The organism is Pseudomonas sp. Irchel s3f7, assembly GCF_900187615.1.
Taxonomy (GTDB): domain Bacteria; phylum Pseudomonadota; class Gammaproteobacteria; order Pseudomonadales; family Pseudomonadaceae; genus Aquipseudomonas.
This window is the reverse complement of record NZ_FYDO01000003.1, coordinates 113,458-171,128: the sequence shown is the minus strand read 5'-3', so window position 1 is coordinate 171,128 and position 57,671 is coordinate 113,458. Positions and strand designations below refer to the sequence as shown.

The 57,671-nt window shown below is 58.8% G+C and carries 51 protein-coding genes and 1 pseudogene (2 of these 52 only partly in view); 13 read left to right on the top strand and 39 right to left on the bottom strand.

Translation table 11 applies throughout. The features are described 5' to 3' along the window. From mupP to CKW19_RS03795, 3 genes are all read left to right on the top strand, one after another. Positions 1-484, top strand: partial view of an N-acetylmuramic acid 6-phosphate phosphatase MupP gene (gene mupP, locus CKW19_RS03805; RefSeq protein ID WP_095056663.1) — the 3' portion only. 188 nt of this gene lie to the left of the window's left edge; the window shows 484 of its 672 coding nt (coding positions 189-672); its start codon lies beyond the left edge, outside the window; the stop codon is at positions 482-484. Positions 485-661: 177 nt separating this feature from the next. Further along, the gene (locus tag CKW19_RS03800) at positions 662-1,402 is read left to right on the top strand and encodes a YciK family oxidoreductase (protein ID WP_095056662.1); all 741 of its coding nucleotides are present in this window, start codon (positions 662-664) and stop codon (positions 1,400-1,402) included. Positions 1,403-1,775: 373 nt separating this feature from the next. Continuing rightward, the gene (locus CKW19_RS03795; RefSeq protein WP_095056661.1) at positions 1,776-2,702 is read left to right on the top strand and encodes a GGDEF domain-containing protein; all 927 of its coding nucleotides are present in this window, start codon (positions 1,776-1,778) and stop codon (positions 2,700-2,702) included. A 136-nt stretch (positions 2,703-2,838) separates the two neighbouring features. On the opposite strand, the gene CKW19_RS03790 is transcribed toward CKW19_RS03795, so the two are convergent. From CKW19_RS03790 to CKW19_RS03760, 7 genes are all read right to left on the bottom strand, one after another. After that, complete coding sequence (locus CKW19_RS03790) at positions 2,839-3,600, bottom strand: TenA family transcriptional regulator (RefSeq protein ID WP_371856316.1); 762 nt, start codon at positions 3,598-3,600, stop codon at positions 2,839-2,841. 78 nt (positions 3,601-3,678) lie between these two features. Beyond that, a complete protein-coding gene (locus tag CKW19_RS03785; RefSeq protein WP_095056659.1) occupies positions 3,679-6,138 on the bottom strand; it encodes an EAL domain-containing protein in 2,460 nt (819 codons plus the stop codon). A 144-nt stretch (positions 6,139-6,282) separates the two neighbouring features. Beyond that, positions 6,283-8,100: an ABC transporter ATP-binding protein gene (locus tag CKW19_RS03780; RefSeq protein WP_095056658.1), complete on the bottom strand. Its 1,818-nt coding sequence runs from the start codon at positions 8,098-8,100 to the stop codon at positions 6,283-6,285. Continuing rightward, positions 8,093-8,728, bottom strand: a complete 636-nt coding sequence (locus CKW19_RS03775; RefSeq protein ID WP_095056657.1) for a DsbA family protein — start codon at positions 8,726-8,728, stop codon at positions 8,093-8,095. Before CKW19_RS03775 ends, CKW19_RS03780 begins: the two co-directional genes overlap by 8 nt. Positions 8,729-8,731: 3 nt before the next feature. Then, positions 8,732-9,673 carry a rhodanese-related sulfurtransferase gene (locus CKW19_RS03770; protein WP_095056656.1) on the bottom strand — a complete coding sequence of 314 codons (942 nt, stop codon included), beginning with the start codon at positions 9,671-9,673 and terminating at the stop codon, positions 8,732-8,734. Between the two features lie 202 nt (positions 9,674-9,875). Then, positions 9,876-10,175, bottom strand: a complete 300-nt coding sequence (locus tag CKW19_RS03765; protein ID WP_095056655.1) for a BolA family transcriptional regulator — start codon at positions 10,173-10,175, stop codon at positions 9,876-9,878. A 12-nt stretch (positions 10,176-10,187) separates the two neighbouring features. Beyond that, positions 10,188-10,712, bottom strand: coding sequence for a DUF2059 domain-containing protein (locus tag CKW19_RS03760; RefSeq protein WP_095056654.1), 525 nt, complete (start codon positions 10,710-10,712; stop codon positions 10,188-10,190). 193 nt (positions 10,713-10,905) lie between these two features. On the opposite strand from CKW19_RS03760, the gene CKW19_RS03755 reads away from it, so the two are divergent. Next, positions 10,906-12,300 carry a class II fumarate hydratase gene (locus tag CKW19_RS03755; RefSeq protein ID WP_095056653.1) on the top strand — a complete coding sequence of 465 codons (1,395 nt, stop codon included), beginning with the start codon at positions 10,906-10,908 and terminating at the stop codon, positions 12,298-12,300. A 94-nt stretch (positions 12,301-12,394) separates the two neighbouring features. Here the strand turns inward: CKW19_RS03755 and CKW19_RS03750 are convergent, their stop codons facing one another. The 3 genes from CKW19_RS03750 to pap all read right to left on the bottom strand — a co-directional run bounded on the left by CKW19_RS03750 (position 12,395) and on the right by pap (position 16,464). Beyond that, positions 12,395-13,348 (bottom strand): DMT family transporter, encoded by a 954-nt coding sequence (locus tag CKW19_RS03750; protein WP_095056652.1) that lies wholly within the window; start codon positions 13,346-13,348, stop codon positions 12,395-12,397. Between the two features lie 305 nt (positions 13,349-13,653). Then, positions 13,654-14,838 carry a thiolase family protein gene (locus CKW19_RS03745; RefSeq protein WP_095056651.1) on the bottom strand — a complete coding sequence of 395 codons (1,185 nt, stop codon included), beginning with the start codon at positions 14,836-14,838 and terminating at the stop codon, positions 13,654-13,656. A gap of 102 nt (positions 14,839-14,940) precedes the next feature. Further along, the gene (pap, locus tag CKW19_RS03740) at positions 14,941-16,464 is read right to left on the bottom strand and encodes a polyphosphate:AMP phosphotransferase (protein WP_095056650.1); all 1,524 of its coding nucleotides are present in this window, start codon (positions 16,462-16,464) and stop codon (positions 14,941-14,943) included. Between the two features lie 300 nt (positions 16,465-16,764). Here pap and mnmC point away from each other — a divergent pair, with 300 nt between their 5' ends. Then, a complete protein-coding gene (gene mnmC, locus CKW19_RS03735; RefSeq protein WP_095056649.1) occupies positions 16,765-18,747 on the top strand; it encodes a bifunctional tRNA (5-methylaminomethyl-2-thiouridine)(34)-methyltransferase MnmD/FAD-dependent 5-carboxymethylaminomethyl-2-thiouridine(34) oxidoreductase MnmC in 1,983 nt (660 codons plus the stop codon). A 4-nt stretch (positions 18,748-18,751) separates the two neighbouring features. Here mnmC and CKW19_RS03730 read toward each other — a convergent pair whose 3' ends face one another. Then, complete coding sequence (locus tag CKW19_RS03730; RefSeq protein ID WP_095056648.1) at positions 18,752-23,584, bottom strand: NEL-type E3 ubiquitin ligase domain-containing protein; 4,833 nt, start codon at positions 23,582-23,584, stop codon at positions 18,752-18,754. Positions 23,585-23,878: 294 nt separating this feature from the next. Here CKW19_RS03730 and CKW19_RS03725 point away from each other — a divergent pair, with 294 nt between their 5' ends. The 4 genes and pseudogenes from CKW19_RS03725 to CKW19_RS03710 all read left to right on the top strand — a co-directional run bounded on the left by CKW19_RS03725 (position 23,879) and on the right by CKW19_RS03710 (position 29,161). Further along, complete coding sequence (locus tag CKW19_RS03725; RefSeq protein ID WP_095056647.1) at positions 23,879-25,651, top strand: N-acetylglutaminylglutamine amidotransferase; 1,773 nt, start codon at positions 23,879-23,881, stop codon at positions 25,649-25,651. Positions 25,652-25,654: 3 nt separating this feature from the next. After that, positions 25,655-27,403 carry an N-acetylglutaminylglutamine synthetase gene (gene ngg / locus CKW19_RS03720; protein ID WP_095056646.1) on the top strand — a complete coding sequence of 583 codons (1,749 nt, stop codon included), beginning with the start codon at positions 25,655-25,657 and terminating at the stop codon, positions 27,401-27,403. A gap of 157 nt (positions 27,404-27,560) precedes the next feature. Continuing rightward, positions 27,561-28,764 (top strand): annotated as a pseudogene (locus tag CKW19_RS03715) (osmoprotectant NAGGN system M42 family peptidase). Positions 28,765-28,933: 169 nt separating this feature from the next. Continuing rightward, positions 28,934-29,161: a YheU family protein gene (locus CKW19_RS03710; protein WP_003199186.1), complete on the top strand. Its 228-nt coding sequence runs from the start codon at positions 28,934-28,936 to the stop codon at positions 29,159-29,161. Positions 29,162-29,166: 5 nt separating this feature from the next. Here the strand turns inward: CKW19_RS03710 and csrA are convergent, their stop codons facing one another. The 3 genes from csrA to CKW19_RS03695 form a co-directional block, all read right to left on the bottom strand. Further along, positions 29,167-29,352 carry a carbon storage regulator CsrA gene (gene csrA, locus CKW19_RS03705; RefSeq protein ID WP_095056644.1) on the bottom strand — a complete coding sequence of 62 codons (186 nt, stop codon included), beginning with the start codon at positions 29,350-29,352 and terminating at the stop codon, positions 29,167-29,169. A gap of 154 nt (positions 29,353-29,506) precedes the next feature. Further along, positions 29,507-29,839, bottom strand: coding sequence for a YnfA family protein (locus CKW19_RS03700; protein WP_095056643.1), 333 nt, complete (start codon positions 29,837-29,839; stop codon positions 29,507-29,509). A 64-nt stretch (positions 29,840-29,903) separates the two neighbouring features. Next, positions 29,904-30,719 carry an SDR family oxidoreductase gene (locus CKW19_RS03695; RefSeq protein ID WP_095056642.1) on the bottom strand — a complete coding sequence of 272 codons (816 nt, stop codon included), beginning with the start codon at positions 30,717-30,719 and terminating at the stop codon, positions 29,904-29,906. A gap of 285 nt (positions 30,720-31,004) precedes the next feature. On the opposite strand from CKW19_RS03695, the gene CKW19_RS03690 reads away from it, so the two are divergent. Beyond that, entirely contained in the window at positions 31,005-31,157 is a 153-nt protein-coding gene (locus tag CKW19_RS03690) for a DUF3309 family protein (protein WP_007973689.1), read from the top strand. 59 nt (positions 31,158-31,216) lie between these two features. Here the strand turns inward: CKW19_RS03690 and CKW19_RS03685 are convergent, their stop codons facing one another. From CKW19_RS03685 to CKW19_RS03640, 10 genes are all read right to left on the bottom strand, one after another. After that, entirely contained in the window at positions 31,217-33,310 is a 2,094-nt protein-coding gene (locus tag CKW19_RS03685; RefSeq protein ID WP_095056641.1) for an LTA synthase family protein, read from the bottom strand. A gap of 335 nt (positions 33,311-33,645) precedes the next feature. Next, positions 33,646-34,251, bottom strand: coding sequence for an START domain-containing protein (locus tag CKW19_RS03680; protein WP_095056640.1), 606 nt, complete (start codon positions 34,249-34,251; stop codon positions 33,646-33,648). A 41-nt stretch (positions 34,252-34,292) separates the two neighbouring features. Beyond that, on the bottom strand, positions 34,293-34,547 hold the full coding sequence (locus tag CKW19_RS03675) for a YkgJ family cysteine cluster protein (protein ID WP_095056639.1): 255 nt from the start codon (positions 34,545-34,547) through the stop codon (positions 34,293-34,295). A 165-nt stretch (positions 34,548-34,712) separates the two neighbouring features. Beyond that, entirely contained in the window at positions 34,713-35,189 is a 477-nt protein-coding gene (locus CKW19_RS03670; protein WP_095056638.1) for a translation initiation factor 2, read from the bottom strand. Positions 35,190-35,276: 87 nt separating this feature from the next. Then, positions 35,277-36,716, bottom strand: coding sequence for a PLP-dependent aminotransferase family protein (locus tag CKW19_RS03665; protein WP_095056637.1), 1,440 nt, complete (start codon positions 36,714-36,716; stop codon positions 35,277-35,279). Between the two features lie 275 nt (positions 36,717-36,991). Further along, positions 36,992-37,804, bottom strand: coding sequence for an OmpA family protein (locus tag CKW19_RS03660; protein ID WP_095056636.1), 813 nt, complete (start codon positions 37,802-37,804; stop codon positions 36,992-36,994). Then, positions 37,801-38,157: a DUF4398 domain-containing protein gene (locus tag CKW19_RS03655; RefSeq protein WP_095056635.1), complete on the bottom strand. Its 357-nt coding sequence runs from the start codon at positions 38,155-38,157 to the stop codon at positions 37,801-37,803. The genes CKW19_RS03660 and CKW19_RS03655 overlap by 4 nt, the downstream gene beginning before the upstream one ends. A gap of 9 nt (positions 38,158-38,166) precedes the next feature. After that, on the bottom strand, positions 38,167-38,994 hold the full coding sequence (locus CKW19_RS03650) for an ABC transporter substrate-binding protein (protein ID WP_095056634.1): 828 nt from the start codon (positions 38,992-38,994) through the stop codon (positions 38,167-38,169). A gap of 100 nt (positions 38,995-39,094) precedes the next feature. Then, complete coding sequence (locus CKW19_RS03645) at positions 39,095-40,024, bottom strand: electron transfer flavoprotein subunit alpha/FixB family protein (RefSeq protein ID WP_057713740.1); 930 nt, start codon at positions 40,022-40,024, stop codon at positions 39,095-39,097. Between the two features lie 2 nt (positions 40,025-40,026). After that, a complete protein-coding gene (locus CKW19_RS03640; RefSeq protein WP_007945693.1) occupies positions 40,027-40,776 on the bottom strand; it encodes an electron transfer flavoprotein subunit beta/FixA family protein in 750 nt (249 codons plus the stop codon). A 546-nt stretch (positions 40,777-41,322) separates the two neighbouring features. Here CKW19_RS03640 and CKW19_RS03635 point away from each other — a divergent pair. Then, positions 41,323-42,987 carry an electron transfer flavoprotein-ubiquinone oxidoreductase gene (locus CKW19_RS03635; protein ID WP_095056633.1) on the top strand — a complete coding sequence of 555 codons (1,665 nt, stop codon included), beginning with the start codon at positions 41,323-41,325 and terminating at the stop codon, positions 42,985-42,987. A gap of 113 nt (positions 42,988-43,100) precedes the next feature. On the opposite strand, the gene CKW19_RS03630 is transcribed toward CKW19_RS03635, so the two are convergent. After that, positions 43,101-43,583 carry a GNAT family N-acetyltransferase gene (locus CKW19_RS03630; protein ID WP_095056632.1) on the bottom strand — a complete coding sequence of 161 codons (483 nt, stop codon included), beginning with the start codon at positions 43,581-43,583 and terminating at the stop codon, positions 43,101-43,103. A 343-nt stretch (positions 43,584-43,926) separates the two neighbouring features. Between CKW19_RS03630 and CKW19_RS03625 the strand changes: the two genes are divergently transcribed. Next, the gene (locus CKW19_RS03625) at positions 43,927-45,132 is read left to right on the top strand and encodes an MFS transporter (RefSeq protein WP_095056631.1); all 1,206 of its coding nucleotides are present in this window, start codon (positions 43,927-43,929) and stop codon (positions 45,130-45,132) included. Positions 45,133-45,212: 80 nt separating this feature from the next. Further along, positions 45,213-45,536: a hypothetical protein gene (locus CKW19_RS03620; RefSeq protein ID WP_095056630.1), complete on the top strand. Its 324-nt coding sequence runs from the start codon at positions 45,213-45,215 to the stop codon at positions 45,534-45,536. 143 nt (positions 45,537-45,679) lie between these two features. On the opposite strand, the gene CKW19_RS03615 is transcribed toward CKW19_RS03620, so the two are convergent. From CKW19_RS03615 to plsX, 14 genes are all read right to left on the bottom strand, one after another. Next, a complete protein-coding gene (locus CKW19_RS03615; protein WP_095056629.1) occupies positions 45,680-46,240 on the bottom strand; it encodes a DUF1285 domain-containing protein in 561 nt (186 codons plus the stop codon). A gap of 16 nt (positions 46,241-46,256) precedes the next feature. Then, entirely contained in the window at positions 46,257-46,865 is a 609-nt protein-coding gene (locus CKW19_RS03610; RefSeq protein ID WP_095056628.1) for a DUF4823 domain-containing protein, read from the bottom strand. A 171-nt stretch (positions 46,866-47,036) separates the two neighbouring features. Beyond that, the gene (locus CKW19_RS03605; protein WP_095056627.1) at positions 47,037-48,005 is read right to left on the bottom strand and encodes a GTP 3',8-cyclase MoaA; all 969 of its coding nucleotides are present in this window, start codon (positions 48,003-48,005) and stop codon (positions 47,037-47,039) included. A gap of 138 nt (positions 48,006-48,143) precedes the next feature. Beyond that, positions 48,144-48,782 carry a TetR/AcrR family transcriptional regulator gene (locus tag CKW19_RS03600; protein WP_095056626.1) on the bottom strand — a complete coding sequence of 213 codons (639 nt, stop codon included), beginning with the start codon at positions 48,780-48,782 and terminating at the stop codon, positions 48,144-48,146. Positions 48,783-49,172: 390 nt separating this feature from the next. After that, entirely contained in the window at positions 49,173-49,964 is a 792-nt protein-coding gene (locus CKW19_RS03595) for a TatD family hydrolase (RefSeq protein WP_095056625.1), read from the bottom strand. A gap of 71 nt (positions 49,965-50,035) precedes the next feature. Then, entirely contained in the window at positions 50,036-51,022 is a 987-nt protein-coding gene (locus CKW19_RS03590) for a DNA polymerase III subunit delta' (protein ID WP_095056624.1), read from the bottom strand. Then, entirely contained in the window at positions 51,015-51,647 is a 633-nt protein-coding gene (gene tmk / locus CKW19_RS03585) for a dTMP kinase (protein ID WP_095056623.1), read from the bottom strand. The genes CKW19_RS03590 and tmk overlap by 8 nt, the downstream gene beginning before the upstream one ends. Positions 51,648-51,666: 19 nt before the next feature. After that, a complete protein-coding gene (gene mltG, locus CKW19_RS03580) occupies positions 51,667-52,890 on the bottom strand; it encodes an endolytic transglycosylase MltG (protein ID WP_095056622.1) in 1,224 nt (407 codons plus the stop codon). 3 nt (positions 52,891-52,893) lie between these two features. Next, positions 52,894-53,709, bottom strand: coding sequence for an aminodeoxychorismate lyase (pabC, locus tag CKW19_RS03575; RefSeq protein WP_095056621.1), 816 nt, complete (start codon positions 53,707-53,709; stop codon positions 52,894-52,896). Next, positions 53,709-54,953 carry a beta-ketoacyl-ACP synthase II gene (fabF, locus tag CKW19_RS03570; protein WP_095056620.1) on the bottom strand — a complete coding sequence of 415 codons (1,245 nt, stop codon included), beginning with the start codon at positions 54,951-54,953 and terminating at the stop codon, positions 53,709-53,711. The genes pabC and fabF overlap by 1 nt, the downstream gene beginning before the upstream one ends. A gap of 109 nt (positions 54,954-55,062) precedes the next feature. Next, a complete protein-coding gene (acpP, locus tag CKW19_RS03565) occupies positions 55,063-55,299 on the bottom strand; it encodes an acyl carrier protein (protein ID WP_003175607.1) in 237 nt (78 codons plus the stop codon). Between the two features lie 196 nt (positions 55,300-55,495). Continuing rightward, entirely contained in the window at positions 55,496-56,236 is a 741-nt protein-coding gene (gene fabG / locus CKW19_RS03560) for a 3-oxoacyl-ACP reductase FabG (protein ID WP_007987168.1), read from the bottom strand. Positions 56,237-56,252: 16 nt separating this feature from the next. Continuing rightward, positions 56,253-57,191: an ACP S-malonyltransferase gene (fabD, locus tag CKW19_RS03555; protein ID WP_095056619.1), complete on the bottom strand. Its 939-nt coding sequence runs from the start codon at positions 57,189-57,191 to the stop codon at positions 56,253-56,255. A 125-nt stretch (positions 57,192-57,316) separates the two neighbouring features. Continuing rightward, on the bottom strand, positions 57,317-57,671 hold the 3' portion of the coding sequence (gene plsX, locus CKW19_RS03550; protein ID WP_095056618.1) for a phosphate acyltransferase PlsX. The gene runs 656 nt beyond the window's last position; the window shows 355 of its 1,011 coding nt (coding positions 657-1,011); its start codon lies off the right edge, out of view; it ends in the stop codon at positions 57,317-57,319.

The window sequence follows — 57,671 nt, the reverse complement described above, 5'->3', positions numbered from 1 at the left end:
GTCCCCTGGTTTCGAAGAGTTGCGCCTGGAATTCCTGGAGCGCTATCTCGTGGGTTGCGCCGTTCACAGCAAGCTGTTCGACGGCATGGGCGAACTGCTGGCGGACATCGAAAAGGCCAACCTGATCTGGGGCGTGGTCACCAACAAGCCGCTGCGCTTCGCCGAGCCGATCATGCAACAACTGGGGCTGGCCGAGCGCTCGGCGCTGTTGATCTGCCCGGATCATGTGAAGAACAGCAAACCAGACCCCGAGCCGCTGATCCTCGCCTGCAAGATGCTCGACCTGGATCCGGCCAGCGTGCTGTTCGTGGGCGATGACCTGCGTGATATCGAGTCGGGTCGCGATGCCGGCACCAAGACCGCTGCGGTGACCTTCGGTTATATCCATCCGGACGATAACCCGCGGCATTGGGGTGCGGACGTGGTGGTCGACCATCCGCTGGAGTTGCGCAAGGTTTTGGATAGCGCCCTCTGTAGCTGCTGAGCCGGGCACGTGCTTTTGTGGCGAGGGAGCTTGCTCCCGCTGGGCCGCGAAGCGGCCCCTTTACCTGGCATGCGCAGTCCTATGCACTGCGATTAAAAGATTACGACTGCTTCGCAGCCGAGCGGGAGCAAGCTCCCTCGCCACAGGTACGATGCAGGTCTTTGATGAGGTTTCTTTATGTTTGATTATTCCGCCCGCCCCGAGCTGCTCAAGGACCGGGTCATTCTGGTGACCGGTGCCGGTCGCGGCATCGGCGCTGCCGCTGCAAAAACCTATGCTGCGCACGGTGCAACCGTTCTGCTGCTGGGCAAGACCGAAGCCAACCTGACCCAGGTCTACGACGAAATCGAAGCGGCCGGCCATCCACAACCGGCCGTCATCCCGTTCAACCTCGAAACTGCCCTGCCCCATCAGTACGATGAACTGGCCGCGATGATCGAAACCGAGTTCGGCCACCTCGACGGTTTGCTGCACAACGCCTCGATCATTGGCCCGCGCACACCAATCGAACAGCTCTCCGGCGAAAACTTCATGCGCGTGATGCAAGTCAACGTCAACGCGATGTTCATGCTCACCAGCACGCTGTTGCCGCTGCTCAAGCTGTCCCAGGATGCCTCGGTGGTGTTCACCTCCAGCAGTGTCGGGCGCAAAGGGCGTGCGTATTGGGGCGCTTACGGCGTTTCAAAATTCGCCACCGAAGGCCTGATGCAAACCCTGGCCGACGAAGTCGACACTGTGGCGCCGGTTCGCTCCAACAGCATCAACCCGGGCGCAACCCGCACCAGCATGCGCGCCCAGGCTTATCCTGGGGAAAACCCACTGAACAACCCGACGCCCGAAGAGATCATGCCGGTCTACCTGTACCTGATGGGTCCGGACAGTACCGGCGTCAACGGCCAGGCTTTTAACGCTCAATAACTGCCGTGTGTCGCTTTCCCTGTTGCGCCGATTCTCGTCGCAGCAGGGAAAGACCGCTGAATGACTGTCCCTTCTTGTCAAAAAACTGTCGAAAAGACCTTGGCAGACCTTTAGGTCTTTGTACATCCAATTGATTTAGTTAGCAGTTTATTCGTCTGAACCGAATGGCACGACTTTCGCTCTAAGTTTGCTCAGACACGCAATGTGATGGCAGGTGGGCGAAGCTTGAGTTGATAGGTTACTCGCTATCAGCAAAAGCAGATTAGACTTGTACGAAATGTCCTACGGGACTGACGGACCAGTACGACGCGCAGCCCAAAGCCGCTCTCACCCTGCTTGTAAGACAGTCTTACTGCCTAGGGGCGCACGCCTTATGAAACCACCTTCCCAGACCAACGCAATTGACTTTGATAGCGCCAAATTGCAACGCCTGGGCTTTGGTCAACAGCCTCCCTTTCTGGAAAGGCCAGTCAGCCTTGCGCACCTGCGTCAACAACTTGGCTTGCAACTGCAAACCAGCCTTGAACCGCAGCGTATCCTCGGTATTTTCTTTCGCGAAGTTCAGCGCAGGGTGCCGCTGGACGCCTTGAGTTACCAGCACACCAGCAGTGACCTGCGCCTGGAGCTCGGTCAACGCGGCCACCACTCCCTCAGCTATAGCCTGAGCCATGAGGGCGAACATTTGGGTGAGCTGGTTTTTCGTCGCAATCAGCGCTTCAACGAAGAGGAACAGGCCAATCTGGAGTCCCTGTTGGCAGCGTTGCTCTATCCGATGCGTAACAGCCTTCTGTATCGCGCCGCGACCCAAAGCGCATTACGTGACCCGCTGACGGACACCGGCAACCGCATCGCCATGGATCAGACGCTGCAACGGGAAATCGAACTTTCCCGTCGCCACTTGCACCCCCTGTCGGTGCTGATGCTGGACATCGATCATTTCAAGCAAATCAACGACACCTACGGACACAGTGCCGGCGACCAAGTGCTCAAGGCCGTTGCCGCCTCAATCAAGAGCCAGCTGCGTAACGTGGACATGGTGTTTCGCTATGGCGGCGAAGAGTTCCTGATCCTGCTGTCCAACACCACCCGCGAAGCTGCGGCGATGGTCGGTGAGCGACTGAGGTTTGCAACGCAGACTGCGGATTACTCGGTCGACGGCCATTCGATTGAACTGACCGTCAGCCTCGGCTGCTCGACCTTGCTACCGGGCGAGTCTGCCGACAGCCTGTTGCGACGTGCTGACAGTGCGATGTACGTGGCCAAGCGCGAGGGGCGCAATCGGTTGGCCATGGCGGGCTGAACCCTTCGCCACAACGCAAAACAATGCGGGAGCGAACCTGCTCGCGATGACGGAACATCAGTTGGTATCCATACCGTCTGATACACCGCTATCGCGAGCAAGCTTGCTCCCACAGGTTTACTGCAAGATTGTTAAATCAGCTTTCTGCCAACGCCATTCGCTCGTGTACGACCGGTGCTTTTTCCGCGTGTTCCAACTGCATGCAGCGCTCAAGAAACAGGTACATGTAGTCGTAGCTCTTGCACACGGCCATGCGTAATTCCGCCTGCAAGGATGCGCTCGGACTCGTACCAGCCAATGTGCAGATGATTTCCAGGGCTTCCCAGGGATGGGCATCGTCATACTGGGCATGCATCTTCAGCCACTTCATCGCCCGCTTGCGATCTTCCTCGGGAAACGACGCCGCATAGACGCCATTGGAACAGACTACGGCCGACCACTCACCGGTAGCCCCTTCAATGGCGTAGTTGGTGGCGGCAATGGCAACGATCAGCGAATCCGACGAACTGGTGTGCCAACACCAATGGCTCAAGGCGTGAAGTTCAGGGGCAACCTGTTGCACCTGCAACTCTTCCAGGCTGACCCCATGCGCTCGGCTCCAGTGCACCCAATAATCGGCGTGGTTCAATTCGACGCGAATGTTGCGCATCAGCCACCGACGCGCCATGTCCTCGCCGGGATGACGGGCAAAACGGGTCTTGGTGAGGTTTTGTGCCATATACAACGCGAACTGTTCGACCACCGGCCAGCCACCGATCAGGTAGTGGCGCATGGTCTTCGCACTGAGTTTGTTGTCTCGCATGCGCTGATACAGTTCATGTTCGACAACCCGGCGCTTGCTCTCGCTGCAATCCTGAATCAGGCGCTGGGCCCAGTCGGGATAACTTGCAGCTTCCATGAGGGGTCCGGTCCTGTTGAATGTGTCTATCACTGTCGAGCTCCTTTTGATGGTGATTTTCAGGATCGGCGAGAGACTTCAACGGAACGTGCCAGGCGCCTTGAACAGCAAAGGCTGAGGCCTGGCAGGACGACTTTGTAAACTGTCGCAGGTAAACGGATGCGGGTGTTCAATCACATACCCTTGAGCGTAATCCACCCCGATCTCCAGCAATGCCTGCTCAATCTGGGGCGTTTCAACAAACTCGGCAATCGTACGCTTACCCATGACATGCCCGATGTGATTGATCACTTCGACCATGGCGCGGTTAATCGGGTCGTCCAGCATATCCTTTACGAAACTCCCGTCGATCTTCAGGAAGTCTACAGGCAAATGTTTCAGGTACGCGAACGAGGACATTCCGGCACAAAAGTCGTCAAGCGAAAAATGGCAACCCAAGCCTTTGAGTTCATTAATGAATCTGATTGCGCTGGGAAGATTTGAAATTGCGCTGGTTTCAGTAATTTCAAAACAAATCATTTCAGGCGGAATCGAGTACGCAATGAACTGTTCCCGCAGGAAGTCCAGAAACGCCTCGTCTCCTATCGTCGCGCCTGACAGATTAATCGCACACATGGCCAGCGGCCCCTGGCGCTGCTCGGCCCGGCACTGGGCGATGACCTTGAACACGTTCTCCACGACCCAGCGGTCGAGTGAACTCATCAGTCCATAGCGCTCGGCAGCGGGAATGAAACTGTCGGGCAGAATCATGCGCCCGGTCTCATCATGCAAACGCAGCAAAATCTCGATATGCCCGCCGTCCTTGTCGACGTGACCCAGCGGTACGATTTCCTGGGCATAGAGGCAGAAGCGGTCGTCTTCCAATGCCAGGTGCAGGCGCTGCACCCAGGCCATTTCGCCGAAACGCAGGGACAGTTCAGAGTCGTCCGGGTGATAGACCTGAACCCGGTTACGACCCTTTTCCTTGGCCATGTAGCAGGCCATGTCGGCGCTGCGAAGCGAGGCCTCCAGCGTGGTCGGATTCTGCGCAATATGCACCAGCCCGATACTCACGGTCGTTACAAAGGGCCGACCTTTCCAGACAAAGTGCAGGTTTTGCACGGTCTGGCGCAGGCCCTCGGCAATTTTTTCCGCAGCTTCCAACGAACAGTTTTCCAGCAAGATGCCGAATTCGTCACCGCCGAGGCGGGCCAGGGTATCGCCTTCGCGCAACCCGGATTGCAACAGCGCGCAAATGTGTCGCAACAGTTCATCGCCCGCCGCGTGCCCGCAGGTGTCGTTGACCAGCTTGAACTGATCGAGATCGAGGAACATCAGGGCATGGCGCCCTGCGTACCGCGTCAGATTGTGCAGCGCCTGCTCCAGTCGATACTCGAACTCGCGACGATTGGCGAGCCCGGTCAGCGCATCATGGGTGGCCTGCCAGGACAGATTGGCGATGTACTGCCGCTCCTGGGTCATGTCGTGCAACACCAACACCGTCCCGCTGACCTTGCCGGCATTGCGGATCGGCGCGCCCACCAGCGTGACCGACACCGTGCTGCCGTCCAGGCGCTGGATCACCTTGGAATGCTTACTGCCTCCGCTGAGCTGGCCGCTCAAGATGTGCTCGATCAACGTAAAGCCATCGGCCTGGGCATTTTCATCCAGCAGGTTGAACAACGCCGCCAGCGGCAAGCCCGTCGCCTGCTCGGCTTTCCAGTGGGTCAGCGCCTCGGCGGCCGGGTTCATGTAAGCGATAGCGCCCGAGACATCCGTGGTGATGACCCCGTCGCCAATCGATTGCAGTGTGATCTGCGCCCGCTCCTTCTCCATTTGCAGCGCATCGGCGAAGGCGTGGCGTTGCTTGAGCAGTTTATGGGTACGCATCAGTGCCAGCACGATCAAGCCCAGCGCGGTGGCCAGGTTTGTCCCCAGCAACAGGCGAAGTATCATCCGCGAGCCTTCACCCAACGCGTCGCTGAAGGCTTTTGCCACAGGCGTAACGCCTTCGTTGATGGCGAGAATCTGTTCTTTCCAGCGTTGGATATCGGCGTGCGTTGCCTGATTGGCGATGATGCCCTGATGCATCTCCCGGGCAACCTCATCGAGCCGGACCAGATAGGAGTCTCCGAAGGCCCAGAGTTCGATGGCTTTCTCGAGATAACTGAAATGGCGGAAGTTGAGGTACAGCCAGACCAGACTGGAAACGTCGTCGGGATGGTTGCCACCCTTGAGGATGGCTATCCGCGCAGCTTCGATGTCCGGCGGTTGATGGTCCAGCGCCATCCGCAACTCGTGGCCTCCCTGAGGCACCGAAATGACGGTCTGGTACTTGCGGAAAATCGCCTCGTCACGGCTGTCGCCATAGAGGTTCAGGTAATAGATCGCGTCTTTCTGGCCCTTGGACCAAAAGCTTTCACCGGCAACATAACCACGCACCGCCGACAGTACATAAAGGCTCACGCCGCCCAACAGGGCCTGAAACAACACGACGGCGATAAATGGCCAGACGATGCCCAACAACCGCGGCGTTCCGAGTGTCCGTGCTTGATTCATGAGGTCCCTTGTTTTTTAGCACCGCTTGCTCGCCATCCTGACGAAATCGCTACAGCTAGACTAAGGTGCGATTGCAGTCCAGGCAAGCGACAGACCTTGCCTGGAGGTAGCTGCGCCGGGGTTCCCCATGAACTCGCCATTTCGTTACAACTGCTGCAGATGCCCATAAAGCTTGGCGTACAAACCACCATCGGCGATCAGTTGCTGGTGGTCGCCATCTTCGGCAATTTGTCCGCCGTCGAATACCAGCACGCGATCGGCCTGTTTCACCGCAGAGAGTCGATGGGCAATGATCAGCGTGGTGCGATTGCTCAGGAAACGCGCCAGCGCCTGATGCAGGTTGTATTCGGTGGCGGCATCCAATGCGGAGGTGGCCTCGTCGAGGATCACCACTTTGGGTTCGGCCAATACCATCCGGGCAATCGCCAGGCGTTGGCGCTGACCGCCGGATAAACGCACGCCGGATCGCCCGACGATGCTGTCCAGGCCATTGGGCAACTCGCGGACCGTGCTGTGCAGCTGCGCGATTTCCAGGGCCTGCCAGCACGCCTCGTCGCTGCGCTCACGGCCCATGGTCAGGTTGGCCCGAATGGTGTCGTTGAACAGCGCCGGGTGTTGAAGCACCACGGCGACGTTTTCCCGCACGGTTTCCAGGCCGATCTCTTGCTGGGTCGAGCCGCCGAAGCGGATGGTCCCGGCCAGTGGCGTGTACAAGCCCAGCAGCAATTGCACCAGCGTGCTCTTGCCGCCGCCACTGGCACCGACGATCGCGACCTTCTCACCGGGAGCGATGGACAGGTTCATCTGGTTCAAGACCAGTTCGTCACCGTAACCAAAACTCAATCCCTGCACTTCAAGTCCGACCGTCTCGCGACCGTTGAACGGATCGACGCCGCCCGGATACTCGGGCTCATCGGCACGGGACAGCAACTCGTTGATCCGCGACAACGCACCGCCGGCGGCGTAGTAGGCATATTGCAGGTTCAGCAGTTGTTCCACCGGGCCGATCATGAACCAAAGGTAACTGAACACCGCGAGCATCTGGCCGATGGACAGGTCGGAGAACAGCACGGTGAGCATCGCCGCCGCACGGAAAATATCGATACCGAACTGGAACAGCAAACCGCTGGCACGGTTCGAGGCATCGGTTTTCCACTGCGAGTTCACCGCGTAATCACGGACTTCCCGGGCACGTTGCCCGAGGCGACCGAGGAAGAACCCCTGCCGGTTGCCGGCGCGCACTTCCTGGATGGAATCCAGTGTTTCGGTCAATGCCTGGGTGAAGCGCGAAGTGCTGTCGTTCTCGAGTTTTTTCAGGTGTTTGACCCGCTTGCCCAACTGCACCGTGGCGTAGATCACCAGCGGATTGAACAGCAGAATCAGCAGCGCCAGTTTCCAGTGCATCCACATCAGAATGCCAGCGGTGCCGACCAGGGTCAGCATGGCCACAAGGAAGCGACTGAGGGTTTCGCCGACGAATTTGTCCAGGGTGTCGAGATCTGTGACCAAATGCGTGGTCACCGTGCCGCTGCCCAGGCTCTCGTATTCACCGAGCGAGATGCGCTTGAGTCGTTCGATCAGGCGCAAGCGAATGCGGTAGACGATGTCTTTGGCCAACGCGGCGAACAATCGCGCCTGCACCACGTTGAACAGCAAGGCCGAACAGCGCAGGACCAGGGTCACCACCAGCATCAGGCCGATGTAGCCCGCGGCTTTTTGCCAAACCTCGGGCAGCGCGAGGTTCATGACTTTCAGTGCAGAATCGCCGTGCCCCAGCAGCACTTCGTCCACCAGTAACGGCAACAGCAACGGGATCGGCACGCTGCACAGCGTCGCGAGCACGGCCACGCCGTTGGCGATCCACAGGGACTTTTTATGATGCAGGGCCAGGCGGCGGATTTCCGCCCAGCTCAGACGGTCGACACGTTTTTCGGTTGGAACATCGTCGGGCAGGTCATGCACAGGCGGCGCGCTCCAGCCAACGGCCGAGGAGCGGGGACAGCTCGTTCAGTGGCTGATAACCATTGGTCAGCAGCGCCAATTGGCCGTTACGTTCAGCCAGCAGGGTCGGAAAACCGGCGATGCCCAGGTCTTGCACCCAAGTGAAATCGGCTTCGGTGGCGGTGTGCATATCGGCACGGTCGAACGCGGCAGCGAACTCGATACGCGGCACACCAGCCTGCTCGGCCAGTTCCACCAACACGCTGGCACGGGTGACATCCCGACCTTCGGCATAAAACGCGTGCTGAATCAGCCCCAGCAGTTTCCAGGCACAATCCGGCGCGAGGCTGCGCGCTGTCACCAATGCCCGGCAGGCCGGCTCGGTGTCGTAGACAAAACCGTCCGGCAACGCCCCTTCGAGTTTGAAGGGCTGGCCGGTGGCCTCGGTGACCGCCTGCCAGTGCTCAAGAATGTAGCGCCGGGTGGTCGGTTCCAATGCCGAGCCGCTGCCGGTGCGCAAACCACCCACGATCAGATGCACCTCCACGCCGGCGGCTTGCGCCTGCTCGACCAATGCATTGGCGACCGGGGCAAACCCCCAACACCAGGAACACATCGGATCCATCACATAGAGCAGGCGCGCAGACATGGTTCAGACCTCGGAAGGTGCTTGCTTATAGTTGTAGCCGATCGGGTGCGGCTGGTTACGGGCTTTGGCCAGTTCGATCTGCTTTTGCCGATCGATGGCGCTGCGACGGGTTTTTTCGCTCAATTTATCCCAGCAATGCGGGCAGCTGATACCGGCCACGTAATGCTCGGAAGCGCGATCTTCAACGCTGACTGGCGTGCGGCAGGCATGGCATTGATCGTAATCGCCTTCACTCAAGTCGTGGCGAACCGTCACGCGGTTATCGAACACGAAGCAGTCGCCCTGCCATTTGGTTTCTTCCTGCGGCACCTCTTCGAGGTACTTCAGGATACCGCCCTTGAGGTGATAGACCTCACCGTAACCTTCGTTGAGCATGTAGCTCGAGGCCTTCTCGCAGCGAATGCCGCCGGTGCAGAACATCGCAACCTTCTTGTGCACGGCCGGGTCGAAGTTGGCTTTGATGTAGTCGGGAAATTCGCGAAAACTGGTGGTTTTCGGGTCGATGGCGCCTTCGAAGGTGCCGATCGAGACTTCGTAATCGTTACGGGTATCGATCAACAACACTTCCGGATCGCTGATCAACGCGTTCCAGTCCTGTGGATCAACGTAGGTGCCGACCTTTTTGTTCGGGTCCACGCCTTCAACGCCGAGGGTGACGATTTCTTTCTTGAGTTTGACTTTGGTGCGGTAGAACGGCTGCTCGTCGCAGTACGACTCTTTGTGGTCGATGTCGTCCATGCGCGGGTCGTTCTTGAGCCAGGCCATCAGCCCGTCGATGCCTTCGCGGCTACCGGACACGGTGCCGTTGATGCCTTCTTCGGCGATCAGCAGCGTGCCTTTGATGCCGTTGTCGACCATTGCTTGCAGCAGGGGCTCGCGCAGGGCGACGTAATCTTCCAGGGTGACGAACTTATACAGTGCCGCCACGACAATCTGTTGTGTCATGGGTAAATCTCCAGGTGGCTACCCTCGTAAGGGGTGAACCGGATGCGAAAAAAAACGCGCCGGGTGAGCGGCGCGTTGGGCATTCTAACAAAAATAAAGCCATCCCTGTAGGAGCTGACGCCCGCTTGCGGTTTGCCAGCGATAGCGATCTCGAGGACGCCATCGCCAGCAAGCCGGCTCCTACAGGTGAACGTGCAGCTTATTAGTGCTTGCTGCCGCCAGCACAGGTCGGCGAGGCCGGAGCCGCGTCGATCTGTGCCCACTCCTCTGGCGTGTAGGTATGCAGCGCCAACGCATGGAACTCGCCCATCAGCTCGCCGAGCGTGCCGTAGACTTTCTGGTGGCGCTTGACCCGGTTCAGGCCTTCGAACTGCGCGCTGACCACCACGGCCTTGTAGTGGGTCTGCAACCCACGGCTGTGCATGTGGCTTTCATCCAGCACTTGCAGATGCTCTGGCTGAAGCAGGGCCAGCGTCGATTCGATGCGTTGTTGCATGGTCATACCGGACTCCGCTTAAGGCTTTTTCTTGGCTGGAGCGGCGGCGCCTTTCGGATCCAGCTCGGTCGTCATGTCAGCCAACAGCTTGTTGACCACCGGCACGGCGCTTTCCAGCTTGGCCTGGGTCATTTGGGCCGACTGCTGAGTCAGCTGCGGCATTTTTTCCAGGACTTTCTTGCCCAGTGGCGACTTGTAGAAGGCAACCAGGTCCTTGAGTTCGGATTCGCTGAAGTTGCTGGTGTACAGCTTGATCATTTCAGGCTTGAGCTTGTTCCAGCCGATGGCCTGGTCCAGGGCGGCGTTGGCCTTGGCCTGGTAGGTTTCCAGCACGGCTTTTTTCGACTCTGGAGCTTTGGTCTGGGCAAAACGTTGAGCAAACATCTGCTGTACTTGCATGTACACCGGAGTGCCCAGCTTGTCAGCGTGCGCCAGGGTCAGGAAAGCCTCGGCACTGGCGTTATGGCTGGCGGTGTCGGCAAAAACCTGGCCGCTGGCGCAGACCAAAGCAACGGCGGTACAGATGGCACGAAGACGAGTCATCGAGTTTCCTTTTCTAGCTGACGAGGTAAAACCCCAAGGGCGACCATTCTGCGCCTAAAAAAGTGTGTCGCTCAACCCCAAGCCTTGCCGGCCCTGATTTAGGGGGGTTGAATGGGTGAAATCCAGACCGATGGAACCACGGCCGGTGATCACGGCCTAAACTGCGCAATCGGACCTACCAGGAGTGTGCAAGATGAGCCGTATCGAAACCGACAGCCTCGGCCAGGTTGAAGTCCCGGATGAAGCCTATTGGGGTGCTCAGACGCAACGCTCGCTGATCAATTTCGCCATTGGCAACGAACGCATGCCGATGGCGGTACTGCACGCCCTGGCACTGATCAAGAAAGCCGCGGCCCGGGTCAACGATCGCAACGGTGACATCCCGGCCGACATCGCCCGGCTGATCGAACAGGCGGCCGACGAAGTGCTCGACGGCGAACATGACGACCAGTTTCCGTTGGTGGTCTGGCAGACCGGCAGCGGCACCCAGAGCAACATGAACGTCAACGAAGTGATCGCCGGGCGCGCCAACGAACTGGCCGGTAACCCGCGCGGCGGCAAGACGCCGGTGCACCCCAACGATCACGTCAATTGCTCCCAGAGTTCCAACGACAGCTTCCCCACCGCCATGCACATCGCTGCCGTCCAGGCCGTTCAGCAGCATTTGCTGCCGGCGATCAGCGAATTGTCCGGCGGGCTCGCCGAGTTGGCTGCGCGCCATATGAAACTGGTCAAGACCGGCCGCACCCACATGATGGATGCGACCCCCATCAGCTTCGGCCAGGAAATCTCCGCGTTCATCGCGCAACTGGATTACGCCGAACGGGCGATCCGCAGTTCCCTGCCCGCGGTCTGTGAACTGGCCCAGGGCGGCACGGCGGTCGGCACCGGGCTCAACTCGCCCCACGGTTTTGGTGAAGCCATTGCCGCTGAACTGGCCGCCCTTTCCGGCTTGCCGTTCATCACCGCACCCAACAAATTTGCCGCCCTCGCCGGCCATGAGCCGTTGACCACGCTGTCCGGTGCGCTGAAAACCCTCGCCGTGACGCTGATGAAAATCGCCAATGACTTGCGTCTGCTGGGCTCCGGGCCACGCGCCGGTTTCGCCGAAGTAAAACTGCCGGCCAACGAACCGGGCAGTTCGATCATGCCGGGCAAGGTCAACCCGACCCAGTGCGAAGCGCTGTCGATGCTGGCCTGTCAGGTGCTGGGCAATGACGTCGCCATCGGTTTTGCCGCCAGTCAGGGTCACCTGCAATTGAACGTGTTCAAACCGGTGATCATCCACAATCTGCTGCAATCGATCCGCCTGCTGGGCGATGGTTGCAGCAACTTCCAGCAGCACTGCATCGCCGGCCTGGAACCGGATGCCGAGAAAATGGCTGAGCATCTGGAACGTGGACTGATGCTGGTGACGGCGCTCAATCCGCACATCGGTTATGACAAATCGGCCGAGATTGCCAAGAAGGCTTACAGCGAAGGGCTGACCTTGCGGGAAGCGGCGCTGCAACTCGGGTATCTGACGGATGAAGAGTTCGATGCGTGGGTGCGGCCGGAGAATATGCTGGAGGGCGGGGCCAAGGGCTGAGATTTGCAGTGAAGCGAAAAGATCGCAGCCTGCGGCAGCTCCTACATGTGAATGTTCCCTGTAGGAGCTGCCGCAGGCTGCGATCTTTTGATCTTCAGGCCATCCGTAACTTCCGAGCCTTCAACCCGGCAATCAAAGAAGGCCCCAACGCCACCAGCGCCGAACCCAACACCACCAGCACCGCCCCGCCATAACCAAGACCATTGATGGTCTCGGCATGCACGAAGTCCGGCCATAACCAGGCCGCCACGGCGACCGCTGCGAAGGTCACCAGCGGCGTAATCGCCAACGTCGCACTGACCCGAGACGCCTCCCAATGCGCCAACGCTTCGGCGAACGCGCCATAGGCAATCAGGGTGTTCAGGCAGCACGCCAACAGCAACCAGCCTTGCAACGGGCTCAATTGCAGCGCTTCCAGCGGATGCACCCACGGCGTCAGCAACGCCGCGCAAAACAGGTAGATCACCATCATCACCTGCAGCGAATTCCACACCGTCAGCAATTGCTTCTGGCCCAATGCATAGAAGGTCCAGACCGTGGACGCCAACAGCACCAACAGGACGCCGGCGGTGTAGTCGGTCAGCGACGTCAGCAGTTCACTCAAGCGCTGATTGAAAAACAGCCCGAAGCCGATCAGCAGCACCAGCAAACCAAGCCCCTGCCCCAGGCTGAAGCGTTCCTTGAACACAAACACACTGGCGATCAGCAACATGATCGGCCCCATCTGCACCACCAGTTGCGCGGTGCCGGGGCTCAGCAGGTTCAGGCCCATCAGATACAGCACGTAGTTACCCACCAGACCGAGCACCGCCATCAACACCAGCCAGCCTCCGCGTGGGCCGAGCGCTTTGCGGCTGGGCAGGCGATTGGTCGCGGCCAGGTAAATGAACAGGCAGCCGCCAGATACCGCCAGACGAAACCAGGTCACCGTGACCGGGTCCATCACCAGCAGCACTTGTTTGAGTTTGATCGGCAGGATTCCCCACAACAACGCGGTCAACAAGGCCAGAAACAGACCGTAAACCCAGCGACCCGATGAAATGTGCATGTGAACCCCAAAAGCCTTATGGCAAGAAGCGACATTCTAGGCGCTGGGGCGTGTGGCACACAGGGACAGTTTGGAACTGGCCGCGGATGAAACTGTGCGGGTCGCAACATTAATCTGGCGCAATGCCGTCGATCTGGCCATCAGGCGCCACAACTGCTTCTTGGCTGAAGGGGGACTAGAAAAATCGCGTCGACTTCATCGCTAGCAGGCTAGCTCCCACACTGGATCCGTGTCGCCCATCAGATCCCTGTGGGAGCTAGCCTGCTAGCGATAGCTATTGAACAGTCGCTACACATCCGAGGTGTTTAACGCACCGCTTCAAACAGCCCGGTAGCTCCCATCCCGCCGCCCACGCACATGGTGACGATGCCGTAACGCAGGTTTCGTCGCTGCAACTCGCGCACCAGATGCCCGACCTGACGCGAACCGGTCATGCCGAACGGGTGGCCGATGGAAATAGAGCCGCCGTTGACGTTGTACTTGTCGTTGTCGATTTCCAGCCGATTGCGGCTGTACAGGCACTGCGAAGCGAAGGCCTCATTGAGTTCCCACAGGTCGATATCGGCAATCTGCAAGCCCTTGGCCTTGAGCAGTTTCGGCACAGAGAACACCGGGCCGATGCCCATCTCGTCCGGCTCGCAACCGGCCACCGCAAAACCGCGGAAGAACGCCTTCGGCTTGAGCCCCAGTTCCAGGGCTTTTTCCAGGCTCATCACCAGGGTCATGGACGCACCGTCGGACAACTGCGAAGAGTTGCCGGCCGTGATCGAGCCGTCCTCGGCGAACACCGGTTTCAACCCGGCGAGGCTTTCCAGTGTGGTGTCGGGACGGTTGCAGTCATCACGATCGACGATGCCGTCGACGATCTGCACCTGCCCGGTGACCTTGTCTTCGACGCGGTACTTCACCGCCATCGGCACGATCTCGTCATCGAACAACCCGGCAGCCTGGGCCTGCGCAGTGCGTTGCTGGCTTTGCAGGGCGTATAGGTCCTGTTCTTCGCGGCTGACGTTGTAGCGACGCGCGACGATTTCGGCTGTCTGGCCCATCGGGAAGTAAATGCCCGGCACCTGTTCCTTGAGCAGCGGATTGATCAGGTTGTCGGTGTTGACGCTTTTCATGGTCAGGCTGATGGATTCGACGCCGCCGGCGACGATGATGTCGCTGCAACCCGAGGCGATCTGGTTCGCGGCAATGGCGATCGCCTGCAAACCGGATGAACAGAAGCGGTTGAGGGTCATGCCGGCGGTGCCGACGCCCAGGCGCGACAACACCGCGACATTACGACCGATGTTGAAGCCTTGCGCGCCTTCGTTGGAGCCGGCGCCGACGATGCAGTCCTCGACGCTGGCCGGGTCGATGCCCGTGCGTGCCAACAGCGAGTCGACACAGTGCGCCGCCATGTCATCAGGACGAGTCATGTTGAATTTGCCGCGAAAGGATTTGGCCAGGCCGGTCCGCACGCTGTCGACGATCACCACTTCACGCATGGCATACCTCATTGTTGTTGTCGGTTGAGAGTGGACCGAGCATAAGTCCACCCCTTTACCGACCGCGACAATCATTCACCCCGCGTATGCGTAACCATCGGTTCAATCCTCATCTTTTTGCTTTTTGCGGTCATGACGGTCAGCCGTTTCGAACGCTTCTTCCATCGCCCGATTGATCGTGCGCAACACCTTGACCCGCGCCCAGCGCTTGTCGTTGGCTTCGATCAGGGTCCAGGGTGCAATCTCGGTGCTGGTGCGGTCGACCATGTCGCCGACGGCCAGACGGTAGTCATCCCATTTTTCGCGGTTACGCCAGTCGTCTTCGGTGATCTTGAAGCGCTTGAACGGAATCTGCTCACGCTCCTGGAAACGCTCCAGTTGCGTCTGTTTGTCGATGGCCAGCCAGAACTTGACCACAATCACCCTGGCCTCGGTGACCTGCTCTTCGAAATCGTTGATTTCGCTGTAGGCACGCAGCCAGTCCGCCGGGCTGCAATAACCTTCGATGCGTTCCACCAACACCCGGCCATACCAGGAGCGGTCGAACACGGTGAATTTTCCTCGCGCCGGCAGGTGTCGCCAGAAACGCCACATGTACGGCTGCGCGCGTTCCTCTTCCGTGGGCGCGGCAATCGGCACGATGTTGTACTGACGCGGATCGAGTGCCGCCGCGACCCGCCGGATCGCCCCGCCCTTACCCGCCGCGTCATTGCCTTCAAACACGGCGACCAGAGCGTGCCGGCGCATGCGTTTGTCACGCATCAATCCGGAAAACCGCGCCTGCTCGGTCACCAATTGCTCTTCGTAGTCGCTTTTGTCCAGGCGCAGTTTCAAATCCAGGGCATCGAGCAGGTTCACTTGATCGACGCTGGGGAACACGGGCGCGGCGCTGACTTTTGCCGGATGGATCTTCGGTCGTTTCAATGCAAGATGCAGGCTGTCGAGCAAAATCTTGCCCACCACCAGGCTGCGATAGCGCGCATCCATCCCGGCGATCACATGCCACGGCGCGTAGTCGCGACTGGTCCGTCGCAGGACACGTTCTCCGAACTTCACGAACCGGTCGTAGGTTTGCGATTGCTGCCAGTCCAGCGGGCTGATGCGCCAGCTGTGCAACGGGTCGTCGGCCAAGGCCTTGAGGCGTGCTTTCATCTGTTTTTTGGAGAGGTGGAACCAGAATTTGACGATCAGCGCGCCTTCATCGCAGAGCATCTTCTCCAGCCGCTCGGCGGCGTTGATGCTTTGGTCCAGGCGCGGATCCTTGATCTGGCCATGAACCCGCGACTGCAACATCTGGCTGTACCAGTTGCCGAAGAAAATCCCCATGCGCCCCTTGGCCGGAAGCATTCGCCAGTAACGCCAGGCCGGTGGCCGTGCCAGTTCCTCGTCGGTTTGCTGATCGAAGGTGCGGACCTCGATCAGACGCGGGTCCATCCACTCGTTGAGCAGCTTGACCGTCTCGCCTTTGCCGGCACCCTCGATGCCATTGATCAGAATGATCACCGGAAACCGGCTCTGCTGACGCAGTTCAAATTGCGCTTCGAGCAAGGCTTCGCGCAGGGCAGGTACTTCGGCGTCATAGGTTTCTTTATCGATGACGTGATCGATTTCGGCAGATTCAAACATGGACGGCTCCCTTCCAGATGTGAGCAAGACTAGCGGATTGACCTCTCCTGCGTGGGAGAAATCCATCCTTGAGGCAGATAGGCAATCTGTGGCGAGGGAGCTTGCTCCCGTTGGACGGCAACGCCGTCCCGAGAATCAGCGCCAACCATTTGCGGCTGCAAAGCGTCGTGTATCCAGAAACACTGGGGGTCAGTCACTACTACAACTTGGTCGCGTTGCTTCAGGGTTGCTTCGCAACCAACGGGGGCAAGCCCCCTCACCACAGGCTAGAATGGCCGCCTTGCCGTTGCCGAGCCTGCCATGAAACCTGTATTGCCCCACGCCCAACTCGACTGGGACGACCAAGGTCGCCCGTACTCGCGTGTGTTCGATGATGTGTATTTCTCCGATAAATCGGGGCTGGACGAAACGCGCTACGTGTTTATCGAACAGAACCGCTTGGCCGAGCGCTTTGCAGCGCTGCCGGAGGGCGGGCGTCTGGTCATTGGTGAGACGGGGTTTGGTACGGGGCTGAATTTTCTGTGTGCCTGGCAGGTGTTCGAACAACACGCCGCGGCCGGTGCGCGGCTGCATTTTGTCAGTGTCGAAAAGTACCCGCTGAGCCATGACGACCTGCAACGCGCCTTGGCGTTGTGGCCGGAACTCAAGGTGTTCGCCGATCAACTGCTGGCGCAGTACGTGGCAATCCATCAAGGTTTCCAGCGCCTGGTGCTGGACGGCGGCCGTGTCACCCTGACCCTGCTGATCGGCGATGCGCTGGAGCAACTGCCGCAACTCGACGCACAGATCGACGCCTGGTTTCTCGACGGTTTCGCCCCGGCGAAAAACCCGGACATGTGGACCGCCGAACTGTTCGCCGAACTCGCGCGCCTGGCCGCTCCCGACTCGACCATCAGCACGTTCACCAGCACCGGCTGGGTCCGGCGCCTGCTGAACGCCGCGGGTTTCAAGATGAAGCGCACGCCGGGGATCGGCCACAAGTGGGAAATTCTGCGCGGCGTGTTTCTCGGTTGGCCGCAGGAACTCCCGGCACCCGCACCGCCCAAACCATGGTTCGCTCGTCCTAGACCTTTGGATGGTGAACGTCGTGCCCTGGTGATCGGTGCCGGCCTGGCCGGTTGTGCCAGTGCCGCAAGCCTGGCGGCACGCGGCTGGCAAGTGACCTTGCTGGAGCGTCACGATGCGCTGGCGCAGGAGGCTTCGGGCAATCCGCAAGGTGTGTTGTATCTGAAACTGTCGGCCCACGGTACGGCGTTATCGCAACTGATTATCAGCGGTTTCGGTCATACCCGGCGTGTACTTGAACACTTGCACCGTGGTGTCGATTGGGATGGCTGCGGGGTCCTGCAACTGGCGTTCAATGCCAAGGAGGCCGAGCGTCAGGCGCAATTGGCCAGCGCGTTTCCTGAGCACCTGTTGCAATTGCTCGATCGGGAACAGGCGCAAAGCCGTGCAGGTATCGATCTGCAATCCGGTGGATTGTTCTACCCGGAAGGCGGGTGGGTCCATCCACCCGCCTTGTGCCAATGGCAAACGCAACACCCCGGCATTGAGTTGCTGACCCACCATGACGTGCTCGATTTACGCCGCTCGAACGGTCAATGGCAGGCTTGGGCGGATGACCGGTTATTGGCCGAGGCACCAGTTGTCGTGCTGGCCGGTGCGGCCGAAATCAAGCGATTCCCCTTCAGCCGTGAGCTGCCCCTCAAACGCATTCGCGGACAAATCACCCGCCTGCCCGAGACCGCGGCAAGTCGCAGCCTGAGCACGGTGGTCTGTGCCGAAGGTTATGTCGCACCGGCACGGTTGGGCGAGCACACCCTGGGGGCCAGTTTTGATTTTAATAGTGACGACCTGACCCCCACGGCTGCCGAACATCTCGGCAACCTGAAAATGCTTGAGGAAATCTCGCCGGACCTGCTTGCAAGGCTCGACGCGGACACCCTGCAAACTGAAGCGCTCGAAGGCCGTGCAGCGTTTCGCTGTACCAGCCCGGATTACCTGCCGATTGTCGGCCCACTGGCTGACGAAGAAGGGTTTATGCAGGCCTATGGCGCCCTGAGCAAGGACGCCCGGCGTATCCCGGACGTCCCTTGCCCCTGGCTGGAAGGTTTGTACGTCAACAGCGGTCACGGCTCGAGAGGATTGATCACTGCGCCGTTGTCAGGCGAGTTGCTCGCGGCCTGGCTCGATGACGAGCCCCTGCCCTTGCCCCGGGCAGTGGCAGAAGCCTGTCATCCGAACCGCTTCGCCTTGCGTCGATTGATCCGCGGCAAGGCCTGACAGGTCAATCCAGGACGAAGCAGGTTTTCGTTTCCTCGGCCTGGATAGCGGCCTTGGTCAGTTTCTCCACCAGCGTGGTCTCGGCCTGCTGCTGCTCAACCTTGATGGTGTCGATCAGCGGCAGATATTTGTTCCCAAGCTTTGCCTCGCTTTCGAATGCCTTCTGCAAACGTTGATGAAAGGGCTCCGCGAGTTCGCTGAACTGTTCGCCATGATGGGTGCGCAAAAAGTTGACCCAGAACTCACGTCGACACAAATCCGCCGTCCGTTCAGAGGACATATTTGCAGCGACCACCCGGTTGTACGCCGCGTCCAGGTCGTCGGTTGTCACGCCCGCAATCGAGGCATAACGCATATGCCTGGGTTGACCCATAAGATAGAGTCTTTCGGCCAGCCCGGTACGGAAAGCCAGCTCTACCTCGGTCGGCTCGAGGATGATCTTGGCTTTAGCCTTGGACTGGATATGTTCTCGAGCGATCCTGGCGATGTAATCCTGATTGAACTGGCTTCTCCCCAACCTCAACAACTGGGCCACCTCGTCGTGGGTATTGGCTGATTGCCGAACCATGCTGTCGAGTTCGACGGCGAGTTCGAGGTTGCTGAAGATCAACGCGGCAGAATCACCACAGCTGGATTTCTCAGCCATGACCAGCAGTCGTTCACACAGAGCCGGATCAGCCTGGGCGGCCTCAATCACACTCCAGACCCGGCGAGTCAAGTCTTCGCGTACATAGCGACTATCCGCCGAGCCTCCCACTTCTGCCAACAGACCGAAGAAACCCGCCGAATCGGGTTCGTTTTTCAGCGCCTGCCATGCGCGGTTGCGACTGGCATAGTTTTCTTCATAGGACTTTGCCATCCACAGCTCACGAGCCTTCAGCTCATCGATCACCGCGGTGTCATTGTCGAGATATCCCATGCCTTGGCCAGTCCTGTCTCGATAGGCTTGCAGCTTCGTCTGGCTGGCCTCGGACAATGGATTAAGACGCAGATTCACCACCTCGGCGAATTGTGCGGGAGCCTCAAACAGCCAGTCCGGCAACTCGCGGATCTGGTTCCCGCGCAGATTCACCATGTCCAGATAGGGCAAGCGGTTCAGCCCCAAAGGGAGCTCGGTGGCGTGAGTATTGCTCAACCCCAGAGAATGCAAACTGAACAGTTTGCGGATATCAGGCGTTGCACCGAGCCGATTGTCGGATAGGGACAACATGCGCAGCTCAGTCATGTCAGCGAGTTTGCGCAACGTGTGTTCTGTCAGGGTTATCTGATTGCGGTCCAAGCTCAATCGCTGCAGGTTGGGCATGTGCGAGAGCGCTTCCGGTAATCGCGTGAGTTTGTTTCCATCCAGTTCCAGATGGACAAGGCCTTTAAACGGTTTGAGGAAATACGCCAGCTCATCGCCCGCCTCCATGTCTTTGAGGTAGAGACTACGGACATGGGCAACATCCTGCTCGGTCAGCGTCGGCAACGGACCTGCCGGGTTTCGCTCCAGCTTGAGTGTGGTAGGCGATTGATATCCCAAACGAACCGGTGGCGTTATCCGGCGCCAGCAGTTTTCGATGGCATCGGCCACTTGACGACGGCTCACCCGGATATCGCCAAGCTGTCCCGACAGCTTTGCCATGTCCACTTCATTGTCGCGCCACACATGCAGCACTTGGCGCAACGTCTTGAGCTGCTGCTCGAGCGCCTTGATCCGATTGGCTCGTAACGTATGAGTACTGCCCGCTTCATCCAGAAAGGTTGAAGCCTGAGCGTCGGTGAACAACGGATAAAGCTTTCTGACTTTACGAATCAGGCCTCTTGAGTGCGAACCTGAACCGGAGGGGTCAGACAGAGCACACGAAGAGAGGTGCTCTGCTACTTCGCGGCGCTCGTTATCCAGCATTCGCCGGGTGCGTACCTGATCGCGGGGGGCCGCCGCCAACAACCTTGAGCGCAGCGTGGAGACATCCACTGTTTCCACTTCAGTGAATCCCATTCGGCTGCGCTGGGCTTGAGGCAACGCATGATAGATCGACTCGACCCGCTGTTTGTTTGTCGTGGTCGTCACCGCCGAGCCATCGCGTTGAGTGACCTGATAGCCATCGGCTGTTTTGACGATCACGCCCTTCAGCGCTGCATCCTCCTTTCCTACGCTGTCCAGTAGAGCGCCAGTCTCTGACCCATCACGTACTTCGAGGCGAAAACCTTCATCCCAGCCTTGAACCTGATCCATCAACCTCAGCGACAGATTCTCGGTATCGGCATTGGCCAGTTGTGGCAGGTGCAGTCCCATCAGCGCACGGTCCTGCCTTATCGTTGCGCCTGCCTCTCGGGCCTGCCGAGCCAGATCGAGCCCGGGGATCTTGCGGTCACGCAGCAAAATTCGGTCTCGGGCCGACGCGTTATCCAAAAGCTCTTGTCCCACCCGGACAGGCAGATCAGGGAACTGTTCGCGCAGCGTCGCAACATCGCCGATGGCGGGTCCATCGTGTTTTTTGTAGAGCCAGTCGAGTAACGGCTGACGATCGCTCTTGAGATGGCTGGCAATTGCCTTTGCCAGCAACACTGATTTCGATTGCGTCGTCTCGCTGCCTATCATTGCTTCGACTTCTTTCGGGTAGAGGCCTTTGATGACGGTATCGAGCAACTCTCCCGCATCAAGTTGCTCCTGGCAGACCTGCACACCATTGACCATGTCATCCGTTGGCGCCGTTTCCGGAAAACGCGAGAGGACAACCTCGTCTTCATCGATCAACTCAATAAAACGCTCAGCAGGCCAGCCGGGAAGTTTCGGCAGCACCTGCAATTGCTCCTGCACATAGTTCGTGTTGGCGGTCTCTTCGCGCTCCATTGCCGTGATCAGTGCCGTTATTTTGCGGTCAAGCCTGACCCGTTCGACACAATCGTTGAGCCGTTGCGGTAGCTTCAGGTGACTTTCATGCAAGGCATGCAGTTTGGCGGGCGACATGTCGGTGATATCGGCAATCACAGACAATTCACTGCCCAGGTCGTTCAGGCGTGGATCCGTCCGTTCCAATGCGTAAGCACTATCAGGCCATTCGTGCGTATGCTCGTAAACATGTCGCCAACCGCCCTCCACTGTTCGCTCAATGGCGGGCTTGAACGTGTCTGGGTGCATTGGATGATTGATCTTCCATGGCTGCCCCGCAGCCTCGCGAGAGACCCGAAAAATGGCACCATCCATCTTGATTGAAGACAACTCGCCTTGCTTGTAGACGCCCTCAGAATCAGGTTCCACATCGGCGTCCAATGGAGAGATCTGCCGATAGGGCTTGAGGTCGTTTTTCCATAGCCGCGCTTTGCCGTCATTGCGGGTCACAGCCTCGAAACCGTCGAAAAATGCAGCCTGCTCTTTCACTGTTTTACGAAGGGCGGTCGCAATAACCTTGCCGCCCGCCGCAAAAGCAGCCATCTGCGCGACGCTTTCGACGACGCTCAGTAAATGGGAAAGCGCTTCGGCACGCTCGTCGTGCGCCCAGTCCCGCACACCTTCATACACTTCATCGAGTATTTCGACGACCGCAACCGACAGCATCAACTGACCAACCACCGGTACAAAAAAGGAGGCGGCGTTCAACATCAAAAGCCCGCCATTGAGCAGTGCCTGGATAGTTTTTTCTCGCTGTTGCGCATCGACGTCCGCACTCGGAACGGCGAGAGTTTTCGCATACTTCTGGGTTTTGCTGAGGAAGGCGCTGAAAAAGAAATCGCCCAGACAGGTGTCGGCGGGCATGGCGATTAGCGTGCCCAGCGTCTTGGTCTTGTCAAAAACAGTGAAAAAATCGCTCTTGTCATGGCCTGGAAGGTATTGCTCGACGAAAACCCGTTTATAGCCAGTGCTTTTCAGGTGAAGGGCCAGATAAGTCTTGAAGGCATCTAGAGACTCGTATTCGTACAACGGTCGTCGAGGCTCATTCGGCATGTAAACCACGCACTTGGCCGACGGTGCCGTGTCGATGGATTCCTTGGTAAACACCAACGCCCCACAAATGCAGGCGTCATGAATCATCAAGCCTTGCCAGATCACCGGGCCGCCATCAAACACAGCGTCTTGGGTTTTTTCTGCCGGGACATCCTGCTCGATGACATTCAGCAACATCGTGTAAACGGCAGGGCTGATGTCCTGCTTCAAATGGGCAATATGAGCGGCAACCTTCATATCCAGCAGCTTCAACTGGCGGATGTCAGCCGTGGACGCTGGAACATCGGCAGCTGAATCGCCCTTGGGTTTGTCTGGAACGGCCAAGACCTTTTGGATGTGACCTTGATAAAGGGCACCACAGTCGAGCTCTCGACAGAGCTTGGCGAATTTCGCGGGGGTTATTTCAGGGTCTGAACTCCGTACCCCGTTGATTTTGATGAATGATTTCGAAGGGATTCCAGCGCTTTTTGTCTCTTGCTCTGTGAAGTTCTCCATGGCGGCGTGAAGCAGGCTGCGAGACGTGTTGGTGCTGCCCGTCTCGTAGCCAACAGGCACCAGTCCTATCGAAGAAACCACTGTTTCGACGATCTCCAGTGTGTCCTGTTCGACATCGATGTCGAGTTTCCACTTTTCCTTGAGTTTGCTCGTCAGCGCCTGCTTGCAGAACTCGTCCATCGGTTTGAGTTGCCCGAGTAACTCTGCGGCTTTGGCGTAAGTAAGACGGGACTGTGCAAGATCTGAATTGAGTGCTTGCGACGCCGTCAGGCTCGCATTCGCCAACCACTGCGGTATGGACGCTTGCAGAGCTTCGGCCTTGGCCAGCTCACCCGTATGTTTCAGTAAAACTTCGAGACGTTGAACCGATGTCACAGTGTTGACTGGCGGTGTTGTTGCTGGAGTAGTCAGCATGAGCAATATCCTTATTGCATTTGGGTTCTATCAGCCTACGGTCTGCCATTGGCAATTAAAAATTCGAATACCGGATCAGATCCGGGGGCATCCAAGCAACTACTCCTATGGATCCCAGCAATATTTACCGCCACTGTGTTAACGGCTTATGCCATGCCCTCGTCCTCCTCAATGGCCCGCTTATAACCCATCGATCTAAAACTACGAGCACCCAGCCGGGTCAGTTTCTGAGTGCCCGCCGTTTTGGCGCGGTACCGATTGACCCTCCCCAACGGAAAAACCGGTAAGGAATTTATGTGCGGATTAGCTGGCGAGTTACGTTTTGATCATCAACCTGCAGACCTTGCAGCCGTAGAACGAATCACCCATCACCTGGCCCCTCGCGGCCCTGACGCTTGGGGTTTTCATAGCCAGGGACCGATTGCCCTGGGCCATCGGCGCCTGAAAATCATGGACCTCTCGGACGGCTCGGCGCAGCCGATGATCGACCCGCAATTGGGTTTGTCCCTGGCCTTCAACGGCGCGATCTACAACTTCCCGGAACTGCGCACCGAGCTTGAAAACCTCGGTTACGCCTTCTATTCCGGTGGCGACACCGAAGTGCTGATCAAGGGTTATCACGCGTGGGGCGAAGCCTTGCTGCCCAAGCTCAACGGCATGTTTGCCTTTGCCATTTGGGAACGTGATGCCCAGCGTCTGTTCATCGCCCGCGACCGCCTCGGCGTGAAGCCGCTGTACCTGTCGCGCACCGGCCAACGCTTGCGCTTTGCCTCGGCATTGCCAGCGTTGCTCAAGGGCGGCGACATCAACCCGATCCTCGATCCGGTGGCGCTCAATCACTACCTGAATTTCCACGCCGTGGTCCCGGCGCCACGCACCTTGCTGGCCGGTATCGAAAAGCTGCCACCGGCGACCTGGATGCGTGTTGAAGCCGATGGCAGCACCGAACAGAAAACCTGGTGGACCCTGCCCTATGGCCCACATGACGATGAGAAAAACCTGACACTCGAAGACTGGCGCGATCGTGTGCTCGACAGCACTCGCGACGCTGTTGCCATCCGCCAACGCGCGGCGGTCGATGTCGGTGTGCTGTTGTCGGGCGGTGTCGATTCAAGCTTGCTTGTCGGTTTGTTGCGCGAAGTGGGCGTGGAAAACCTGTCGACCTTTTCCATCGGTTTCCAGGACGCCGGCGGCGAGCGCGGCGACGAATTCCAGTATTCGGACCTGATCGCCCGGCACTACGGCACGCAGCATCATCAACTGCGTATCGCCGAGAAAGAGATCATCGAGCAATTGCCCGCTGCGTTCCGCGCCATGAGCGAACCGATGGTCAGCCACGACTGCATCGCGTTTTATTTGCTGTCGCGGGAAGTGGCCAAGCATTGCAAGGTTGTCCAAAGCGGCCAGGGTGCCGACGAGCTGTTCGCCGGTTATCACTGGTACCCGCAAGTGGACGGCGCCAGCGACCCGTATGCCGCGTATCGCGAAGCGTTTTTTGACCGCAGCTACGACGACTACGCCGCCACCGTGCAGCCGAAATGGCTGACCGCCAATGACGCCGCCGGCGACTTCGTGAAGGAACATTTCGCACAACCTGGCGCCAATGCTGCGGTAGACAAGGCCTTGCGCCTGGACAGCACGGTGATGCTGGTGGACGACCCGGTCAAACGCGTCGACAACATGACCATGGCCTGGGGCCTGGAGGCGCGCACGCCGTTTCTCGACTATCGCCTGGTTGAATTGTCGGCTCGCGTGCCGGGTCAATTCAAACTGCCGGACGGAGGCAAACAGGTGTTGAAAGAAGCCGCGCGGCTGGTGATCCCGAGCGAAGTGATCGACCGCAAGAAAGGTTACTTCCCGGTGCCGGGCCTCAAGCATTTGCAAGGCGACACACTGGACTGGGTACGCGAACTGTTGCTGGATCCAAGCCAGGATCGCGGCCTGTTCAACCCCGCCATGCTCGACCGCTTGCTGACCGACCCACAAGGTCAATTGACGCCCTTGCGCGGCTCGAAGCTGTGGCAACTGGCTGCGCTGAACCTGTGGCTCAGCGAACAAGGAATCTGATCGATGAAACCTCATGCTACGGCCATCAGCCAACGCTTGTTGCGCGGTCAGGCGCCCTCTTATGAACGCTTGCAGGCACGTCTGGCCGAAGATCGCTGTGAACTCGGCGCCGCTCCGATTGCTGTGCACTGCGGCTGGGGCCGGTTGCTGATCGGCCATACCTTCGCCGATGCTGCGAGCCTTGCCGGGGAATTGCTCAATGAGCAACCCGGCGAGCGGGATATCGCCCTGTATGTCGCCGCTCCCCAGCAAGTGCTGGGGCTGGAACCGACGCAGCTGTTTCTCGATCCGTCCGACACGTTGCGTTTGTGGTTCAGCGATTACCGTCAGGCGACCCGTGTGTTTCGTGGTTTTCGCATTCGTCGCGCACAAAGCGAGGCCGACTGGCAGGCGGTCAATCAGTTGTATCAGGCCCGCAGCATGCTGCCGATCGATGCCACGCTGCTGACGCCGCGTCACTTGGGCGGCCCGGTGTATTGGCTGGCGGAGGACGAGGACAGCGGCGCGATTATCGGCAGTGTCATGGGACTCAATCATCACAAGGCGTTTAACGATCCGGAACACGGCAGCAGCCTGTGGTGCCTGGCGGTTGATCCGCAATGCTCCCGGCCGGGTGTCGGTGAAGTGCTGGTGCGGCACCTGATCGAGCACTTCATGAGTCGCGGGCTCGCCTATCTCGATTTGTCGGTGCTGCATGACAATCGCCAGGCGAAAAACCTCTACAGCAAACTGGGATTTCGCAACCTCTCGACCTTCGCCATCAAGCGCAAGAACGGCATCAATCAGCCGCTGTTCCTCGGGCCTGGCCCTGAAGCCGAGTTCAATCCTTACGCGCGGATCATCGTCGAGGAAGCGCACCGGCGCGGCATCGATGTACAGGTCGATGACGCCGACGCCGGGATGTTCACCCTCAGTCACGGCGGGCGCCGGGTGCGTTGTCGCGAGTCCCTCAGCGACCTGACCAGCGCCATCAGCATGACGCTGTGTCAGGACAAAAGCCTGACCCACAAAGTGCTCAAGGCGGCCGGGCTGAACTTGCCGTGCCAACAACTGGCCGGCAACGCTGACGACAATTTGGCCTTTCTCGACGAGCACCAGCGGGTGGTGGTCAAGCCGCTGGATGGCGAACAGGGCCAAGGCGTGGCGGTGGATTTGCGGACCATTGAAGAGGTGCAGCAAGCCATCGAGAGCGCCCGCCGCTTCGACAACCGCGTATTGCTCGAAAGCTTCCACGAAGGCCTCGACCTGCGCATTCTGGTGATCGGCTTCCAAGTGGTCGCCGCCGCCATTCGCCGGCCGGCCGAAGTGGTGGGCGACGGTCAGCATGCCGTCGGTGCGCTGATCGAAGCCCAGAGTCGACGTCGACAAGCGGCCACCGACGGTGAAAGCAAGATCCCGCTGGATCAAGAAACCCAGCGCACCTTGCAGTCCGCCGGGTATGACTACAACAGCATTTTGCCGGCCGGTGAGCATCTGTTCGTGCGGCGTACGGCGAACCTGCATACCGGCGGTATTCTCGAAGACGTTACCGCGATCCTGCACCCGACATTGGTGGACGCCGCCGTGCGGGCCGCCCGGGCACTGGACATTCCCATGGTCGGTCTCGACCTGATGGTGCCGGCTGCCGATCAAGCGGAGTACGTGTTTATCGAAGCCAACGAACGCGCCGGGCTGGCCAACCATGAACCGCAACCGACGGCGGAGCGCTTTGTGGATTTGTTGTTTCCGCACAGTCAGCCGGTGGTCTCTTAGTTTTGTGGTGCCTGGACTGGCCCCTTCGCTGGCAAGCCAGCTCCTGCATTCGAATGCGCACGCCTGTAGGAGCTGGCTTGCCAGCGAAAGCGGCCTGACAGGCAAAAAACATCCCCTCATCGAAACCATCGATGGCCTCACCTCATCAGGAGTTTCCATGACTAGCAAAATTCCCGAACCCGATCTCGGTTACCTGCAAAAAGTCCTGCTGGAAATGCTCGCCATTCCCAGCCCGACCGGTTTCACCGACACCATCGTGCGCTACGTCGCCGAACGCCTTGAGGAACTTGGCATTCCCTTCGAGATGACTCGGCGCGGCACGATCCGCGCCACGCTCAAAGGCAAGAAAAACAGCCCGGACCGCGCCGTCTCCGCGCACCTGGACACCATCGGCGCGGCCGTGCGTGCGGTAAAGGACAACGGACGCCTGACCCTCGCACCGGTCGGCTGCTGGTCCAGCCGTTTTGCCGAGGGCAGCCGCGTCAGCCTGTTCACCGACAACGGCGTGATCCGTGGCAGCGTGTTGCCGCTGATGGCTTCCGGGCATGCGTTCAATACCGCCGTCGATGAAATGCCGATCAGTTGGGACCACATCGAATTGCGCCTGGATGCGTATTGCGCCACCCGCGCCGATTGCGAATCCCTGGGCATCAGCGTGGGCGATTTCGTCGCCTTCGACCCGCTGCCGGAGTTCACCGAAAGCGGCCACATCAGTGCCCGTCACCTTGACGACAAGGCCGGTGTCGCCGCGTTGCTGGCGGCGCTCAAGGCCATCGTCGACAGCGGCGAAGAACTGATGATCGACTGTCACCCGCTGTTCACCATCACCGAAGAAACCGGCAGTGGCGCAGCAGCGGCGTTGCCTTGGGATGTCAGCGAATTCGTCGGCATCGACATCGCGCCGGTCGCCCCCGGCCAACACTCCAGCGAACATGCCGTGAGCGTGGCGATGCAGGATTCCGGCGGACCTTATGACTATCACCTGTCCCGGCATTTGTTACGCCTGGCCAGTGACAACGAATTGCCGGCGCGGCGCGACCTGTTCCGCTATTACTTCAGCGATGCCCACTCGGCGGTCACCGCCGGCCACGACATTCGCACCGCCCTGCTCGCCTTCGGCTGCGATGCCACCCACGGCTACGAACGCACCCACATCGACAGCCTCGCCGCGCTGAGCCGATTGCTCGGTGCCTACATCCTCAGCCCGCCGGTGTTCGCCAGCGATGCGCAACCGGCCAAGGGTTCACTGGACCGTTTCAGTCATCAGCTCGAACACGAGACCCAGATGGAAAGCGATACGCGGGTGCCGTCGGTGGACAGTCTGGTGGGACAGCGCTCGCAGAGCTGATCCGGGACCTTGATTGCAGGTAAACCGCTATCGCGAGCAGGCTCACTCCCACAGTTGATCGCCTTCCCCTGTGGGAGCGAGCCTGCTCGCGATGGCGTCAGCCCAGGCAACACAAAATCCCGGGCTGGCTGTCCTCGCCCAATCGCCGTAGCATCGCGCCATTGATTGAAACCGAGGTGCCTATGCTGATCCCCCACGACCAACTTGAAGTCGATACCCTGACCCGCCTGATCGAAGATTTCGTGACCCGCGACGGTACCGACAATGGCGATGACACCCCGCTGGAAACCCGTGTCCTGCGCGTGCGTCAGGCCTTGACCAAGGGGCAGGCACTGATCGTGTTCGATCCGGAAAGCGAGCAATGCCAATTGATGCTCAAGCACGACGTGCCCAAGCATCTGTTTGACTGAGTCCTTCAGTTGCCCTTCTTTTTCGCCACTTTGGTCTGGATGCGTTCGTAGACCTCCGCTCGGTGTACAGCAACGTCTTGAGGTGCTTCGACGCCAAAGTGGATGTTGTTTCCGTTGATCGCAAGAACGCGCACGGAAATGTTGTTACCGATGGAAATTGTTTCGCCCACAACGCGGCTGAGTACGAGCATGAGGTCTGTCCTTCAAGGGTTACCGGCCCTTGAAGATGCCCCGCTGGCTGCACGCCTACAATGCAGTGGCGGTAAATCAGTCTCGCCCTACAACGCAGACCTGTTCTGCTGACGGAAAGGTCTGACAGGTTCGTTTGAGAGTCGGAAATTTCTGTCAGGACGCGGAGAATCGCGGGCCAAACAGGATGATGCTCGCACCGATCACACACAGCGCGACGCCAATCCAGTCCGAGCCCAGCGGACGAATCCGCTCGACCACCGCCAGCCAGCCGATCGAGGCAATGATGTAGATGCCGCCGTAAGCGGCGTAGGCGCGCCCGGCGTAGGTCGCTTCGATGCGGGTCAGCAGCAGCGCGAACAGCGTCAGGCTGATGAGGGCCGGCACCACCCACCAGGCACTTTTGCCCTGACGCAGCCACATCCAGAAGGCAAAGCACCCGGCAATTTCGAACAGCGCGGCAAGAAAAAACCACAGGTAATTGAGCATGCACGTGTCTCGCGAGGATGGCCGATGGCGGCCACCCTAACGACCGCGCTGCACAGGGGCAAGGTCAGCTTGCGGTTTGCTTGGCCTTGGTGCGCATTTTGTCGGCCATGACGGTCATTTCGTTGTAGAGCAACTGCGGGTTCTTCTGCTTGATCGCCCAGGCCATACGGCCCTGTTCGTGAGGCAGGATCATGAACTCGCCGGCAGCAACCTGCTGATAGATGTAGTCGGCGATGTCGGCAGCGCTGATCGGTGAGCTTTCCAGCAACTTGCCGACCTGAGCCTTCATGGCCGGAGTCGGGCCGCGGAAGGAGTCCAGCAGGTTGGTCTGGAAAAACGACGGGCACACCACGTGTACGCCGACTTCCTGGTGCGCCAGTTCGATCAGCAGGCTTTCCGACAACGCCACGACGCCGGCCTTGGCCACGTTGTAGTTGCTCATTGCCGGGCCTTGCATCAGCGCGGCCATCGAGGCGATGTTGATGATTTTGCCTTTGCTCTTTTCCAGCAATGGCAGGAAGGCCTTGCAGCCCTTGACCACCCCCATCAGGTTGATCGCGATCTGCCAGTCCCAGTCCTCCAGAGACAGCTCATTGAAAAACCCGCCTGAGGCCACGCCCGCGTTGTTGACGATGACATCGATCCCGCCGAGTTTGACTTCGCAGGCCTGGGCGAACGCGGTCAACTGGCTGTAGTCGCGAACGTCGCAACGCTGGATAAAACCATCCCCGCCGGCTTCACGCACCAGTTTGAGGGTTTCCTGCAAGCCAGGCTCGCTGACGTCAGACAAGGCCAGTTGCCAGCCTTCACGCGCCCAGCGCAGCGCGATTTCGCGACCCAGGCCAGAGCCCGCACCAGTGATCATCATGCGATTTTGCATAGCTAACAGCCTTGTTGTGTCCGGGAAGATGCACCGAGTGTAGCGAAGGATATGTCCCGACCCACGCTCCATCAGATTGCTGAATGGCCCAGGCAAACCGTGGAAGCGACCGAACCAACTAGCTCAACAAAAACCGAAATAAGGACATGTCCGAAATACTTTAAAAAACTTGGAATTTTCTTGCCGTGGCAACAGTCGGATTTTTTAAGCAGCTCGAATTTATGTCATTCCCGCTGGCTGGTATTGGCATGGTCAATCCACAAACCTATCCACAAGGAAACAGACATGGGCACCATACTTATCATCATTCTGATCCTGCTTCTGATCGGTGGTTTACCGGTCTTCCCACACTCCAGAAGTTGGGGATATGGTCCGTCCGGTATCATCGGCGTAGTGTTGGTAGTGCTGTTGATCCTGCTCTTGCTCGGCAGAATATGACGTTTTTAAAAACAAAAAAAAGAGGCTCTTGAAGAGCCTCTTTTTTATTGCGTCACACGTTAGTCCGGCGTGCCGTTGACCACACCGGCGGTGTTGTCCAGCAGGCTCTTGGTCGCCGTTTGCAAGAACGCTTCGAGTTTGGTTTTCAACTCGGCCGTGCGCGGTGCATTGGGAATAACCTCGGCACGCGGATTAGCGCCCAGTTCGTACTGGTACATCTTCGGCGCCATGTCCTTGTCGCGCGGCAATACCAGAATCTGGTCGGCGGTAATGAACGCAGTGGTCTGTTCGCTGCCCGAAGGCTTGATCACGCCAAAACCAGGGTCGCCTTCAGGCAGGTTGAGAAGGTCGCGCCCCCAGCACTGATGACGCACTTCACCACCGATGCGGCCCATGATGGTCGGCACGAGGTCAATCTGAGTGCCCACTGTGTGGTTACGCTGGCCGAATTTTTCCTGGATGCCCGGTGCGATCATCAGCATCGGTACGTTGAAGCGGCCCAGGTCCATTTCGGTGATCTGGCGCTCGTTACCAAAACCGTGGTCACCGACGATGACAAACAGGGTTTCCTTGAAGTACGGCTCTTTACGCGCCTTTTCAAAGAACTGGCCCAAAGCCCAGTCCGCATAACGCATGGCGGTCAGGTGTTCGTTCAGACTGCCACGATCGGTGACGCGCTCGACCGGCAACGGTGTCGGCAAGGCGTATGGCGTGTGGTTGGACAGGGTTTGCAGCAAGGCATAGAACGGCTTGCCGTTTTCCCGCGCCTTGAGCTCGACCAGACCACGGTCGAACATGTCCTGGTCAGACACGCCCCAGGTCGGATCCGAGAACACCGGGTTAACGAAATCGTTACGGCCGATGAAGTTGGTCATGCCCTGGCTGCTGAAAAAACCGGACTGGTTGTCCCAGGCGAAATCGCCGTTGTAGACATACACATCGTCATATTGACGGGTACTGAGCAGCTGCGGCAGGCCGGACAGCTTGTGGCTGCCTTCCGGGGTCTGCATCAGGTATTCGAAACCCGGCAGGTTCGGGAAGCAGGCCATGGTGGCGAACATACCCTGGTGGGTATGGGTGCCGTTGGAGAAGAAACGGTCGAACAACAGGCCTTCCTTCGACAGCTTGTCGAGGTACGGCGTGATGTTGCCCGGAGCGCCGAGGGCGCCCACCGAGTGACCGGCCATGCTTTCCATCAGGATCACAACGACGTTCTTGATCGGCAGGGTCTTGTCGGCCGGTGGCGTGTAATCGCGACGGACCGCTGCGATCTCGCCATCCACCAGTTTGTCATCGGCCATCACCAGCATGTCACGTACGATTTGTTGGGCTTGTGGCTGTGGCAGCGTGGCTTTCCAGATATTGTCGCGATCTTCGGACATCCGGCTCTTGGCGGCGGCAACCAGAGAAAGCGTACCGTTGAGACCCAGCTGGTTGGCGAAGTTGGAATCTGTGGTGTAGACGTCACCCCAGCGCATCGGCGGGCCTTGACGCAAGGTGCCACGGGCGGCGACGACGCAAATCAGCAGGCAAACCACGAACACGCCAACGCGTGCATACCACGGCGCTACCTTGCGTGTGCTGATGCTGCCGCCGCTGAACGGGCCGCGAGGACGGGTCGCACGGTCGGCGCCCTTGAACGCCATGCTCAGGATCACGGTGCCCACGGCCCATGCCAGCAGGTAGCGGACCACCGGAAAACCGTACCAGAGCATGCTGGCCACGGTTTTCGGGTCTTCCTTGACGTACTGGAAGACCAGACCGTTCAGGCGCTGGTGGAATTCACGGTAGAAGTCCATCTCCATCAGGCCCAGGAACAACGCGATGCTGGAGACGAGGGTCAGCCAGAAACGAAAGAACCCTCGCGCCGCCATGGCCCGGGCACTGAACAGCGCCAGCAACAACGGAATGCTGAGATAGACCACCAGGCGCAGATCAAAACGCAGGCCATTGGTGAATGCTTCGAGAAAGGTCGAGGCCGGGGTGTCGAGGATCATCTCGCGGTTGTAGACCAGCAGCGCGACGCGCAGCAGGCTGAACATGACCATCATGACCAGGGCACACAACAGCGTGTAGGCCAGATGCGATTTGACGGTCGGTTGCAGCAGGCGACTAGAAGCTCGCTGCTGATTCAGGGCGTCCGGGATTGCCATGTCGTTTTAGGACCCATTGGAAGTTGAAGTTTCAAAAAAACAGCGGCGCCTTGCCCTCTTATGGCCAGTACCTGGCCCCGGGGATTGCGCGGTGCGCAAATGTTGCACGATCAACGGCAGCATTGCCATTGATAACTACGCTCACTCAAACGCTGAGTAAGAGCTGCCGGGATGTGTGTCACATCCTGAAGAGCGGGGGCGAATTGTCTTGGAGGCTTGGTGAAAATTTCGTTCAACGAATATTCGGATACAAATTAAAGCGCTGTCGCTTGTGAAAACAGAACGCCCCGAACCGGTCGGGGCGTTTCACAAGCCTGTTCAGCGCAATGGCACCGTTACTTCTCGGCGCGTTCCTTGAGGGCTTTCAACGTATTGAACGGTGCATCCACCACGAACTTGTTGGCCACCATCGACGGCACGTTACCACCCGGTTCGGTGTGTACCTGATAGGTCACTTCGATCTGATCGCCCTTGGGCACGAACTTCCAGAAACCGTCGACTTTGACGACACGGACGAAACCTTTTTCCTCGGGAATGTACTTCGGCACGCCTTCGAGTTTGCGGGTCAGGCTGCCATCGGCACCTTCGATGGTGGTGATGTGCAACACCGAATCACGGGCAGTGACTGGCCACGGCGTGTTGAACTGGGTGTAGGTCCAGCTCTGGTCACCTTCGTGCTTGAGCAACTTCTGGGTTTTGCATTCGTGAATCCAGGCGCAGGCGCCCGCTACGTCTTCCTGCAACGCACGCAGTTTGGCCATGGAGGTCTTCATCAGTGTGACGCCCTGGTAGGCCTTGTAGTCGGAGCCGGCCACTTCACTCAGGGACACCTTGATGCCGTCTTCGTTTTTGGCGACTTTCCAGTCCTCGGCCTGTGCAACCGACGTGACCAGCACGGCCGTCAAACCACACAAAACAGCAATACGATGCAGCGAACCCATAGTCTTATTCCTTATTGTTGAAGTTCCGTCCGTTGAACACATCACGCAGCCGTCATTTGCTCCCACCAGCCTATCAGCCTGATGGCCTCTTCGCTGCTGCTTCCGCATACTTCGGGGTCGGCATCAAACGCCGAACACACCGCGGGCCGCTCCGGTTGCCCGAAAATATTGCACAGGTTCCCGGCCGACAACTGCAGACAGCGTTCACCTGCGGCTTTGCCATTGGGCATTCCGGGAATCGGTGAACTGATGGAAGGGGCAATGCAACAAGCACCACAGCCCTCACGGCATTTCATGACGACAAGCTCCTCGCGACGAGCGATATGTTAAAGGACGCGGCACAGAGTACCCCCTAAAACAGTTGTTTAAAATTACCCGCCGGCGGGTTTTTCAGCGCAAACGGGCGTGACCGGCCAGTCTCCGACAAAGCGTCTGGTCTGAGGCTCACGGATTGGGAGGCGTTACTGTTTGAATTCGAACTCCAGCAACGCACCATCAACCTCACGGCGCTCTTCATTGCGCAACTGCAACTGCATTTCATTGTTGAGCAACTTTCCGTTGAGCTGGAATGGGCTGTTTTTGTCACCGAACATCTCAGGCAACAACGGTTCACGCGGGGACAGCGGCACAGTACCCACCGGTTTCAGCGCCTGGACCATGTCCCGGGGCAGTCTCAAATCCAGGTGAGCGGATGGAAGCCTGGTTTTCGCCACTTCACTGGCCGATTTCGATTTGTGGGCAATGGGAGCACGACTTTTTACCATCTCAGCGCGCTTTTCGGCAGGTTCCGCTGTTTTCACGGGGGTATCGGTCGTCTCTTGTGTCTGCGAACTGCCGTTGGACGACTCGTCCTGCGCGGAAGCGGCAATGGCGGGTGCTGGCTGAACGCTCACTGACAAGCAGATCAACAACCAGGCGGCAGGAAAAGTCGGTTTCATGGACCCAACGGTGCAAACGGCAGAGACGTCTATGCTCGCCTGTTGCAACGGACAAGACAAGCGCGGTCAATGACCGCGCATTTCAGGTCACAGACCGCCAGCCGTCTCCTGGCAGAGCTGGGTGGCCAGCATGCCCAAGGTCATCAGGGCGCGCTCCGCTTCGCGGTTCCACGGGATGCCGCAGTTCAGGCGGATGCAATGATTGAATTGCTCGGTGTTACTGAAAATCAGCCCTGGCGCAATACTGATGCCCTGCTGCAATGCCCGCACGTGCAATTCCTGGGTATTGACCCGTCCCGGCAAACTGACCCACAGAATGAAACCGCCGGTCGGCCGTGTCATCTGCGTGCCTTCCGGGAAGTGCTGCTGCACCGCCAGTTGAAACGCGCTGAGATTTTTACGGTACTCCTGGCGGATGAAACGCAGATGCCGGTCGTACCCGCCATTCTCCAGATACGCCGCAATGCCCATTTGCGTGACACTGCACGCTGAATGGGTGCTGAATGTCTGCAAGCGCTGGATTTCCTGCTGATACTTGCCAGCGATCATCCAGCCGATCCGCACCCCCGGCGACAGGGTTTTGGAGAAGCTCGAGCAATAAATCACCCGGTCCAGCCGATCATAGGCCTTGAGCGATTTGGTGCGCCCCTGCTCGAACATCAGTTCGCCGTAAATGTCGTCCTCGACAATCTGGATATCGAAGTCCGACGCCAGGCGCAGCAGTTGCTTCTGCCGCTCCTCGGGCATGGTGCCCCCCAATGGATTGCTCAGGCGCGTGGTCAGCACCAGCGCTTTGATCGACCACTGGTTGGCGGCCAGTTGCAGGGCTTCGAGACTCATGCCGGTGGACGGGTCGCTGGGGATCTCGATGACCTTCAGACCCAGCAGATCCGCCAGTTGCAGCAAGCCGTAATAGGTCGGCGACTCAGCGGCAATCAAGTCGCCCGGACGGGTCAAGACTCGCAGGGACATCTGCAAGGCATCCACGCAACCGTGGGTGATCACCACTTCCGACGGATCGACCACCACGCCGGCATCGCGCATGCGGATTGCCACTTGTCGACGCAAGGGTTCGAACCCAGGGCTGAACATATAGCTGAACGCGCGCGGGCTGTGGAAACGGGTGACTTTGGCTAATTGCTGATGCAGGGCTCGCACCGGCAAATAGTCGACACTCGGCACGGCAGCGCCTAATGGGAAAACGCCTTCACGACGGGATTCGACCAGGACTTGCTGAATGATGCTGCTGCGGGTGACCAGGCCCGGGCGCTCGACCCGGGCGATATCCGGCGTGGGCGCCGTCAAGGCCGGCGTCTGGTGCACGTAGTAACCCGACTGCGGCCGTGCACGGATCAACCCTTGATCTTCGAGATTGGCGTACGCCTGCAACACCGTTGCATGGCTGACATTGAGCTGCGAGCTCATCTTGCGCACCGAAGGCACGCGCTCTCCCGGTTGATAGACCCCACGGCGGATGTCTTCGGCCAGTTGCTGAGCAATACGTTGGTAGAGCAAGAGATTTGTCATGACGCAGCACTCGATTTCACGGGCATTTTATTCTTGTGTGAAACATTACCGGAACAGTTTAGAAGTGTACTGGGACAGTTGCCACAATAGTCGACCATACAGTGCATTGTCAGCAAAAACTGTACTGTTTTGTGAGTGGATCGGCAGGCGTAAAAAACCCGGCACTGCAGGACAGGCCGGGCTATAGAAGCTGTCGAGTGAAACGCGGCTGCGATCTGTCCAGGCCCACTTGAGTATCAAGCGCAAGATCAAAAGATCGCAGGCTCCGCCCGCTCCTACCTGGCGGCGCCGAGCTGGCCTTTTTCGTCGGAGAACACCATTTCAACCCGACGGTTCTGCGCCCTTCCCCGCTCGGAGGCATTCACCTCTACCGGGTATTCATCGCCATAGCCTTCGACTTGAATGCGTTTGTCATCGATACCCAGATCAATCAGCACATCGGCGACCGATTGCGCACGGTCCCGGGACAGCTTGAGGTTTTCCTGCTTGCCGCCAGTACTGTCGGTATAGCCTTCGATGCGCACGACGCGCTTGGGATTGAGTTGCAGGAACTGCACGATCTTCAACACCACGCGATTGGCCGAAGTTTTCAGTTCCGCCTCACCGGTGTCGAACAGCATGTCGCCCAACGTCATCACCAGGCCTCGGTCAGTCTGGGCCGTGGTCAAGGCGAGAATCTGCTCTTCGAGCCATTTTCCCTGCTGCTGCACGCTGAACAGTTTGGATTCACGCAAGGCCAATTGCAGCCGCTGGCGTTCCAGCTCGAGCTTCGCTGCACGCTCCTCGTTGAGCACCTGATTGGTGTGCTCCCTGGCAATTTCGCTGTAGCGCTGGCTCAGATACGCGTAGTGCACAACATCCGTGCCGCTGCCCCAGTAACTGGACAAGCGATCGGCGCGGGCCAGGGATTCACCGGCACGAATCACATCCTTGGGAGCGATACGCAGCACATTGGAATCTTCCTTGACCTTCTGGAAGTCGGTACTGGCTTGCTGTATTGCGACCTCGCTGCGCTGACCTGCGCAGCCATAAAGACTCGCACAACCCGCCAGCATCAAACCGAAGAGCGCTTTGTTCTTGAGGCTCATTGGGCATCTCCCAACTGCTTGCGCAGGCGGGTGATGCGGGTGTCTAGCACGTGCAACTGCTCCTCGCTCTTGAGCGTCAGCACTTTGGCTTCGGCCAGACGCGCATCAAGCTCGGCCTGCTCCGCGCGCATGCGCGCATTTTTGAAGGAATCGTCGGCCATGCTGCCTTTGGCGCGGTTGTACTTGTCTTCGGCCAGTTTCATTTCCGGCACATCGTCGGCATTGGCGCCTACGGCCTTGGCTTGTTCAAGTGCCTGCTCAGTCAGGCGCATTTGTTCATTCGGCGCCGGATCGGCTGCACAACCCGCCAGAGCCAAAAGGGCCAGGGCAGCAAAAAGAGGTCGAATACTCACTAAAAATCCCTACTGTTTTGGGGTACTGACGGGTTGCAGCGGCGCTTGCTTCTGTTGCGCGGTCCAGCGCTCGATATTGCGTTGCAGCATGGCCTCCGTCAGTCCGGACGCGGGCAATTCTGTCATCTTTTTGGCCAGCTGTCCGCGCAACCACGGATCGTTGCAGGCGGAGTTATGGGAAACCGCCAGGTACAGGCCCGGCTTGTCGACAGGTTGCAGGCGAGCGACCAGGTCGTTGGCCATGCCCAATGTCTGCGCCATCGCCATACCTGAGTAGCGCCCGGCCAGGACGAATTCCACCTCACTCAAAAGCAGTTTCTGAAAGGCTTGGGTCAGGTTGGCTGTACGGACGAGGGTCAATTGCTGCTCGGCGAAAGTGGCAAATCCCGAGGTCAATCGAGACTTTTCCGACACGGCACCGGAATGACCGTGCAGATCCTGTGCCTCGTTGTAGACCAGCGCGGAATCCTTGCGGGTCCAGACCAGGTAATCGTTTTCCAGCAGAGGGGGATGAATGTAGTCCAGCGTTTCCAGTTCTTTAACCGTCAACGGCGCGTCCGCCAGCATGTCCATGCGCCCGCTGCGCACTTCGTCCAGAGCCTGGGAGCGTTTGCCGGCGTAAAGCAATTCGACCTTGATTCCCAACTCCCCCGCCACGTGCCGCAACAAATCAGCACTGGCACCGATCAGGTGCCTGGGGTTTTGTGGGTCTTGCCACAGATACGGTGGCGCATCAGGGCTGCCGGTCACCACCAGGCGCTCGCACTTTCCCGCGGCAAACGAAAGCGCCGGTAATAGCGCCAATCCCAGCAAACTCCAGACAAAACGCAGATCCATGGCAATACACTCCTCTCAATCCCGCTTATGCCATCTACGAAAAAACTGCAAAAAAAAGCCCGACCAAAAGGTCGGGCTCTTTATAAGTGAAGCAGCCGGTTTAGACCAGCTTCTCCAGCTCAGGGATAGCTTCGAACAGGTCTGCCACCAGGCCGTAATCGGCCACCTGGAAGATCGGCGCTTCTTCGTCCTTGTTGATCGCGACGATCACTTTGGAGTCTTTCATGCCGGCCAGGTGCTGGATCGCGCCGGAAATACCGACGGCGATGTACAGCTGAGGAGCAACGATCTTGCCGGTCTGACCGACCTGCATGTCGTTCGGTACGAAACCTGCGTCGACCGCGGCGCGGGAAGCACCAACGGCAGCGCCCAGCTTGTCGGCCAAGGCGTACAGGTGTTTGAAGTTGTCGCCGTTCTGCATGCCGCGGCCGCCGGAAACGACGATCTTGGCAGCGGTCAGTTCCGGACGATCGGACTTGGCCAGCTCTTCGCCAACGAAGCTGGAGATGCCAGCGTCGTGGGCAGCGCCAACCGCTTCAACGGCAGCGGAGCCGCCTTCAGCTGCAACCGGGTCGAAACCGGTAGCACGCACGGTGATGACTTTGACTGCTGCGTTCGACTGAACGGTAGCGATGGCGTTACCGGCGTAGATCGGACGCTTGAAAGTGTCAGCGCTTTCTACCGAGATGATCTCGGAGATCTGATCAACGTCCAGTGCAGCGGCAACGCGCGGCAGGATGTTTTTGCCGTTGGAAGTAGCGGCAGCCAGGATATGGCTGTAGCCCTTGCCCAACTCTGCCACCAGAGGAGCGACGTTTTCCGGCAGCTGGTGCGCGTAGGCGGCGTTGTCAGCTACCAATACTTTGCTCACGCCAGCGATTTTTGCAGCGGCTTCAGCCACGGCACCAACACCCTGGCCAGCGACCAGAACGTGGATGTCGCCACCGATTTTGGCGGCAGCAGCAACGGTGTTCAGGGTGGCAGGCGCCACAACCTTGTTGTCGTGCTCAGCGATTACCAAGATAGTCATGATTAGATTACCTTCGCTTCGTTTTTCAGTTTCTCGACCAGTTCAGCCACCGACTTGACCTTGATACCCGCGCTGCGTGCAGCAGGCGCTTCGACTTTCACGGTCTTGTTGGTGGAGGCGGTGGAAACGCCCAAAGCATCCGGAGTCAGTACTTCGAGAGGCTTCTTCTTGGCTTTCATGATGTTTGGCAGAGACGCGTAGCGCGGCTCGTTCAAACGCAGATCGGTGGTGACGATGGCCGGCAGCTTCAGGGAAACTGTCTGCGCGCCGCCGTCGACTTCCCGGGTAACAGCAACGCTGTCGCCGCTGATTTCGACTTTCGAAGCGAACGTGCCCTGACCGTAGCCGCTCAATGCTGCGAGCATCTGGCCAGTCTGGTTGTTGTCGCTGTCGATGGCTTGCTTGCCAAGGATCACCAGCTGAGGCTGTTCCTTGTCGACAACAGCTTTCAACAGTTTGGCAACGGCCAGGGAAGTCAGATCTTCGGCGGATTCGACGAGGATGGCGCGGTCGGCACCCAGAGCCAGCGCGGTGCGCAGTTGCTCTTGAGCGGTGGACGGGCCAACGGAGACGACGACGATTTCAGTCGCAACACCTTTTTCTTTCAGGCGTACGGCTTCTTCAACGGCGATCTCGCAGAACGGGTTCATCGACATCTTGACGTTGGCAAGATCGACGCCGGAATTGTCCGCCTTGACGCGAACTTTCACGTTGTAATCCACAACGCGTTTGACAGCTACAAGAACCTTCATGGATTCCTCGTTACTCTCCGGTGAAAAGAAAGTCGCCTAGGCGAACCTGGCGGTTGATGCTCATCGGGCGCAAGGGCACCTCCAAAAACGCCGGCAAAGGTGTCAAGTGACCATCGCTCATGATGTGGATGACCATTCGTCAGTCGTGACCGACGAGTCATTCAATACCGCGGCGTGTAAACTGCGCGCCAAAGCTGCGCTGCACATCACTCTCTACTGCCATCGCCCTGTCTTTAGAGGTGCTCTTGAAGCCACCAGTCAGCCTACGGCGAGCGCAAAACCGACCGTATCTTGACCGGAACGCCTATTCCGGTCAATACGCCAAAATAGCCGTTCATAAGGCGCGTGACTTTGATTTCTCTGGGCTTGAGCCAATTCAAACAAACGTTTGTATTGGACGCTGGGAGTGGTGTAGATATAATGCGCCACCCAGAGAGAAAGGTGGTCAATCGTTTGTCCGCTTTCGGCATCACGCCGGGATTCATGGATGCGACACCAAACTCCAATTAGAAAAAAAACTGTTGAGCCTTGAGTAGGAGATAACCTGTGGAACGCGAATACATGGAATTCGACGTGGTCATCGTCGGTGCCGGCCCCGCTGGTCTTTCCGCTGCCTGCCGCTTGAAGCAGAAGGCTGCTGAAGCCGGTAAGGAAATCAGCGTCTGCGTGGTCGAAAAAGGCTCCGAAGTCGGTGCTCACATTCTGTCCGGTGCCGTGTTTGAACCACGCGCCCTGAACGAACTGTTCCCGGACTGGAAAGAACTCGGCGCGCCGTTGAACACGCCGGTTACCCGCGACGACATCTTCGTGCTCAAGAACGCCGAAAGCGCGCAGAAAGTGCCTGACTTCTTTGTGCCCAAGACCATGCACAACGAAGGCAACTACATCATCTCCCTGGGCAACCTGTGCCGCTGGCTGGCCCAGCAGGCCGAGAACCTGGGCGTGGAAATCTACCCGGGCTTCGCCGCTCAGGAAGCGCTGATCGACGAAAACGGCGTGGTTCGCGGGATCATCACCGGTGATCTTGGCGTTGACCGCGAAGGTCACCCGAAAGAAGGCTTGTACACCCCTGGCATGGAACTGCGTGGCAAGTACACGCTGTTCGCCGAAGGTTGCCGTGGCCACATCGGCAAGCAGCTGATCAAGCGCTTCAACCTGGACACTGACGCTGACGCCCAGCATTACGGCATCGGCCTGAAAGAAATCTGGGAAGTCGACCCGGCCAAGCATCAGCCAGGCCTGGTAGTGCACACCGCCGGTTGGCCGATGGACATCATGGGCACCGAGAACACCGGCGGCTCGTTCCTCTATCACCTGGAAAACAACCAGGTTGTAGTCGGCCTGATCGTCGACCTGTCCTACAGCAACACCTACCTGTCGCCGTTCGACGAGTTCCAGCGCCTCAAGCATCACCCGGTGCTCAAGCAGCACCTGGAAGGCGGCAAGCGCATCAGCTACGGCGCTCGCGCGATCTGCAAGGGCGGCCTGAACTCGCTGCCGAAGATGGTCTTCAAGGGCGGCGCGCTGATCGGTTGCGACCTCGGCACCCTGAACTTCGCCAAGATCAAAGGCAGCCACACCGCGATGAAGTCCGGCATGCTCGCCGCTGAATCGGTGGCTGATGCACTGTTCGCCGACAAGGACGGCAGCGAAGAACTGACCACTTACGTGGAAGCGTTCAAGAACAGCTGGCTGCACGAAGAACTGTTCGCCAGCCGTAACTTCGGCCCGGCGATCCACAAGTTCGGCGCCATTGTCGGTGGTGGTTTCAACTGGCTCGACCAGAACATCTTCGGCGGCAAACTGCCGTTCACCCTGCACGACAACAAGCCGGACTACGCCTGCCTCAAGCTCGCGGCCGACTGCAAGAAGATTGACTACCCGAAACCGGACGGCAAGATCAGCTTCGACAAATTGAGCTCGGTGTTCATCTCCGGCACCAACCACGAAGAAGAGCAGCCGTGCCACCTGAAGCTGACCGATCCAAGCATCCCGATCAGCAAGAACCTGCCCCTGTACGATGAGCCTGCTCAGCGTTACTGCCCGGCAGGCGTGTACGAAGTGATCACCAAGGAAGACGGCGAGAAGCGCTTCCAGATCAACGCCCAGAACTGCGTTCACTGCAAGACCTGCGACATTAAGGATCCTGCTCAGAACATCACTTGGGTGACGCCGGAAGGCGCTGGCGGCCCGACTTACCCGAACATGTAAGCCGAACCGCGAACATCAAGGCTCCCGAAATGGGGGCCTTTTTGTTGCCTGCGATTTAGCGGATATTCGCGTTCCCTGCAGGCGTTGGCGAACGCCGCGATCGTCTAAAAACTTCAGTTACCCGAAGCAAAATCCCGCAACACCGCCCCATCCATCCGATACCGAACCCACTCCTCCTGTGGCTGCGCGCCCAACGATTTGTAGAAATCGATGGCCGGTGTATTCCACTCCAGCACACTCCACTCAAACCGCCCGCAATCATTGGCGCAGGCGATTTTTGCCAAATGACGCAGCAGGGTTTTGCCTGCACCGCCGCCGCGCTGTTCCGGGGTGATGTAAAGGTCCTCGAGGTACAAGCAGTTGCTACCCAGCCATGTCGAATAGCTGAAGAAGAACACCGCGAAACCGATCGGCAAACCGTCGCGCAAGCAGATCAGGCCATGGGCCGTGGCGCCTTCGCTGAACAGGCTGCGTTCGATGTCGGTGACGCTGGCGATGACTTCATGACGGGCACGTTCGTAGTCGGCCAGTTCAGTGATGAACGCGAGGATTTGCGGTGCATCACTGGGGGTCGCCGGGCGGATTTCGATCGTCATGGACGTGCCTTGTCAAAAGTTGAAAACGCCATACTAAGGCGATGCGTGGTTTGTGGCGATAGCGCTTATCTGTCGGGATAGTGCTTATTTGTGGCGAGGGAGCTTGCTCCCGTCGGCTTGCGAAGCAGGCCCCTACTATTCAACCGAGCTCCCAAAAAATGCAGCGTTTTTATTGGGGTCGCTGCGCGTCCCAGCGGGAGCAAGCTCCCTCGCCACAAAAGCTCAAACACCACGCTTACTCCGGCCAACACTAACCCTGGAATCGATAACCTCGGACCTAACATCCCGACCTTGCATGGTTAGATAGACAAGCTGCTCATTTACCCGGTCAAGGAACCGCGTCATGTCGACCGCAACACCTCAAGTTTCACGCAAATTGTTCGGCCTGTTTTGCCTCGCCAGTTACCTGCTCTCGCTGTCCTATGGCTCGACGTTTTTGTTGTCGCTGTTGATCGGTTCGCGCGGCGGTAACGAGCACGATGCGGGCAGTGTGATTTCGGCGGCGATGCTCAGCACGTTTGTGGCGGTGATTGTTTCCGGGCACTTGTCCGATCTGCTTGGTGCTGCGCGTTCAGTGGCGCTGTTCGGTGGGTTGCTGGTAGTCGCCAGTCTGGGTTTCGCATTGACGCCGGGGTTTGGCCATCTGCTGCTGTTTTTCGGATTGTTGCTGGGGGCGGGCTGGGGCGTGTTCTACACCCTCGGTCCGATCATCGTGGCGAGCCTGGTGACGCCAGCCCAGCGCGCCAAATACTTCGCGTTGCTCTCGGGCAGCATGATGACCGGAATCGGTAGCGGACCATTGCTCGGCCGCGCGGCGAGTGCGCTTGGCTATCCGGTGACGGCGGCGTTTTACCTGGCGGCGCTGGCCAGCCTGATCGGCGTTCTGCTGTTCTGGCGGCTGGATCGACAGCTGAAACAGACGCCGACGCCATCGACCAGCGTATCGCGGATTTCCTGGCGTACGGCGGGCCAGGTGCTGTCGTCCAAGGCCGTATTTGCGATCATCATGGTCGGCCTCGGCGGTTGCGTGTTCGGCGGGCTGTCGAGTTTCCAGACCAGCTATGCAGCGGCGCGCTCCCTCGACTATTCGTTGTTTTTCCTCGGCTTCATGAGCGCAGCGATCAGTGGGCGCATGCTGATTGCGGGTTTCGTGGTCAAACGCGATCCGTTTCGTGCGTCCTGCCTGCTCTCGGGCCTGATGCTGGGTTCGATCCTGATGTTTGGTTTTGTCGTCGACGACGGCCCCAGTTATTTGCTCGCCGCGGTGATGCTCGGGGTCGGTTATGGTCTGACCTATTCGGTGATCAACGGCCTGGCCGCCAACGAAGCGCCGAACGGCACCACCTCGCAATCCCTGTTGCTGTTCAGCCTGTCGTACTTCATCGGCGTGTTTGGCTTTCCGCTGCTGGCAGGAAAGATCATCGTCGAACACGGCATGTCTACACTGCTGCTCACGGTGTTGGTCGTTGCTTTGCTCAACTGGCTGATTACCGTGGGCCGGTTGATCTGGCGTCGGGCAACCATCGCCAAGGCATTGCAACAGGCCTGAGCCGTTCGTCGCTCATTTGGCACCCCTTCAGATCGAGGGTGGACTAATCAGACAGGACCCTCTTCGTTGGAGACGACACCATGAGCCTGTCCAGACTGACCGCCCTCGCCCTCACTGCGTTGTTGTCCTCTGTCGCACTCGCCGGCGCTATCGGCTCCAGCACGGGCCCGACCAACCCGGTAGAAAAACCCAAGGCGCCTGCCATCCAGAGCGCCCCGGGGATGAACACCGACGGCACGGATGTCGACATCAACCTGCCACCCGCCACCGGTACCGATCCACGGATGCAGGGCAACGATGCGGGCCGTCAGGACGGTTTGAATGTGCCGGACACCACATCGCCCAGCGAGGGTGGACTCGGCTCAAGCACCACCGACAATAAAAAAGGCGGCATGAGCCAATAGCTGCCCAGACTTCAGAAGCCAGGAGAAATCCCATGCCTGCAAGCAGCCGTTGATTGAGGCGTTGCGCAAGGCGGTTTATGACCAAATCAGGTGTTGCGTTGCAGGACCCCATCGCAAGCAGGCTTGATCCCACAGTGTCAGGCTCAGGGTTCGAGACCGATGCGGAAAAACTCGCCGCCACTCCACACGCCGAGCCAGCGCTGCCCGTCGATCTCGCGACTGACCGCCAGCTCCACCAGTTGGTAGAACACGTTGCGGTGAATCAGCGCTTCGAGATTGGTCCGCACATGAACGTAGGGCGCCGGTTCTTGAGTCTCCGGATCGATCACCACGCGAATCGGGTGTTCAGCCCCAGCTTCCGTGGTCTCCTCGACATTGGTGGTAAAGCGCAGGAGTTGTGCCTCGCCCTCACCTTCCACGTCCACGGCAATCGCCACGAACGGCGCATCGTCGACCTTGATGCCGACTTTCTCGACCGGGGTAATGAGGAAATAATCATCGCCGTCGCGGCGGATGATGGTGGAGAACAACTTGACCATCGGCTTGCGCCCGATCGGCGTGCCCAGGTAATACCAGGTGCCGTCGCGGGCGATGCGCATGTCGATGTCGCCGCAGAAGTCGGGATTCCACAGGTGGACCGGCGGCAAGCCTTTGGTCTTGGGGATTTGCCCCAGCAGGTCGTTGGCTTTTTGCGGGCCACTCATGGCGTTCTCCTTGGATTTACTGGTCGCTGAGCCCCAGCAGGCTGCGCGCATATTGTTCCAGCGGCGGGCCCATGAGGTCTTCGGGTTTTTCGTCGTGGAACGTCAGCAAACCGCCACGACTCTTGATATGCGCAGTATCAATCAAATACTGGGTGCTGGTCTCGATCAACATGATTTGAATCACGCCGCTGTCGATGCCGAGGCGATCCAGCGCTTCCTGATCCAGCCACTCGTCCGAGTTGCCGATACGGTCGTCTGACTTGGCAAAACGCGTGTAAAGCAGATAGTGGGCGCCGACGGCACGGGCTTCACTCATGGCCTGGTCGAGTCCTTCGGGGACACGGGCACGGCGTACCATTGGGAAGTATTCGACAAAGCCATCGAAGGCAACTTCGGCAATCACGTTAGGGCGCGGATAAACAGTGCTGCCCGGTGGCATGAACGCACCCTGGGCAATATAGACGAAGGAGTCGGGCTGAATGCGCAGGTTATTCACGCGACGGCTGTCGCTGTGGTCGAGCACCCCTGCATCGCTCATATGGTAACGGGTCATTTCGGCCATATCGCTGACGTTCATGCAGCCACCAAGCGCCAAAACGGCCAGCAGCAAAACCAGGCTACGCATCCTATCCTCCAGAGGCCGGTGACGGAAAACCGGCGAATGGCCGTTGGATGCAGCTTCCGCGCCAGCTCAAGTTCATCGTGCCTGATCAAACGCAATCGCGGGCAAGCCACGCTCCCCACAGCGTTTACGCAAAACCCTGTGGGAGCGTGGCTTGCCCGCGATGAGGCCGATTCAGCCGCCGATAATTTTCATGACGGTAGCGCCGCCGGAAAACGCCACTTCCTGCTTGTCACCCAAGGCTTTCACCAACAGGCGCTGCAACGCCGGCAGTGCTTGATGACGCGGCTTGTCGAGCAGATCACCGACATAGTGACGGTTGCTCGACGACAGGCAGCCATGCAGCCAGCCGGTTGAAGACAAGCGCAACCGAGAACAGGTTCGGCAGAACGGCACGCTCTCGTTAGCAATCACACCGAAATGCCCAAGCCCCGGAATCTCGTAGCGCACAGCGGTCGCATCGACCGGTGCATCGGCTTGCAAATACTCATAGCGCTCGCCGATCAGGCTCAGCAGTTGCTGAAGGCTGACGAATTGTTGCAGGAAGGTGTTGGAGTCATTGGCCAAGTGGCCCATGCGCATGAGCTCGATGAAGCGCAGTTCATAGCCACGTTCGAGACAGTAATCGAGCAGCGGCATCACCTGATCGAGGTTCTGGCCGCGCAACGGCACCATGTTGACCTTGATCTTCATGCCGGCCGCGTGGGCCTGGTCCATGCCGTCGAGCACCGTGGCCAGGTCGCCGCCACGGGCAATGCCACGGAACGCACTGGCGTCGAGGGTATCGAGGGAAACGTTGATGCGCCGGATACCGGCATCCACCAGCAGGGGCAGTTTCTTTGCCAGCAGCTGGCCATTGGTGGTCAGGCTGATGTCTTCCAGGCCCATCTGCCCGACTGCCTTCATGAACGCTTCGAGTTTCGGGCTGACCAGCGGCTCGCCGCCGGTGATGCGCAAACGCTCGATGCCAGCGGCTTCGATCAGATAGGCCACACCCCGCGCCATAGCGTCGGCCGACAACTCATCCTGCGCAGCCACCAGCCGCTTGCCGTTAGGCACGCAGTAGGTACAAGCGTAATTGCAGGCGGAGGTCAGGCTGATGCGCAAATTGCGAAAACGCCTGCCTTGACGGTCAACGATCATGATCTCTCCGGTGGAAGACTATTCGGGGCTGCTAAAACTTGACCTAGAAATCAAGTTTTAGCAAGTCCTACACCTGAGTATATTCCTGCGAACGACACCCTGTAGCGAAATCATGGCGCAATAAGGTGGCTGAATGGCTCAGCTGCTTGGGGTGTCGGTGTCGCGCTTGCGTTTGTTGCCCATGCGCACACCGATGTCCATCAGGAACTGGAAGAAACCTTCCTGGTCTTCCAGCACATTGCTCCAGAACGGAGAGTGATACAGCGCCACGGCACCGTGCACCAGCGCCCAGGACGCGCAGTAATGGAAGTAAGGGGGTACGTCTTCGAGTTTGCCTTCGCTGATCCGCCCCTTGATCAGCAGAGTCAGGCGTTCGAAGTTCGAGGCGCGAATGTTGTGCAACTCCTCGATCATCTCCGGGACCTGATTGCCCTTGACCACCTTCTCTTCCAGGCGATCAAACAAGCGATAACGTTGCGGGTCGCGCATGCGGAACTCGAAATACGCGCGAGACAGGGCTTCCTTGTCCTTGTCGACGTCGGCCGAATGCAACAGCTCGTTCAAATCACGCTCGTAATCGAGCATCAGGCGCAGATAGATTTCAGCCTTGGATTTGAAGTGCTTGTAGATCGTACCTTTGCCGATACCGACGGCATCAGCAATCATCTCGACGGTGACACTGTCTTCACCTTGTTCGAGGAACAGCTTGAGCGCGGTATCGAGAATTTCTTGCTCGCGGCGACGAAACTCACGGACCTTACGGGGTTCTTTATGCATAAGAAAAGGTCTGTTCGGGTCAAAATTCGAAGCCGCGTATTATGCCTAACTTGCGTAAAAATGCACGGATCATCCGACCATATCTGCGCTTTCTGGTCATTCTGCGTACGCGGGATGACTGATGAGAACTCTTCCGAAGCGCCCGTATTCCAAATTTGTTTAAAAACCCCGGTGATCAAACTGGACGGGATGCAATCCTGATCAATACTTGAACTGTCGGCGGGGCATCTCCCCCAAGTGTCACGCCGATATTGGTACCAACGGACCGCGTGCCATTGTTTTACTCCTAATGGTCTTAACCCGGATTCACCCCCCAGAACCCGGGTTTTTTTTGCCTGCGATTCAGAGGCCAAAGCCCCGAACTGCCACAGGCTGCGATCTTTTCCGGTATTACGCCAAAGCCCTGACATGCGCCAGGGGAAACAATCGCTTGAAGTTCTCTGTGGTCTGCTCAGCAAATCGCTCGTAGGACTCACCCCGCAACATTGCCAGAAACTCCGCTACTTCCCGCACGTACTGCGGCAGGTTTGGCTTGCCGCGATATGGGATCGGCGCCAGGTACGGTGAGTCGGTTTCCACGAGCAACCGGTCAGCGGGCACCTTGCTGGCCACGTCGCGCAAGGCGTCGGCATTGCGGAAAGTGACAATCCCGGACAGGGAAATGTAGTAACCCATATCCAGCGCAGCTTTCGCCATCTCCCAGTCTTCGGTGAAGCAATGCAGCACGCCCGCCTGGGGCAGCGCCGCTTCACGCAACAGATTCAGGGTATCGGCGCGGGCGCCACGGGTATGGATGATCACCGGTTTACCGGTCTGTTGCGCCGCTTGCAGATGCAGGCGAAAGGATTCCTGCTGCAACTCTGCCGCTTCGGGCTCGTAGTGATAGTCCAGGCCGGTTTCGCCAATCGCCACCACGCGCGGGTGATTGAGCTCCTGCAACAACCAGTCGAGCGCAGGCGCGGCGCCCGGCTGGACATCCAGCGGATGCACGCCGACCGAACAGTCGACGTCGTCATAACGCTCGGCCAGGGCTTTGACGTCGGCGGCATTGTCGGCGCTGACACCGATACACAGAAAGTGCCCGACGCCGCGCTGGCGAGCCGCATCAAGTGCGGCATCCAGTGAACCGTCGTGAACGGTCAAGTCAAGGCGATCGAGGTGGCAATGGGAATCTACGAGCATAAAAGGCTGCAACTTACATCGAATGAGTGGGACAACAGGATTACCGGTGCTTTAAGTCTAGGCGCAGACAGTCAGCGCTGGGCGGGCAAGGACGCCCATTGCACCAGCAAGGCTTCCAGCAACAAAACCCGGTTCAGGTTCGCTTTGCTCAATACTTTCTGGCGCTGGGCGAGGATCCAGTCCTGGATATTCAAGACTTTGTCCTGAGCGGTTTTCTGCGCCAGGTACTGAACGACCTTGCGCATATCGGTCAAACCCAGCCCCTCTTCATCCTGGGTCAGTTGATAGCGCAGGATCAGGCTGGACCAATCGCAAAACCAGTCGAACAGCAGCAACAAGGGAATCGCATTCCAGCCTTCGGCCAGTTGCGTCGGCGACTGTTGCTGCTTGAGCAACTTTTTCACTCCGTCCACCACTTGTGCCCGCTGTTCGCGAACGCCCTGGGACTGCAAATTGACCGCAGCCAGCGGCGAGCCGGCGGCCAGTGTCAGCAACTCGACACGCTCGTCATCCGAACAGTCCGGCAAGGCCTTGGCCAGCCAAGCCTGGCTCATGGCCGCACTCGGCAACGGACAAGCCTGCTGCACACAACGACTCTTGACGGTCGGCAGCAGTCGGCTTGGCTGGTGACTGACCAGCAACAGAACGGTATCGCCGGACGGTTCTTCAAGGCTTTTCAGCAAGGCGTTGGCCGCATTGATGTTCATCGACTCGACCGGCTCGATCAGCACCACTTTGCGCCCGCCCAACTGCGCGGTCTGCACGACGAAACTGACCAGATCCCGAACCTGATCAACCTTGATCGCCTTGTCGGCTTCTTCCGGTTCCAGAATGTAGTTATCCGGATGACTGCCCGCCTTCAGCAGCAGGCAGGATTTGCATTCGCCACAGGCTTCAAGGCCGGCCGGACGCTGGCACAGCAGGTTGGCCATCAAGCGTTCTGCCAGCGCCCGTTTGCCGATACCAGCCGGACCGTGCAACAGATAGGCATGGGCGTGCTGGGCACGACCGGCCAGTTGCTGCCACAGACTGTCCTGCCACGGATAGGCCTCAGCCACGGGTCAGCTCCAGCAAACGTGGCAACAATGTATCCAGTGACTGCTGAACCTGCGCCAACGGTTGTGCGGCATCCACCAGCACATAGCGCGCCGGATCTGCCTCGGCACGCTTGAGGAAAGCACTGCGCACCGCATCGAAAAACGTCCGGCCTTCGAGCTCGAAGCGATCCAGGCGACCGCGAGCACTGGCCCGGGCCAGGCCGACTTCCACGGGCAGATCGAAAATCAGCGTCAAGTCCGGGCGCAGGTCACCCTGGACAAAGGTTTCCAGAGCGGCAATGCGCTCCAGCGACAATCCGCGACCACCGCCCTGGTAGGCGTAAGTCGAGTCGGTAAAGCGATCACACAAGACCACGGCACCACGGGCCAATGCCGGGCGAATGACTTCGGCCAGGTGTTGAGCGCGGGCGGCGAACACCAGCAACAACTCGGTATCCGGGTTCATGACTTCATCGACCGGGGCCAACAACACCTCGCGAATACGCTCGGCCAGTGGCGTTCCACCCGGCTCACGGGTCAGCACCACCTCAATACCGGCGGCGCGCAAACGTTCGGCCAGGTATTCGCGGTTGGTGCTCTTGCCGGCGCCTTCAGGGCCTTCCAGAGTAATAAACAAGCCAGTCACAGGCAGTCCTTAGTCAGAGTCATTGCGAGCTTTGCGGTGTGCTTGCATCGGAAGCCGGTGCATCCGGTGCGGGTTCAGGCGCGGGATCTTGCGGCTGCACCCGCGGCGAAGCGTCCGGATCAGTGTCCGGTGACGCGGTCGGGACCGGCATCTCGGCGTCCTCAGACGCCGACGCGGCAGGCTCCTCCACCGGCGTCTCGGGTGCAGAGATCGGTGCCGGGCTGGAGCGGTAATCGGCTCGGCGCTTGATCTGGTACTCACGCACTGCATTGTTGTGCGCATCCAGATCATCGGAGAACACGTGGCTGCCATCACCGCGCGCCACGAAGTACAGGCTGCTGCCCTCCACCGGATTGAGCGCCGCATGGATCGCTTCGCGACCGACCATGGCAATCGGGGTCGGCGGCAAACCTGCATTCATGTAAGTGTTATAGGGCGTGGCTTCTCTGAGATGTGCACGGTTCAACTTGCCGCTGTAACGATCACCCAGGCCATAAATCACCGTCGGGTCGGTCTGCAGCAACATGCCTATCGCCATGCGCCGTACAAACACACCGGCAATCTGCCCACGCTCCTGCGGCACACCGGTTTCCTTTTCCACCAGCGAGGCCATGATCAGCGCTTGATAGGGTTCGGTGTACGGCACGTCCGCCGATCGTTGCGCCCACTCTTTGGCAAGCACATCGTTGAGGCGATCGTAGGCAATTTTCAGCAGCTCGACATCGGACATGCCGCGCACGAAGCGATACGTGTCAGGGAAGAATCGCCCTTCGGGAAAAATCCCGGTATGGCCGAGCTTGTCCATGACCTGGCTGTCGCTCAATCCATCAAGGGTCTGCTCGAGTTTTTCATCCCTGGCCAGGGCCGCACGCACTTGATGGAAATTCCAGCCTTCGACCAGGGTCAGGCTGTACTGAACCATCTCTGCGCGCTTCCACAGATCGATCAGCCCTTCGACTGTCATGCCGGGAACCATGCGGTATTCACCGCTGTGCAGAGGTTGTTTGGGCAGGTTGAAGCGCCAATAGACGCGCAGCCAGAATGCGTCCTTGATGACGCCGTCAGCTTCCATTTTCAGGAAGGTGCGGTTCGGAGTCGTGCCCTTGGGCACCTCCAGCAGTTTTTCCTGAGTGATATTCAGCGGTTGCACCAATGCCGAATGAATTTTCCAGGCAGAAGCACCCAACATCAGCCCCGCCAGAACCAGTCCGGTTTCCAGCAGCAGCAAGAGTTTACGTCTCACGTATCAAGCATCCAGTAGCTCATTGGCAATGGTTTGGAGTTTACGGGTGAGCGGCCCAACCGGCCAGCTCAGTGCTGCATAAGCACGCACCGGCCAAACGCCATAAACGCTGTTGCAGACAAAGACTTCGTCAGCCCATTGCAGCTGTTCGAGGGGGATATCGGTGATTTGCGTGGGGATACCCGACGACTCGGCTTGAAACAAAATTTCTTCGCGCATCACCCCGGCGACGCCACAGCGTTTGAGGTCTGCCGTGATCAGCACGCCATTGCGCACTAGGAACAGATTACTGAATACGCCTTCAATCACGCGCCCTGCCTGATCGAGCATCAAGCCTTCAGCATGCTCGGTGTCCTGCCATTCGGCACGGGCGAGGACCTGCTCCAGGCGATTCAAATGTTTGAGGCCGGCGAGCAGAGGTTGATTTGAAAGTCGTGTCGTACAAGGAAACAGGCGAACGCCTTGCTCAGCATGGGCATCCGGATAGACCGCTGGTGGGTTGCCCGACAAAATGCGTCGAGCGGAAACCGAGGGATCGAAGGCGTAGCCGCGCAAGCTGTCACCGCGTGTGACGATCAGCTTGAGCACACCTTCGTCCAGCTTCGCGGCATAGTTCAACAACTCCGCGACCATGAGCTCATGATCAAGGTTGATCGCCAACCGCTGGCACCCCCTGGCCAAACGCACCAGATGACGATCCAGCAGCACCGGGAGTCCATTACGCACAGCGATGGTCTCGAACAGACCATCACCATAAGCCAGGCCGCGATCCTTCAGCGACAAAGCGTCCGCCGGCTGACCGTCGACCCAGCAGTCCATCAGCCTGCGAACCGGCGGAACACCAGCGAGCCGTTGGTGCCGCCAAACCCGAAGGAGTTGGAAACCACCACATCAATGTCCATATTGCGCGCAGTGTGCGGCACAAAATCGAGATCGCAGCCTTCGTCCGGCTCATCGAGGTTGATGGTCGGCGGCGCCACCTGGCTGTTGATCGCCAGTACGCTGAAGATCGCCTCAACCGCGCCCGCCGCACCCAACAGGTGACCGGTCATGGACTTGGTCGAACTGACTGCCAGCTTGTAGGCGTGCTCGCCGAACACTGACTTGATCGCATTGACTTCCGCCAGGTCGCCTGCGGGAGTCGAGGTGCCGTGGGCGTTGATGTACTGCACTTGATCGCCATTGATTTTGGCATCGCGCAGCGCATTGGTGATGCAGCGCGCTGCACCTGCGCCATCGGCTGGCGGCGAGGTCATGTGGTAGGCATCGCCACTGGTACCGAAGCCGATCAGCTCGGCGTAGATGGTCGCGCCACGCGCCTTGGCATGCTCGAGTTCTTCCAGCACCAGCGCACCGGCGCCATTGGACAATACAAAGCCATCGCGGCCCTTGTCCCATGGACGGCTGGCGCGGGTCGGCTCGTCGTTGCGGGTCGACAGTGCGCGGGAGGCTCCGAAGCCGCCCATGCCCAGACCGCAGGCCGCCATCTCGGCACCGCCGGCAATCATCACGTCGGCTTCGTCGTACATGATGTTGCGGGCCGCCATGCCGATGCAGTGCGTACCTGTGGTACACGCTGTGGCGATGGCGTAGTTAGGCCCCTGTGCACCCAAGTGGATGGACAGGAAACCGGAAATCATATTGATGATCGAGCCTGGCACGAAGAACGGAGAGATCCGTCGCGGGCCGGTCTCGTGCAGCGTGCGGGCGGTTTCTTCGATATTGGTCAGACCGCCAATACCCGAGCCCATGGCCACGCCGATACGCTCACGGTTGGCGTCAGTGACTTCCAGACCGGCATTGCGTACCGCCTGAAAACCTGCGGCCAGACCGTACTGAATGAACAGGTCGAGTTTGCGGGCTTCTTTGACCGACAGGTATTCCTCGACATTGAAGTCCTTTACCGAGCCGCCAAAACGGGTGGAATAGGCAGAAAGGTCGGCGTGTTCGATCAGACCAATGCCACTGCGGCCAGCCAGAATGCCCTGCCAGCTGCTCGGCACATCCGTGCCCAGTGGCGACAACATACCCATACCGGTGACTACGACGCGTCTACGCGACACAGCACTCTCCTTTTTTCAAATGACGACTTTGCATCAGGCCTAAAGAAAAAACCGCACGCCATGATGGCAGTGCGGTTTTTCCATGACAGCGAGCAACGATTACAAACTATTACGCCTGATGGCTAGTAACGTAGTCGATTGCAGCTTGTACAGTAGTGATCTTCTCGGCTTCTTCGTCAGGGATTTCGGTCTCGAATTCCTCTTCCAGAGCCATCACCAGCTCAACGGTGTCAAGGGAGTCGGCACCCAGGTCTTCAACGAAGGAAGCAGTGTTGACCACTTCTTCTTCTTTAACGCCCAGTTGCTCAGCAACGATTTTCTTGACGCGCTCTTCGATGGTGCTCATACCTTGTTTTCACTCCTAATGGACAAATTCAGGCAGCTGGCCAGTGGGTAAGTGTATAGAAAGACTTTTCAGCTTTTCAACTGAAAGCTTCACTCCTCGAACCCGGTGACCCTCTGCCTATAAATAGATTGCAGCTTTATAACGGATTTTAGACAGCTCGTATGACATTTTTTTGAAGCAATCCGTCACATTTGAATTACATGTACATCCCGCCGTTCACCGGGATTGTAGCTCCGGTAACGTAAGCCGCACCGTCCGACGCAAGAAAAGCGACCACGGACGCGATCTCTTGAGCTTGTCCCAGACGGCCCAGCGGAATCTGCGTCTGCAAGGCTTCACGCTGCGCCTCGGGCAGTTCACGGGTCATATCGGTATCGATGAACCCTGGGGCCACCGAGTTTACCGTAATCGAACGCGAACCGACTTCACGCGCCAGTGCACGGCTGAAACCTTCCAGACCGGCCTTGGCGGCAGCGTAGTTTACTTGGCCTGCGTTGCCCATGGCACCCACAACCGAACCAATACTGATAATTCGACCCCAACGGGCCTTGGTCATACCACGCAAAACGCCCTTGGACAGGCGGAACAGACTGTTCAGGTTGGTATCGACAACGTCATGCCACTCGTCGTCTTTCATACGCATCATCAGGTTATCGCGGGTGATGCCGGCATTGTTGACCAGGATTGCCGGCGCACCGAACTGCTCCTGAATGCTTGCCAGAACACTTGCAACGGACTCGTCACTGGTGACATTGAGTTCCAGGCCAGTCCCCTGGATACCGTTTTCTTTCAGGGTAGCGGCAATACGCTCAGCACCCGACGCAGAGGTCGCGGTGCCCACTACGATGGCGCCCTGACGACCCAGTTCCAGGGCGATAGCCTGGCCGATGCCACGGCTTGCACCGGTGACCAGTGCAACTTTACCTTGCAGACTCATGCAAGCTTCTCCTGATTCAGGCCAACGCTGCACGAGCGGCAGCGAAAGCGTCTGGGGTATTGAGGTTGGATGTCGACACGCCTTCAGCACAGCGCTTGTTCAGACCGGCCAGTACTTTGCCCGGACCGCACTCGACCAGTTGGGTCGCACCCTTGGCGGCCAGCGCCTGGACCGATTCAACCCAGCGTACTGGCTTGTAGAGCTGCTCAAGCAAATCACGCTTGAGGGTTTCCAGATCGCCCGGCACTTCGGCACTGACGTTCTGCACAACGGGAATTTGTGGGACTTGCCAGTCGATCGCGGCGATCGACTCGGCGAAACGCTCGGCGGCCGGACGCATCAGTTCGCAGTGCGATGGCACGCTGACCGGCAATGGCATGGCGCGCTTGGCACCCCGCGCCTTGCAACCTTCAATAGCGCGCTCGACCGCAGCCTTGGCGCCAGCGATGACGACCTGACCCGGGGAGTTGAAGTTCACCGCGCTGACCACGTCGCCTTGCGCCGCTTCGGCACAGGCGGCCAGTACGTCCGCATCTTCCAGACCCAGGATGGCGGCCATGCCGCCCTGCCCGGCCGGAACGGCCTCCTGCATCAACTGACCACGACGCTCGACCAGTTTCACCGCGTCACCCAGGCTCAGGCTGCCGGCAGCGACCAGCGCGCTGTATTCACCCAGGCTGTGCCCGGCAACGTAAGCCGGACGCGCACCACCTTCGGCCAGCCACAGGCGCCACAGGGCGATCGAGGCGGTCAGAATGGCCGGCTGGGTTTTATCGGTCTGATTGAGTTGCTCTTCCGGCCCTTGCTGGGTCAGTGCCCACAGGTCGTAACCCAGAGCATCGGAAGCTTCTTTGAATGTTTCGAGGACAACCGGGTGTTGTGCGCCCAACTCGGCCAGCATGCCGAGGGACTGCGAACCCTGTCCTGGAAAGACGAATGCGAGGGAAGCAGACATGTAACAAGCCCCTAATGATCTTGTCGTCGGAGAGTTGACGCCCCGCTTTTGGGACGCAAGAAACTGACAGTTGGATGGTGACTCGAACCGAGCAGTCACATTTAAGCATTGTCCGACGAAAACGCCTAAAGCAACAAATCCTCCAGACGACCGTGAATGCGTTCTGGCAGGTTTTCCTGAATTTCGATCAGCGCGCGCTGAATGGCACTTTGAAAGCCCTGCACCCCGGCAGATCCGTGGCTTTTCACGACAATGCCCTGCAAGCCGAGAAAGCTCGCACCGTTGTGCCGCGCGGGCGCCAGGTCAGCCTGCAAGCGCTTCATCAGCGGCAACGCCAATGCACCGACCATGCGCGAAGCAACACTCTGCCTGAACAACGCTTCGATACGCCCGGCAATCATGGTCGCCAGGCCTTCGCTGGATTTGAGCAGGATATTGCCGACAAATCCGTCGCACACCACCACATCAGCTTCGCCACGG

Bases quoted from the DNA above. Each gene is read 5' to 3' on its own strand.
- CKW19_RS03800 (WP_095056662.1), top strand. From the start codon at position 662: ATGTTTGATTATTCCGCCCGCCCCGAGCTGCTCAAGGACCGGGTCATT.
- CKW19_RS03795 (WP_095056661.1), top strand. From the start codon at position 1,776: ATGAAACCACCTTCCCAGACCAACGCAATTGACTTTGATAGCGCCAAA.
- CKW19_RS03790 (WP_371856316.1), bottom strand. From the start codon at position 3,600: ATGGAAGCTGCAAGTTATCCCGACTGGGCCCAGCGCCTGATTCAGGAT.
- CKW19_RS03785 (WP_095056659.1), bottom strand. From the start codon at position 6,138: ATGAATCAAGCACGGACACTCGGAACGCCGCGGTTGTTGGGCATCGTC.
- CKW19_RS03775 (WP_095056657.1), bottom strand. From the start codon at position 8,728: ATGTCTGCGCGCCTGCTCTATGTGATGGATCCGATGTGTTCCTGGTGT.
- CKW19_RS03770 (WP_095056656.1), bottom strand. From the start codon at position 9,673: ATGACACAACAGATTGTCGTGGCGGCACTGTATAAGTTCGTCACCCTG.
- CKW19_RS03765 (WP_095056655.1), bottom strand. From the start codon at position 10,175: ATGACCATGCAACAACGCATCGAATCGACGCTGGCCCTGCTTCAGCCA.
- CKW19_RS03760 (WP_095056654.1), bottom strand. From the start codon at position 10,712: ATGACTCGTCTTCGTGCCATCTGTACCGCCGTTGCTTTGGTCTGCGCC.
- CKW19_RS03755 (WP_095056653.1), top strand. From the start codon at position 10,906: ATGAGCCGTATCGAAACCGACAGCCTCGGCCAGGTTGAAGTCCCGGAT.
- CKW19_RS03750 (WP_095056652.1), bottom strand. From the start codon at position 13,348: ATGCACATTTCATCGGGTCGCTGGGTTTACGGTCTGTTTCTGGCCTTG.
- CKW19_RS03745 (WP_095056651.1), bottom strand. From the start codon at position 14,838: ATGCGTGAAGTGGTGATCGTCGACAGCGTGCGGACCGGCCTGGCCAAA.
- pap (WP_095056650.1), bottom strand. From the start codon at position 16,464: ATGTTTGAATCTGCCGAAATCGATCACGTCATCGATAAAGAAACCTAT.
- mnmC (WP_095056649.1), top strand. From the start codon at position 16,765: ATGAAACCTGTATTGCCCCACGCCCAACTCGACTGGGACGACCAAGGT.
- CKW19_RS03730 (WP_095056648.1), bottom strand. From the start codon at position 23,584: ATGCTGACTACTCCAGCAACAACACCGCCAGTCAACACTGTGACATCG.
- CKW19_RS03725 (WP_095056647.1), top strand. From the start codon at position 23,879: ATGTGCGGATTAGCTGGCGAGTTACGTTTTGATCATCAACCTGCAGAC.
- ngg (WP_095056646.1), top strand. From the start codon at position 25,655: ATGAAACCTCATGCTACGGCCATCAGCCAACGCTTGTTGCGCGGTCAG.
- CKW19_RS03710 (WP_003199186.1), top strand. From the start codon at position 28,934: ATGCTGATCCCCCACGACCAACTTGAAGTCGATACCCTGACCCGCCTG.
- csrA (WP_095056644.1), bottom strand. From the start codon at position 29,352: ATGCTCGTACTCAGCCGCGTTGTGGGCGAAACAATTTCCATCGGTAAC.
- CKW19_RS03700 (WP_095056643.1), bottom strand. From the start codon at position 29,839: ATGCTCAATTACCTGTGGTTTTTTCTTGCCGCGCTGTTCGAAATTGCC.
- CKW19_RS03695 (WP_095056642.1), bottom strand. From the start codon at position 30,719: ATGCAAAATCGCATGATGATCACTGGTGCGGGCTCTGGCCTGGGTCGC.
- CKW19_RS03690 (WP_007973689.1), top strand. From the start codon at position 31,005: ATGGGCACCATACTTATCATCATTCTGATCCTGCTTCTGATCGGTGGT.
- CKW19_RS03685 (WP_095056641.1), bottom strand. From the start codon at position 33,310: ATGGCAATCCCGGACGCCCTGAATCAGCAGCGAGCTTCTAGTCGCCTG.
- CKW19_RS03680 (WP_095056640.1), bottom strand. From the start codon at position 34,251: ATGGGTTCGCTGCATCGTATTGCTGTTTTGTGTGGTTTGACGGCCGTG.
- CKW19_RS03675 (WP_095056639.1), bottom strand. From the start codon at position 34,547: ATGAAATGCCGTGAGGGCTGTGGTGCTTGTTGCATTGCCCCTTCCATC.
- CKW19_RS03670 (WP_095056638.1), bottom strand. From the start codon at position 35,189: ATGAAACCGACTTTTCCTGCCGCCTGGTTGTTGATCTGCTTGTCAGTG.
- CKW19_RS03665 (WP_095056637.1), bottom strand. From the start codon at position 36,716: ATGACAAATCTCTTGCTCTACCAACGTATTGCTCAGCAACTGGCCGAA.
- CKW19_RS03660 (WP_095056636.1), bottom strand. From the start codon at position 37,804: ATGAGCCTCAAGAACAAAGCGCTCTTCGGTTTGATGCTGGCGGGTTGT.
- CKW19_RS03650 (WP_095056634.1), bottom strand. From the start codon at position 38,994: ATGGATCTGCGTTTTGTCTGGAGTTTGCTGGGATTGGCGCTATTACCG.
- CKW19_RS03645 (WP_057713740.1), bottom strand. From the start codon at position 40,024: ATGACTATCTTGGTAATCGCTGAGCACGACAACAAGGTTGTGGCGCCT.
- CKW19_RS03640 (WP_007945693.1), bottom strand. From the start codon at position 40,776: ATGAAGGTTCTTGTAGCTGTCAAACGCGTTGTGGATTACAACGTGAAA.
- CKW19_RS03630 (WP_095056632.1), bottom strand. From the start codon at position 43,583: ATGACGATCGAAATCCGCCCGGCGACCCCCAGTGATGCACCGCAAATC.
- CKW19_RS03625 (WP_095056631.1), top strand. From the start codon at position 43,927: ATGTCGACCGCAACACCTCAAGTTTCACGCAAATTGTTCGGCCTGTTT.
- CKW19_RS03620 (WP_095056630.1), top strand. From the start codon at position 45,213: ATGAGCCTGTCCAGACTGACCGCCCTCGCCCTCACTGCGTTGTTGTCC.
- CKW19_RS03615 (WP_095056629.1), bottom strand. From the start codon at position 46,240: ATGAGTGGCCCGCAAAAAGCCAACGACCTGCTGGGGCAAATCCCCAAG.
- CKW19_RS03610 (WP_095056628.1), bottom strand. From the start codon at position 46,865: ATGCGTAGCCTGGTTTTGCTGCTGGCCGTTTTGGCGCTTGGTGGCTGC.
- CKW19_RS03605 (WP_095056627.1), bottom strand. From the start codon at position 48,005: ATGATCGTTGACCGTCAAGGCAGGCGTTTTCGCAATTTGCGCATCAGC.
- CKW19_RS03600 (WP_095056626.1), bottom strand. From the start codon at position 48,782: ATGCATAAAGAACCCCGTAAGGTCCGTGAGTTTCGTCGCCGCGAGCAA.
- CKW19_RS03595 (WP_095056625.1), bottom strand. From the start codon at position 49,964: ATGCTCGTAGATTCCCATTGCCACCTCGATCGCCTTGACTTGACCGTT.
- pabC (WP_095056621.1), bottom strand. From the start codon at position 53,709: ATGGACTGCTGGGTCGACGGTCAGCCGGCGGACGCTTTGTCGCTGAAG.
- acpP (WP_003175607.1), bottom strand. From the start codon at position 55,299: ATGAGCACCATCGAAGAGCGCGTCAAGAAAATCGTTGCTGAGCAACTG.
- fabG (WP_007987168.1), bottom strand. From the start codon at position 56,236: ATGAGTCTGCAAGGTAAAGTTGCACTGGTCACCGGTGCAAGCCGTGGC.
- fabD (WP_095056619.1), bottom strand. From the start codon at position 57,191: ATGTCTGCTTCCCTCGCATTCGTCTTTCCAGGACAGGGTTCGCAGTCC.